At 69.4% G+C, this 57671-nt stretch carries 42 protein-coding genes (2 of these 42 cut by a window edge); 24 read left to right on the plus strand and 18 right to left on the minus strand.

All coding sequences use genetic code 11. The features are described 5' to 3' along the window. The 7 genes in view from fcl to QTI68_RS30245 are tightly spaced (at most 28 nt apart) and all read left to right on the plus strand, a layout consistent with a single transcriptional unit that may run on beyond the window. Positions 1-739, plus strand: the 3' portion of a protein-coding gene (gene fcl / locus QTI68_RS30215) for a GDP-L-fucose synthase (RefSeq protein ID WP_286526880.1). 227 nt of this gene lie to the left of the window's left edge; the window shows 739 of its 966 coding nt (coding positions 228-966); the start codon falls outside the window, past its left edge; the stop codon is at positions 737-739. A 28-nt stretch (positions 740-767) separates the two neighbouring features. Beyond that, complete coding sequence (locus tag QTI68_RS30220; RefSeq protein WP_286526881.1) at positions 768-1736, plus strand: hypothetical protein; 969 nt, start codon at positions 768-770, stop codon at positions 1734-1736. After that, positions 1733-2386 (plus strand): acyltransferase, encoded by a 654-nt coding sequence (locus QTI68_RS30225; protein WP_286526882.1) that lies wholly within the window; start codon positions 1733-1735, stop codon positions 2384-2386. The genes QTI68_RS30220 and QTI68_RS30225 overlap by 4 nt, the downstream gene beginning before the upstream one ends. Continuing rightward, positions 2383-3564, plus strand: a complete 1182-nt coding sequence (locus QTI68_RS30230; RefSeq protein WP_286526883.1) for a glycosyltransferase family 4 protein — start codon at positions 2383-2385, stop codon at positions 3562-3564. The genes QTI68_RS30225 and QTI68_RS30230 overlap by 4 nt, the downstream gene beginning before the upstream one ends. Further along, on the plus strand, positions 3561-4904 hold the full coding sequence (locus QTI68_RS30235; RefSeq protein WP_286526884.1) for an O-antigen ligase family protein: 1344 nt from the start codon (positions 3561-3563) through the stop codon (positions 4902-4904). The genes QTI68_RS30230 and QTI68_RS30235 overlap by 4 nt, the downstream gene beginning before the upstream one ends. Then, complete coding sequence (locus QTI68_RS30240) at positions 4901-6124, plus strand: glycosyltransferase (RefSeq protein ID WP_286526885.1); 1224 nt, start codon at positions 4901-4903, stop codon at positions 6122-6124. Before QTI68_RS30235 ends, QTI68_RS30240 begins: the two co-directional genes overlap by 4 nt. Then, positions 6121-7377, plus strand: coding sequence for a glycosyltransferase WbuB (locus tag QTI68_RS30245; protein WP_286526886.1), 1257 nt, complete (start codon positions 6121-6123; stop codon positions 7375-7377). The genes QTI68_RS30240 and QTI68_RS30245 overlap by 4 nt, the downstream gene beginning before the upstream one ends. 65 nt (positions 7378-7442) lie before the next feature. On the opposite strand, the gene QTI68_RS30250 is transcribed toward QTI68_RS30245, so the two are convergent. The 7 genes from QTI68_RS30250 to hemC all read right to left on the minus strand — a co-directional run bounded on the left by QTI68_RS30250 (position 7443) and on the right by hemC (position 15650). Next, positions 7443-9695, minus strand: a complete 2253-nt coding sequence (locus tag QTI68_RS30250) for a polysaccharide biosynthesis tyrosine autokinase (protein WP_286526887.1) — start codon at positions 9693-9695, stop codon at positions 7443-7445. Beyond that, positions 9692-10132, minus strand: a complete 441-nt coding sequence (locus QTI68_RS30255; RefSeq protein ID WP_286526936.1) for a low molecular weight protein-tyrosine-phosphatase — start codon at positions 10130-10132, stop codon at positions 9692-9694. Before QTI68_RS30255 ends, QTI68_RS30250 begins: the two co-directional genes overlap by 4 nt. Positions 10133-10148: 16 nt before the next feature. Next, positions 10149-11315, minus strand: a complete 1167-nt coding sequence (locus QTI68_RS30260) for a polysaccharide biosynthesis/export family protein (RefSeq protein ID WP_286526889.1) — start codon at positions 11313-11315, stop codon at positions 10149-10151. Positions 11316-11561: 246 nt separating this feature from the next. After that, a complete protein-coding gene (locus tag QTI68_RS30265; RefSeq protein WP_286526890.1) occupies positions 11562-12845 on the minus strand; it encodes a heme biosynthesis protein HemY in 1284 nt (427 codons plus the stop codon). A gap of 15 nt (positions 12846-12860) precedes the next feature. Continuing rightward, complete coding sequence (locus QTI68_RS30270; protein WP_286526891.1) at positions 12861-13940, minus strand: uroporphyrinogen-III C-methyltransferase; 1080 nt, start codon at positions 13938-13940, stop codon at positions 12861-12863. After that, the gene (locus QTI68_RS30275; protein ID WP_286526892.1) at positions 13937-14695 is read right to left on the minus strand and encodes a uroporphyrinogen-III synthase; all 759 of its coding nucleotides are present in this window, start codon (positions 14693-14695) and stop codon (positions 13937-13939) included. Before QTI68_RS30275 ends, QTI68_RS30270 begins: the two co-directional genes overlap by 4 nt. A 19-nt stretch (positions 14696-14714) precedes the next feature. Further along, positions 14715-15650, minus strand: coding sequence for a hydroxymethylbilane synthase (hemC, locus tag QTI68_RS30280; protein ID WP_286526893.1), 936 nt, complete (start codon positions 15648-15650; stop codon positions 14715-14717). Between the two features lie 52 nt (positions 15651-15702). On the opposite strand from hemC, the gene ppc reads away from it, so the two are divergent. The 3 genes from ppc to QTI68_RS30295 all read left to right on the plus strand — a co-directional run bounded on the left by ppc (position 15703) and on the right by QTI68_RS30295 (position 27085). Next, positions 15703-18549 (plus strand): phosphoenolpyruvate carboxylase, encoded by a 2847-nt coding sequence (gene ppc / locus QTI68_RS30285; RefSeq protein WP_286526894.1) that lies wholly within the window; start codon positions 15703-15705, stop codon positions 18547-18549. A 152-nt stretch (positions 18550-18701) separates the two neighbouring features. Continuing rightward, positions 18702-18920 carry a hypothetical protein gene (locus QTI68_RS30290; protein ID WP_286526895.1) on the plus strand — a complete coding sequence of 73 codons (219 nt, stop codon included), beginning with the start codon at positions 18702-18704 and terminating at the stop codon, positions 18918-18920. Next, entirely contained in the window at positions 18917-27085 is an 8169-nt protein-coding gene (locus QTI68_RS30295; protein ID WP_286526896.1) for a glycoside hydrolase family 94 protein, read from the plus strand. Before QTI68_RS30290 ends, QTI68_RS30295 begins: the two co-directional genes overlap by 4 nt. 12 nt (positions 27086-27097) lie before the next feature. Here the strand turns inward: QTI68_RS30295 and QTI68_RS30300 are convergent, their stop codons facing one another. From QTI68_RS30300 to QTI68_RS30310, 3 genes are read right to left on the minus strand one after another with little or no spacing between them, the layout of a single operon-like run. Further along, entirely contained in the window at positions 27098-28261 is a 1164-nt protein-coding gene (locus tag QTI68_RS30300) for an AI-2E family transporter (protein WP_286526897.1), read from the minus strand. Then, positions 28258-29007, minus strand: a complete 750-nt coding sequence (locus QTI68_RS30305; RefSeq protein WP_286526898.1) for a LytR/AlgR family response regulator transcription factor — start codon at positions 29005-29007, stop codon at positions 28258-28260. The genes QTI68_RS30300 and QTI68_RS30305 overlap by 4 nt, the downstream gene beginning before the upstream one ends. 2 nt (positions 29008-29009) lie before the next feature. Further along, entirely contained in the window at positions 29010-30098 is a 1089-nt protein-coding gene (locus QTI68_RS30310) for a sensor histidine kinase (protein WP_503011763.1), read from the minus strand. Between the two features lie 49 nt (positions 30099-30147). Here QTI68_RS30310 and argH point away from each other — a divergent pair, with 49 nt between their 5' ends. The 5 genes from argH (at position 30148) to QTI68_RS30335 (ending at position 35795) form a co-directional block, all read left to right on the plus strand. Beyond that, positions 30148-31545 carry an argininosuccinate lyase gene (argH, locus tag QTI68_RS30315; RefSeq protein WP_286526900.1) on the plus strand — a complete coding sequence of 466 codons (1398 nt, stop codon included), beginning with the start codon at positions 30148-30150 and terminating at the stop codon, positions 31543-31545. 174 nt (positions 31546-31719) lie between these two features. After that, on the plus strand, positions 31720-32562 hold the full coding sequence (locus QTI68_RS30320; protein WP_286526901.1) for a glycosyltransferase family 2 protein: 843 nt from the start codon (positions 31720-31722) through the stop codon (positions 32560-32562). A 22-nt stretch (positions 32563-32584) separates the two neighbouring features. Beyond that, on the plus strand, positions 32585-33556 hold the full coding sequence (locus QTI68_RS30325; RefSeq protein WP_286526902.1) for a UDP-glucuronic acid decarboxylase family protein: 972 nt from the start codon (positions 32585-32587) through the stop codon (positions 33554-33556). Between the two features lie 4 nt (positions 33557-33560). Further along, positions 33561-34934 (plus strand): UDP-glucose dehydrogenase family protein, encoded by a 1374-nt coding sequence (locus QTI68_RS30330; protein ID WP_286526903.1) that lies wholly within the window; start codon positions 33561-33563, stop codon positions 34932-34934. Positions 34935-35030: 96 nt separating this feature from the next. After that, positions 35031-35795 carry an SGNH/GDSL hydrolase family protein gene (locus tag QTI68_RS30335; protein ID WP_286526904.1) on the plus strand — a complete coding sequence of 255 codons (765 nt, stop codon included), beginning with the start codon at positions 35031-35033 and terminating at the stop codon, positions 35793-35795. Here QTI68_RS30335 and opgC read toward each other — a convergent pair. Continuing rightward, entirely contained in the window at positions 35772-36917 is a 1146-nt protein-coding gene (gene opgC, locus QTI68_RS30340) for an OpgC domain-containing protein (RefSeq protein WP_286526905.1), read from the minus strand. The genes QTI68_RS30335 and opgC overlap by 24 nt on opposite strands. A gap of 126 nt (positions 36918-37043) precedes the next feature. Between opgC and QTI68_RS30345 the strand changes: the two genes are divergently transcribed. From QTI68_RS30345 to pbpC, 7 genes are all read left to right on the plus strand, one after another. Further along, on the plus strand, positions 37044-43016 hold the full coding sequence (locus QTI68_RS30345; RefSeq protein WP_503011760.1) for an alpha-2-macroglobulin family protein: 5973 nt from the start codon (positions 37044-37046) through the stop codon (positions 43014-43016). 75 nt (positions 43017-43091) lie between these two features. Further along, positions 43092-43367, plus strand: a complete 276-nt coding sequence (locus QTI68_RS30350) for a DUF2277 domain-containing protein (protein ID WP_286526907.1) — start codon at positions 43092-43094, stop codon at positions 43365-43367. 15 nt (positions 43368-43382) lie between these two features. Next, the gene (locus QTI68_RS30355; protein ID WP_286526908.1) at positions 43383-43787 is read left to right on the plus strand and encodes a PaaI family thioesterase; all 405 of its coding nucleotides are present in this window, start codon (positions 43383-43385) and stop codon (positions 43785-43787) included. Positions 43788-43800: 13 nt separating this feature from the next. After that, the gene (locus tag QTI68_RS30360; RefSeq protein ID WP_286526909.1) at positions 43801-44397 is read left to right on the plus strand and encodes a class I SAM-dependent methyltransferase; all 597 of its coding nucleotides are present in this window, start codon (positions 43801-43803) and stop codon (positions 44395-44397) included. Positions 44398-44457: 60 nt separating this feature from the next. After that, positions 44458-45084, plus strand: a complete 627-nt coding sequence (locus QTI68_RS30365) for a LysE family translocator (protein WP_286526910.1) — start codon at positions 44458-44460, stop codon at positions 45082-45084. Positions 45085-45107: 23 nt separating this feature from the next. Then, positions 45108-46013 (plus strand): polysaccharide deacetylase family protein, encoded by a 906-nt coding sequence (locus QTI68_RS30370; RefSeq protein WP_286526911.1) that lies wholly within the window; start codon positions 45108-45110, stop codon positions 46011-46013. Further along, complete coding sequence (gene pbpC / locus QTI68_RS30375) at positions 46010-48157, plus strand: penicillin-binding protein 1C (protein ID WP_286526912.1); 2148 nt, start codon at positions 46010-46012, stop codon at positions 48155-48157. Before QTI68_RS30370 ends, pbpC begins: the two co-directional genes overlap by 4 nt. Positions 48158-48459: 302 nt before the next feature. Here the strand turns inward: pbpC and panE are convergent, their stop codons facing one another. The 7 genes from panE to QTI68_RS30410 all read right to left on the minus strand — a co-directional run bounded on the left by panE (position 48460) and on the right by QTI68_RS30410 (position 55020). After that, positions 48460-49395 carry a 2-dehydropantoate 2-reductase gene (panE, locus tag QTI68_RS30380; protein WP_286526914.1) on the minus strand — a complete coding sequence of 312 codons (936 nt, stop codon included), beginning with the start codon at positions 49393-49395 and terminating at the stop codon, positions 48460-48462. 71 nt (positions 49396-49466) lie between these two features. Beyond that, entirely contained in the window at positions 49467-49910 is a 444-nt protein-coding gene (gene cynS / locus QTI68_RS30385) for a cyanase (protein WP_286526916.1), read from the minus strand. A 41-nt stretch (positions 49911-49951) separates the two neighbouring features. Next, a complete protein-coding gene (locus QTI68_RS30390; protein ID WP_286526917.1) occupies positions 49952-50779 on the minus strand; it encodes an ABC transporter ATP-binding protein in 828 nt (275 codons plus the stop codon). Between the two features lie 13 nt (positions 50780-50792). After that, the gene (gene ntrB, locus QTI68_RS30395; RefSeq protein WP_286526918.1) at positions 50793-51653 is read right to left on the minus strand and encodes a nitrate ABC transporter permease; all 861 of its coding nucleotides are present in this window, start codon (positions 51651-51653) and stop codon (positions 50793-50795) included. A 5-nt stretch (positions 51654-51658) separates the two neighbouring features. Then, on the minus strand, positions 51659-53023 hold the full coding sequence (locus QTI68_RS30400; protein ID WP_286526919.1) for a CmpA/NrtA family ABC transporter substrate-binding protein: 1365 nt from the start codon (positions 53021-53023) through the stop codon (positions 51659-51661). 144 nt (positions 53024-53167) lie between these two features. Continuing rightward, complete coding sequence (locus QTI68_RS30405) at positions 53168-53845, minus strand: response regulator (RefSeq protein WP_286526920.1); 678 nt, start codon at positions 53843-53845, stop codon at positions 53168-53170. After that, positions 53842-55020 carry a sensor histidine kinase gene (locus tag QTI68_RS30410; protein ID WP_286526922.1) on the minus strand — a complete coding sequence of 393 codons (1179 nt, stop codon included), beginning with the start codon at positions 55018-55020 and terminating at the stop codon, positions 53842-53844. The genes QTI68_RS30405 and QTI68_RS30410 overlap by 4 nt, the downstream gene beginning before the upstream one ends. 110 nt (positions 55021-55130) lie before the next feature. Here QTI68_RS30410 and QTI68_RS30415 point away from each other — a divergent pair, with 110 nt between their 5' ends. Next, on the plus strand, positions 55131-56288 hold the full coding sequence (locus tag QTI68_RS30415) for an alpha-hydroxy acid oxidase (protein WP_286526923.1): 1158 nt from the start codon (positions 55131-55133) through the stop codon (positions 56286-56288). A gap of 101 nt (positions 56289-56389) precedes the next feature. Beyond that, positions 56390-57671, plus strand: partial view of an MFS family transporter gene (locus QTI68_RS30420; protein ID WP_286526924.1) — the 5' portion only. The gene runs 59 nt beyond the window's last position; 1282 of the gene's 1341 nt are visible here — the first part of the coding sequence; the start codon lies at positions 56390-56392; its stop codon lies beyond the right edge, outside the window.

Raw genomic sequence — 57671 nt, forward strand, 5'->3', positions numbered from 1 at the left:
CTATCCGGCCGAGTTCATCTATTCGAACCTGATGGTCGAAGCCAACCTGGTCCACGAATCGTGGCGCAGCGGCGTCGCCAGGCTGCTGTTCCTCGGCTCCAGCTGCATCTACCCGCGGCTCGCGCAGCAGCCGATGTCGGAAGACGCGCTGCTGACCGGCAAGCTCGAACCGACCAATGAGCCCTATGCGGTCGCCAAGATCGCCGGCATCAAGCTCTGCGAAAGCTACAACCGCCAGTACGGCTGCGACTTCCGCAGCGTGATGCCGACCAATCTCTACGGGCCGGGCGACAACTACCACCCGGAGAACAGCCATGTGCTGCCGGCGATGATCCGGCGCTTCCACGAAGCGAAGACCCACGGCGCGCCGAGCGTCGTGATCTGGGGTACCGGCTCGCCGAAGCGGGAGTTCCTCCACGTCGACGACATGGCGCGCGCCTGCGTGCACGTGATGGACCTGCCGCGCGAAACCTATGCCGCCCACACCGAAGTGATGGCCAGCCACCTCAACGTCGGCACCGGCGAAGACTTGTCGATCGCCGAACTCGCGCAGCTGGTGAGCGAGGTGGTGGGCTACCAGGGCCGCATCCACTACGACACCAGCAAGCCCGACGGCGCGCCGCGCAAGCTGCTGGACGTCGCCCGCATCCGCGGGCTCGGTTGGACGCCCGAGGTGGCATTGCGCGCGGGCATCGAGCACGCCTACGAAGATTTCTGCAGCGAAGCACTGGTCGCCTGAGGCGGCCCGTAGCGGCTGCATTCCCACCATGGGCGCCTCCTTTCTATCCCTCGTTCCGCCGGGCTCCGGCGGCGTGCGGGACTATGCGAGCGTGATCGGCCAGTCGCTGCAGGCTCCGCCGTTCGAGATGACCCGCACGACCGATATCTCGTCGCTTTCGGGCGACTGCCTGCTGCTGCATTTCAGCGGCTACGGCTACCACAAGCGCGGCGTGCCGCTCTGGCTGGTCGAGCAGGTGCGCCGCCTGCGCGGCCGCTTCCAGGCCTTCGGCGTGGTGTTCCACGAGCTGTACGCCTCCAGTCCGCCCTGGGGTTCCGCCTTCTGGCTCGGCGCCTGGCAGAAGCGGATTGCCCGCGAACTGCTCGATCTCTCGGATTTCTGGCTGACCAACCGGGAGGAGTCCGGCCGCTGGCTGCTGGCGCGGCGCGACGCCGCACCGCATCGGGTGCTGCCCGTGTTTTCGAACGTGGGCGAGCCGGCATCGATCGACGCCGACAGGGCGCCGCACCTGGTCGTCTTCGGCGGTCCCGGCGTGCGCGCCAACGTCTATCAATGGGCCGGTGGCGAAGTGTTCGACTGCGCCCGCCGCAGGGGCCTGGTCATTCACGACATCGGTCCGCCGCTGCAGGATGCCCAACTGGCGCAGCGCCTGGTCCAGGAGAAGGCCGTCTTGCACGGCAAGCTGTCGGCGCAGGCGGTCAGCCAAGCCCTCTCCGGCGCCAGCTATGGCGCCCTTTCGTATCCCCTGGACTACGCCTCGAAGAGCGGCGTGCTGGCCGCCTACAGCGCCCACGGCCTGTGCCCGATCCTGCTCTGGGACGACTACCGGCCGCACGACGGGCTGGTCGCCAACCTCAACTACCTGCCCGGCTTCGCCGCGCTCGAAAACGTCGACGCACGCACCGTCGGCCGCCAGGCGCGCCAATGGTACGAGCCGCATTGCGTCGATGCCCATGTCGCCGCCCTCAGGGCGATGAGCAGCGAGGCCAGGCGATGAGCGATATCAGCTATTTGTGGCGCTTGCGGGAACGCCCCGCGGTCGGATCGCGGCGCTGGTGCATCGTCTGGGCCAAGCGGGCCCTGCATTCCGTGGCGCTGCTCAAGATCGTCATGGCGCGGCGCAGCTTCCGCGCCCGCGGGGTCCAGGTGGGCGCGCTGTCGATCCTCGACCGCTTCGCGCTCAAGGGGCCGGCCTCCCATCTGAGCGTCGGCGAGCACTGCTTCATCTCGGGCTCGACGGAAATCGTCGCCCTCGACCAGGTCCGCATCGGATCGCGCGTCGTCATCAACGACCGGGTCACGATCCTCACGGCCAGCCATCATGTCGGGGATCCGGGCTGGCGATCTTTCAAAAAACCGGTGCGCATCGACGACTACGCCTGGATCGCCGTCGGCGCAACCATCCTCCCGGGCGTCACGATCGGCTACGGTGCGGTGGTGGGCGCGGGCGCGGTGGTCGCCAGGGACGTGCCGCCGCTGGCGGTCGCCACCGGCAATCCGGCGGTCATCCGCCTGAACGCACGCCCCGCCGACCTCTGCTACGACCCGGTCGCCCTGCTCCCCCCTTTCGAGGCCTGGATCGGACGCCGTGCCGATCCCGCCGGTCCGGCGAATTCGCCCGTGCACGGCGTCGAGCCGCGGCCATGACCCCGGTCCTGGTCACCCATCCCGGGTTGCAGCATTCGCACCAGCTCGCCCTGGCGCTGTACGAGCGTTCGCTGCTGCAGTCGTTCTGGTCCGGCGTGCCGGTGGTGGCCGAAGGCGAAACGCTGCCATGGTGGCTGCCCGCCGGCTACCGCTCGAAGGTCCGAACCGTCGACATCCCGCGGGCGCTGCGGCGCCATCCGGCGCGCTTCCAGCTGGCCCTGCGGATGTCGAACCAGGTGAACCTCGGCATCCCGGGCTCCGACATGGTCCACCGCGTGTTCCACTGGTTCGACCACTGGGCCGCGCGGCAGATCCGGCAATTCAGGCCCAAGGTCGTCGTCGCCTACGAAAACGCGGCCTTCCACACCTTCCAGGCGGCCAAGGCGATCGGCGCGCGCTGCGTGCTGGATGCGGCCGCCTTCCACCACCAGACCGCGGCCCGGCTGCTGGGCACGCCGGCGACCCCCTATACGCCCGAGATCAATCGCCGCAAGGACGAGGAGATCCGGTTGGCCGACCTGATCCTGACCTGCTCGCCACTGGCCGCGGAGAGCTACACCGCGAATGGCGTGCCGGCCGACAAGGTCCGGCCCATGATGCTCGGCGCCGAGCGACCGCCCGGCCTGCCCGGCTGGCAGGCCCATGACGGCCCGCCGCGCTTCGTCTTCGCCGGCGCGCTGAGCCGGCTCAAGTCGATCGACAGCATCGTCGCCGCCTTCCGGCGGCTGCATGCCGAAGGCATCGCCTACGACCTGGAGTTCGTCGGCGGCGTCGCCGACGCCGAGTTGCTGCGCGCGGTGCTGGCCACGCCCCATGCCCGCCATACGCCGAACGTGCCGCAGGGCGAGCTGTTCTCGATTCTCGCGCGCGCCGACTGCCTGCTGCTGCCCTCGCGCTTCGATTCGTTCGGCATGGTGGTCGCCGAGGCGATGGCATGCGGCACACCCGCCGTGGTCTCGACGAACACTGGCGCCAAGGCGATGATCGAGGCCTTTCCGGGCAGTGGCTGGATCGTCGAGCCGGGGGTGGAATCGTTGCACGCACAGTTGCGGCAACTGGCGCAAAGGCCCGAGCAGTTGCATGCGGCCCGGTCCATGGCGCGCCAGTCCGGCGATGCCTTTTCGTGGGCCAGCTATCGACGGCGGGCCGGAGAGTTGTTCGAGGAATTTGTTCAATGAGTACGACCGCCTCCTTCTCGTACGCAGCGGCGCGGCCGGCGTCGATGACCCGTGCGGGCAAGGCCTTCATCGCGGTGTTCCTGATCGTCGTGCTGGAGGGCGCGGTGCGCAAATGGGTGGCCTCGTCGGCCACCTTGCCGCTGTTGCTGGTGCGCGACCTGTTGGCAATCTACGTGATCGGCTATGCCCTGCGCAACGGCGCCATGCGGCGGCAAAAGGGCATCACCCAGGCACTGCTCGCATGGTCCTGCCTGGTCATCGCCTGGGGCTTGCTGCAGCTCGTCGTCGGCGAGAGTTCGCCCACAGTGCTGCTGATCGGGCTGCGCTTCTGGCTGCTGTACATCTGGTTCGGGGTGGCCGCCGCCGCCACGATGAACGAAGCCGACTACCGGGCTGCGTTGAGGGTCGCGGCCTGGAGCTTGCTGCTAATGGCCCCGCTGGCCGTGCTGCAGCATTTCTCTCCTCCGGGCGCACGCATCAACAATCAGATCGACGGCGATGAGTCCGACATCTTCCTGGTGATCGCCGACGTCGTGCGGACCACCGGCACCTTCAGCTTCACGGCCGGCTTCACGACCTACCTGGCGCTGATGGCGCCGCTGGTGTTCGCGGTGGTCGGGTCGCGCAAGCGGCCCGGGCGCCAGACGCTGTTCGCGGCGGCGCTGTTCGCCGCCTTCGTGGTCTCGAGCATGGTGAGCGGCTCGCGCGCCGCCGTCATCCTGTCCGGCCTGGTGGTCGTCGCCTACTTCATCGGCCGGCTCTTGCTGGCGCGGAGCAAGTCCAGGACCGGGGCGATCGTGGGCGTCATTGCCGGGATCCTGCTGCTCGCCGTTCTGCTCTACGCCTTCCGCGGTGCGATCGCCATCACCGAGCAACGGTTCCAGGAGGCGGCCGAGGTCGAGACGTTCTGGGGCCGCATTTTCACCATCTTCATCGGCCAATCCGTGGCATTCGACAACTTCTCCTGGATCGGCTACGGCATCGGACTGGGCTCCAACCTGGCCAACTATGTGCGCACCGGCAGCACCGGCGCCTTCGCGCTGGCCGAAGTCGAGGCCAGCCGGATCCTGCTCGAGGGCGGCCTGATCGGCTACGTGTTCACCGTCTTCAAGGTGGGCGTCATCGTCATGGGTGTCCGCAAGGCCTGGCGACTGTCGAAGCGCCTGCACTCGACCTACCCGATCCTGCTGTGGGCGGTCGTCACGCTCGCGCTGTTGACCTGGTCGGCCATCGGCCAGCTGACGGCCCACGGCCTGCTGGGACTCATGCTGGCTTTCGGCCTGCTCGTGTTCCGGCATCCGACGGTCGAGTTCTTTGCTCCTCGCCGTCCATCCGCGTGAAATTCCTCCATTTGATTCCCAAGGTCGATCCTCGCGCCGGCGGAGCGATCGAGGGCGTTCTGCGCATCCATGAGGCGCTGGTGGCGCTCGGCCACGAGAGCGAGCTGGTGTCGCTCGACGATCCATCGGCACCCTGGGTTCGCGAGTGCCCGGCGCCGCTCCACCCGCTGGGCCCCTCGCGCGGCGCCTACCAGTACAACCCCGATGCGGTCGCGTGGCTGCGCGCGCACGCGGGCCGCTACGACGCGGTGATCGTCAACGGCCTTTGGCAATACGCCAGCTTCGCGGCCTGGCGGGCCTTGCGTTCGGCGCCCACGCCCTATTTCGTCTACACCCACGGCATGCTCGATCCGTGGTTCAAGCGACGCTATCCGCTCAAGCACCTGAAAAAGTGGTTGTACTGGCCCTGGGCGGAGTACCGCGTGCTGCGAGATGCGGCGGCAGTGATCTTCACCTGCGAGGAAGAACGCCTGCTCGCCCGCCAGTCCTTCTGGCTCTACCGCGCCCGGGAAGTGGTCGGCTCGTACGGCACCTCCGAGCCGCCTTCGGATGCCGCCGGCCTGAGCGAGGCCTTCCTGGCCCGCTTTCCCGAGCTTCGGGGCAAGCGCTCGCTGCTGTATCTCGGGCGCATCCACGAAAAGAAGGGCGGCGACCTGCTGGTCGACGCATTCGCCCGTGTCGCGGCCGATTCGCCGGATCTCCGACTTGTGATGGCCGGGCCAGGCGACGAGCGCCTGGTGGCGCAACTTCAGAATCGCGCCGCCGAACTCGGCGTGACAGGGCGGATCACCTGGACCGGCATGCTGCAGGGCGACCTCAAGTGGGGCGCTTTCCATTCGGCGGACGCATTCTGCCTGCCCTCGCACCAGGAGAACTTCGGCATCGCCGTGGTCGAGGCGCTGGCCTGCGGCAAGCCCGTCCTGATCAGCGACAAGGTGAACATCTGGCGCGAGATCGTGCAGGACGGCGCCGGCCTGGTGGCCCCGGACACATTGGCCGGCACGGTCGACACGCTGCAGCGCTGGCTGGCGCTGACGCCGGCCGAGGCCGCGGCCATGCGGCTCGCGGCCCGGCAGTCGTTCCGCGATCGCTTCCAGGTCGAGCAGGTGGCGCAAGGGCTGGTCCGGATCGTGAGTGAACGAGCGCCGGGGTCGGGCAGCGCTGCGCCGCCGCCCGATCCGCGCCCTGCCAAGGCCGCCATGCTGCCCGAGGGTCAATGAAACTTCTCGTCTACGGAATCAACTTCGCACCCGAACTGACCGGGATCGGCAAATACACAGGCGAGATGGTGGCCTGGCTCGCAGCCAGGGGGCACGAGGTCCGCGTCGTGACGGCTCCGCCCTATTACCCGGATTGGTCGGTCCGGCCGGGCTACAGCGGATCGCGCTACGCCCGCGAGGACTGGCACGGCGCCACCGTCTTTCGCACGCCGCTGTGGGTGCCGCGCAAGGTGACCGGGTTGAAGCGGCTGGTCCACCTGGCGAGCTTTGCGCTGTCGAGCCTGCCCGCGCTGCTTGCCCAATGGCGCTGGAAACCCGACGTCGTGTGGGTGACCGAGCCGCCGCTGTTCTGCTCGCCGGCGGCGCTGGCCTTCGCCCGGCTGCGCTCGGCGAAGGCGTGGCTGCACATCCAGGACTACGAGGTCGACGCGGCCTTCGAGCTCGGCCTGCTCAAGGGCGACCGCGTGCGTTCGATCGTGGCCGCGACGGAGCGCGGCCTGATGCGGCGCTTCGACCGCATCTCGACCCTCTCGTCGCACATGATGGAGCGCGCCAGCAGCAAGGGCACCGAAGCCGAGCGGCTGGTCTCGCTGCCGAACTGGGCCGACGTGTCGGCGGTGCAGCCACTGCGGGCGGCCAGCCCCTATCGCGCCGAACTGGGCATCGCGCACGATGCCGTGGTGGCGCTCTATTCGGGCAACATGGGCGCCAAGCAGGGCCTCGAGCTGCTGGCCGAGATGGCGCAGCTGCTGCAGGGGCGGCCTGGTCTCGAGTTCGTGTTCTGCGGCAACGGCGCCGGCCGCGCCGGCCTGATGCAGCGCTGCGAGAAGCTCGCGAACGTGCGCTTCCTCGACCTGCAGCCGGTCGAGCGCCTGGGCGACCTGCTCGGCCTTGCCGACATCCATCTGCTGCCGCAGCGCGCGGACGCCGCCGACCTCGTGATGCCGTCCAAGCTCACCGGCATGCTCAGCAGCGGCCGCCCGGTGGTCGCCGGCGCGAGGCCCGAAACCGAACTCGGCCGGGTCGCTTCGCAATGCGGCATCGCCGTGGCCCCGGACGACGTCCGCGCCTTCGCGGATGCGGTGCTGACGCTGGCCTCCCAGCCCGATCTGCGCCGCGAGCTGAGCCTGCGCGCCCGCGCCTTCGCCGAAGCCAACTTCGACCGCGACGCCGTGCTCGCCCGCTTCGAGAAGGACCTCGAAGCCTGCATCGGCATCCCCACAACGAGAAGAGCCGGCGAAGCCCGGCTCTAGCTGGTGAAACACCGCGGAACCGGCTTTGCCGGGCCGCTGGTGTCGCCCCCCGGTCAGGGGGCGAGCTACTGCTCTTCGGGCAGGATGCTCTCGTAGTTGTAGCTGGTGTAGCGGTAGCGGCCGTACTTGTAGGCGGCGTAGGTCCTGCGATTGACGTTCATGCCGTTGAGCAGCACGCCCGTCGCCGCCTTGCCGCCCATGGCCAGGCGTCGGGTGCTCTCCTTCAGCTCGCCCATCGTCGACAGGTTGGCGCGCGCCACCAGCAGCACGGTGCCCACGTGCGTCGCCACCGTGCTGGTGTCGGCGGCGACCAGCACCGGCGGCGCGTCGATGACCACCAGGTCGTACTGCTCGGAGAGGCGTTCGAGGGTCGACTTGAACGAGTCCGAGACCAGCAGCTCGGCGGGGTTCGGCGGCAACTGGCCGGTCGCCAGGAAGTCCAGGCTGGGCACCACCTGGCGGTGCACGGTCTGCTGAATCGTCAAGCTGCCGGCGATCAGCTCGGACAAGCCTCCATGGCGCTGCAGGCCGAAGTACTGATGCGTGTGGCCGCGCCGCAGGTCGGCGTCGATCAACAGCGTGCGGCGGCCGGCCGCGGCCATCAGCGCAGCGAAATTGGCGGCGACGAAGCTCTTGCCCACCCCCGGTGTCGGTCCGGTGATGAGCACCCGGTTGTTGGGGGATTCGAGCATCGCGAACTGCATGGCGGTTCGCAGGCTGCGCAGGCTTTCGACGGCCGGATCGTCGGCCTTCTCGATCGTCAGCAGGCGCACCCCGGTCGCGCCGCTCAGGCGCCGCGCCGCGATCGCCTCCTGCGCCGGGCTCAAGGGAATGGTCGAGAACACGGGCAGGCCGATGTCGGCCTCGACCTCGTGCGGATCCCGCAGGCGCTGCTCGATGAAGGCGTTTCGCAGGAAGGCGGCGCAGATGCCGAGGAACAGGCCCAGTGCAAGCGCCGAGGCGACGATGACCTTGCGGTTCGGCTTGATCGGGTACGACGGCGGGATCGCCTCGTCGAGCACCCGCACGTTGCCCACCTTGCCCTCCTTGACCAGCCGCAGCTGCATGGCGTTGTTGAGCAGGGATTGGTAGAGCTCGGTGTTCACCTTGACGTCGCGCTCCATGCGCACCGCTTCCTGTTGGAGGGCAGGCAGCCCCTTGATGCGGATCTGGACGTTGGCGATGTCCGAGCGCAGCGCCGCAATCTGGCCATCCAGCGTCTGCACCAGCGGGTGATTGGCGGTGAAGCGCGCTTCGAGTTCCCGCCGACGCTGCTCGGCGTCCAGCAGTTTGCTCTGGCGGTCGACCGCCTGGGCAAGGACCGACGACGCCTCCTCGGTGAAGGAGACCATCCCCTTCTGGTTGCGGAAGCGGTTGTAGGTTTCTTCGGCCGCTTCCATCTGGCGCTTGTACTGGGGCAGCTGGACATCCAGGAAGGCGAGCGTCTTGCGCGCTTCTGCCGCCTTGCGCTCGACGTTCTGCAGCACGTACTGCTCACCCACGGCATTCAGGATCTGTGCCGCCCGGTCGGGATTGCTGTCCTGCAGCGTCACGTTGATGATGCCCGAGGACTTGCCGCGTTCGCTCAGCCCGAGCCCGCCCTGCAGCCCCAGCGCGGTCGGCAGCGTGCCGAGGCGCTGCAGGTTGAACTCGGCGCCCGGCTTGCCGGCCAGCCGGCTGATCGTGAGCTCGATCGGCCCGGCCGCCGTCTGCGCCTTCAGCGGCGCGCCGACCGTCCCGCTCAAGGGCTTGGACAACATCGGGGAGGCCAGCGTGTACTGGCCGCCTTCCTGGGCGGTCACCGTGAAGAGCGAACCCTCCAGCGATTTCGGAACATCGAACTGCGACGCCTCGATCAGTTCCCGCCCCGACACATAGCCGCCGAAGCCGAGGAATCCAGGGTCGGAGAGCCCCGTCGATCGCCGCGCCAGCCAGCCGCCGACATAGGGAACGTAGCGGGGACTGGCCACGATGTAGAGCTTGATCGCCTCGACCGCCTTGCCGGCGATCATGCGCGACCGGATGATCTCCATTTCGGCAGAGCCCGGCGTCTTGACGTCGAACAGCGCGCCGCCGGCTTCGCTCAAGATGCCCTTGCTGCCTTCGGGATCTTCCACCTGGATCACCAGGGTGGACTCGTAGATCGGCCGCTCGAGGAGCGCATACACCACGCCGCCCAGGAAGACGACCAGCGTGATGAAGGCGATGAGCCACTTGTTCGCCACCAGCACTTCGATGTAGTGCCCGATGTTGAAATCCTGCTCCTCCGCCGCATCGAACGAACTGGGATTGGATTTGGGGGTGAGTGTGGAATTCATCGACTGGATACTCTTGAAATGCGTTGGACCCATTGCTGGGTGCCGTCTTCGATGAGCGTCAGCGCACGCTCGAAAGAGGCGCGACCGGCACCATACGGGTCCGACACGTCCTGATCGCTGAACTCACACAGGCGAAATACCTTGCCGGCGGCAAACAGATAGCGCTCCTCGACCGACCGGCGCTGCTTGCCGTCCATGACCAGGATCAGGTCGGCGCGCTGGCAGGCATCGAGGCCGATCTGCTTCGCGCGATGCGATTCGATGGAGATGCCGCGCTGGCGCATCAGGTCGCGCGCGATCTCGTCCGCCGGCTCCCCCACCATGGCGGCCAGCCCCGCGGACGCGACCTGCGCGTCGGGCAGCGCCGCGGCGAGCAGGCCCTCGGCCATCGGACTGCGGCAGATGTTCCCGATGCACACGACGAGGATGTTCCGGATGGTCACGATCGGTCCGCTATCGACTGCCGGAGTTGGAGCTGCCGCGATAGAGATACGAATACCCGTACGAGGTCGACGGCAGGATCAGGTTCAGCACCCGGTTCCACTGCACCAGCGGCACCGGATCGACATAGACCACGTCCTTCGGCCGGAGGTCGAAACCATCGGCCATGGCGATGGCCGTCGGCGTGCGCGCGTTGAGGTGGAAGATCGACTGGCCGCCCTTGGCTTCGTTGCGGATCACATAGATCTGCAGCGGATTGGCCGTGGTCAGGTTGACGCCGCCGGCCTCGATCAAGGCATCGCTCAGGCTGAGCCGGCCATTGCGCATGAGGACGCCCATTTGACTCGTCACCTCGCCCATCACCACGACCTTGCTTTCTTCGCGGCTGCGCACGTACAGCATGTCGCCCGGCTTCAGGGGAATGCGGCTGGGGTCGATGCCGGCATCCGCCATCGCCAGCAGATTGAGCTGCGTCATCTTGCCGTCGCGCGTGAGCATGACGGCGGAACGGTCGCCGGCGGGAGACACGCCGCCGGCGCGATTGAGCGCCTCCGCGAGCGTCATCGGGATGTCGCTGAACAGCATCAGGCCCGGTGTCCGGATCTCACCGTCCATATAGGCGCGCTTGCTGCGGAAGGCGTTGACGCGCACGCTCAGCTGCGGGTCCCGGTAGACGCGCGACAGGCGCTTGACGAGGGCGGCCTCCGCCTCCTCGATGGTCATGCCCGAGACCACCAGCGAACCGATGTACGGAAAGCTCAACTGGCCCGTGGCCGAAACGATGTAGCCGGGCGCAGCCGCCACGCTGGCGCCGTCGCCCCCGCCAGAGGGCGGGGCGCCCGAACTGTAGGAAATCTCGGGATGGTCCAGGACCGCGATACCCAGCACGTCGCCGGGCCCGATCCGATACGGGCCGGTCTCGCCGACCAGCTTCATGACGTCGGGACCGAGCGTCGTTGCCTTGATGGCAGCACGTTGAGCCCGGATCAGTTCGGGGGTGATTTCGGTCAAGGCACCAGCCGGCGGCGGATCGATGTCGGCCGTGGAAAAGCCCGAAGGCGAAACGGCCGACGCGGCATCATTGCTCGCTGAACTGAAGCCCGGCGCCAGCGGCGCACAGCCTTGAACCAGCAAGCCCACCGAAGCCAGCAGCGCGACATGTAGTAAGAAATGCTTCAAGTGCAGCTCCGCATCGTGACCCTGGAATGAATACTTTTGCAAACAGTTACGACTGTACATCAGTATGGGTGCGGGTTTCAAACCCTTCGTCGGCTTAGAGCTTAAGGCAGAGAAATTGTCCTACACGATGCCCAAATAGCACGATCCCGGGCGTTTTCGAAGCGGGTGCGATCTTGCGATGCCCCAGGATCGGGCCCTGCATGCTATTGATTCAATAGCAGCATCACCAGCTGCCGCAGGCCCTGCTCAGGGACTCTCCGTTTGGGCCGCACGTTTCCAGGCGGCCGATGCCTGGTCGGCGTCGTCGCGCGCTTCGGCCAGTTGCGCCAGCGCCTGCCATGCCCTGCGATGTAGGTAGGTGTCCTGCAGGGCCAATCCGGCCTGTGTGAGCAGCTGTTGCGCCTTGCCCCACAGCTGGCGCTTCATGCAGGCCATGCCGGCCAGGTACTGCAGGTTGGCATCGCGCGGGTTGTTCCGCTGCGCGGATTCGATGCGTGCCAGCCAGTCGGCATCGACCGAGTCGAGGCCGGCTTCGAGCGCACGGACCAGTTTCACGCGCAAGGATTCGCCCAGGCCCTGCGGATGCTGGACCATGCGCTCCCAGACCGGCAGCAGCCAGGCCCGCGCCAAGGTCAGGTCACCGCGCAGCGCCACCATGCGCTGGGCCGCATGGATGGCGACCTCGGGCATCTCTCGCTCCGAGGGTTCGAACTCGCTCCAGGCGCGCAGCAGCTGGGCCGGATCGTGGGCGCCCGACAGCAGCTCGGTGGCGAGGCCGCGCACGATGCTCTGCGCCGCCGCCTCCGAGAAGGCCCGGTGCTTGGCCAGCAGCCGGGCGGTCTCGAGGGCTTCCAGCGTGCGCCGGTCCTGACGCGCGGCCTTCAGGCGCAGCCGCAGTGCCAACGTGCGCCTCTGCGCACCCTGCGGCAGCTCACCGAGCCGCGCCAGGGCGGCCGGGGCGTCGCGATCGTCGAGCGCCCAGCGGGCCGCGCGCAGCTGCACGCCTTCCCGCGTTTCGGGCGAGAGCTGCGGGCCGCGCTCGGCGCTCTCGTTGAGCGCCTGCTGCAGATGCGCATCGCGTGCCGGACGGTCCTGCAGCGATTGCGCGCTCTCGGCCGCCAGCAGGTGCGCGATCACGCGGACCTGCAGCGCCTGCGGCAGGCGGGCGTCGAGCGCGGCCAGCCGACGCTCCTGCGACAGCGCCGCCTGGGCCGCCTTGCGGGCTCGGGAGAAGCGCCCGGCCAGCAACTGCGCCGCGGCATCGAGCAGCGCCGCATGCAGCGCACGCTCCTTTTGCTGCAGCCGCCACTGGCGCGCCTGCTTGGGCAGCGAGAACAGGGCGGCCAATCCGCGCAGCGCCAGATGCAGCAGCACGAAGGCCGCGAACAACAGCAGCAGCACCAGGTTCAGCGACAGGTCGACCCGCCAGGGCGGCCAGAAGACCGTGATCGTGCCCTGGTTGTTGCCGGCGAACAGCGCCACCGCGGCGGCGATGCCGAACAGGGCCAGGAACCAGAGGGCGGCGCGCATGGCTTCGGGCCCGCCCTAGCGCCCTGCGGCCGCCGTGGCGAGCGCGGCCAGGGTCTCGTCGACCCGTGGCGGCTCGCTGGTGCGGATCTGCGCCTGCACCTGCTGCACCAGCGTGGCCGCGGCCTGGACCCGGCGCGACGCCGGATCGAAGTAGCGGTTGATCGCCGCCGAGACGGTCGCCATCTCGCCGCGCGCGGTATCGACCTGCCGCGACAGCAGCGCCAGCCGGGCGTTGAGCAGCTTGAGCTTGAGGTTCTCGCGCAGGAAGAAAGTCTGTTCGGGCGTCAGCAGCACCGCCTCGGGCCGCTCGATGCGCCCCACCCGCAGCAGCGAGCGGGCCTCGGTGCGCACCATCATCAGGAAGCGCTGCCACCAGGGTGCATTGGCCGGCAGCGGCTCGACCTGCAAGGTGTCGAGCCCGCCGCCGCGCGCCGCCACGGCGTTGAGCGCCGGCAGGTCGTCGACCATGCGCATCAGTTCGTCGAGCTTCTGCAGCGCATCGCCGTTGTCGGCGCTGGCGCTGCTGCGCAACCGGTCGGCGTCATGCTGCATGGCGCGCTGCAGCGGCGCCAGCCGCGGCTGCCCGGCCCTGGCGATGCGCGTGTCGCCAGCCTTGAGCGCGGCCAGCAGCGGCTGCACGTTGCCGGTGACCTGGGCCTGCTGCAGCGCCAGCCGCACGGCCGCCTCGATGTCGATCACGAGGTTCTCGTCGCGCGAGCGCGACAGGCTCTGCATCAGCTCCTCGAGCTGGGAGCGTTGCAGCGCCACTTCGCCGACCCGGGTCTCGGCCAGCGCCAGCCGGGCGGCCGTGTCGCGCACGACCTCCTGCGCCTGGCGCGCCAGGGTGCGGGCCTCCAACGACTGCGACAAGGCATCCGCGCTCTGGCGGGCCAGTTGTTCCTGCATGCCGCTGACCTTCTGCCACAGCGCGAGCGCCATCAGCAGGGCCACCACGGCGACCAGGGCGAGAAGGCCGAACGCGAGCCGCGACAGCAGCGCCGCCGCGGCCGAATGGCCGAGCGGCAACGCAGCCGGCACCGGCGCGCGCGATGCGGGTTCCGGCAAGGGCTCGTTGAAGACAGGCGCGTCGCTCATGCCAGGGATTCTATCGACGCGACCAATGCCGACAGCGACGGACGCGAGACCTGCACGCGGCCGAAACCGGCGGCGCGCGCGGCCTCGGCGATGCGCTCGTGCGTGACGAGCGCACGGGCCTGCTGCCAGCCGGCATCCGGCATCAGGCGGCAAAGATTGGCGATCGCCTCCGAGCTGCTGAAGAGCCAGGCGGCGGCCCCGCTGGCGCCCTCCGCCGCCAACCGGCGCTCGGCCTCGCCGAAGGGCGGCGGCAAGCGGCGGTAGGCGGCCACCGCATCGCAGGCGCCGCCCTGGGCCAGGATCTCGCGGGCCAGCCAGTCACGTCCCGTGGCCTGCCCCGCGGCATCGCCGCCGCGGACGATGAGGATTCGGACGCCCGGACGAACCTGGTCCGCCACGCGGGCCCAGAGGTGCTCGGAATCGAACTGCGCCGCATCGGCGGGCGGGGCGTCGATCGCCGCCGGCGGCACACCGGCCGCATGCAGCCCGCGCACGGTGCCGGGACCGGTGGCCCAGAAGCGCAGGCGCGCCGGCAGCGGCAGGTCGATGCCGCGAAAGAAGTGCTCGGCCGCCGCGGCGCTGACGAACATCAGCGCGTCGTAGCCCGACAGGCGCCGCCAGGCGGCCTGTAGCGGCGCGGGGTCTTCGAGCGGCGCGATCGCGATCAGGGGCAGCGCCACGGCGTCCACGCCGGCGGCGCGCAGGTCGTCCACCCAGCGCGCGGCTTCCGAGGCCGGTCGTGTGATCAGCAGCATGGACGAACCGAAAGAGGCCTCATCCCTGCAGCAGACGCGCCGCGGCCTCGCCCAGCGCCGTGGCCTGGGCCGCATCGGCGGCCTCGGCCACCAGTTGGGCCCGCACCAGCGGCGTCAGGCCTTCGGGGTCGCCCAGCGCGGCGTCGATGCGCAGGCGGCCGTCGGGCTGCCAGCGCGCGTGGGCCGCCAGCGGCATCGAGCAACTGCCGCCCATCGTGCGGCTGACGGCGCGCTCGGCGGCGGTCGCGAGGCCGTCGCGGCGGCTGTCGAGGGGCGCCAGCAGCGCCAGCAGATCGGCCCGCGCGGCCCGGACCTCGATGCCGAGTGCACCCTGCCCCGCCGCCGGCAGCATCGTGTCGGGTTCGAAGCATTCGCGGATGCGGCTCTCCAGCGCCAGCCGCTTGAGCCCGGCGGCGGCCAGCACGATGGCGTCGTACTGGCCTTCGTCGAGCTTGCGCAGCCGGGTGTCGAGATTGCCGCGCAGGGGCTCGATGCGCAGGTCGGGCCTGAGCGCGCGCAGCAGCACCACGCGACGCAGGCTGGAGGTGCCGACCACCGCACCCTGCGGCAGCTCGGCGAGCGAGGCGTAGCGCGGCGACACCAGCGCATCGCGCGGGTCTTCGCGCTCGAGCACGCAGGCCAGCGCAAAGCCCTCGGGCAGGTCCATCGGCACGTCCTTCAGCGAATGCACCGCGATGTCGGCACGCCCGTCTTCGAGCGCGGTTTCGAGTTCCTTGACGAACAGGCCCTTGCCGCCGACCTTGCTGAGCGAGCGGTCCAGGATCTGGTCGCCGCGGGTGGTCATGCCCAGCAGTTCGACCGTGTGGCCCTGTTCTTGCAGGAGCGCCTTGACGTGTTCGGCCTGCCACATGGCCAGGCGGCTTTCGCGCGTGGCGATCACGATGTTGCTCACGACCGTTTTCCAAATGAGAAAGAGACCGGAGGATGCTAGCATGTTGCGCCGCAGCAACGTCGGCGCATCCCCAGTCCCCGAGGAGAAGTTTCGAATGAAGACGAGCCCCGCACCGGTTGCCGCGAAGCGCCGGACCCGTGACGAAGACCTGCCGCTGATTGCCGACATCCGGCTCCTCGGGCGCATCCTGGGCGATGTGATCCGGGAACAGGAAGGCGACGAGAGCTACGCGCTGGTCGAGAAGATCCGCACCCTGTCGGTGGCCTTCCGGCGCGATGCCGACCATGCCGCGGACCGGGCCCTGAAAAACCTGCTGAAAGGGCTCAGCGCGGCCGAGACCGTGAGCGTGATCCGCGCCTTCACCTACTTCAGCCACCTGGCCAACCTGGCCGAGGACCGGCACCAGATCCGCCGCCGCACCGAGGCCGAGCGCGCGGGCGAGAGCGCCGAGGGCAGCCTGGAGACGGCGCTGGCGCGCATCCGCAAGGCCGGCATCAAGCCCGAGGCGGTGGTCGAGTCGCTGGCCCACAGCTATGTCTCGCCGGTGCTCACGGCGCACCCGACCGAAGTGCAGCGCAAGAGCATCCTGGACGCCGAGCGCGCCATCGCGCAGCTGCTCACGGCGCGCGACGAGATCGCGCTGCGGCAGCGCGCCTTCGCCGGAAGCAAGGACGCGCTGACGCCGATCGAGTACGCCGACAACGAACGCCAGATGCGCACCCGCGTGACCCAGTTGTGGCAGACCCGCCTGCTGCGCTTCTCCAAGCTCACCGTGGCCGACGAGATCGAGAACGCGCTGAGCTACTACGAGGCGACCTTCCTGCGCGAGATTCCGCGCGTCTATGCCGAGCTCGAGAAGGCCCTGGCCCATGGCAGCAGCGTGCCCGCGGTGGCGCCGTTCCTGCGCATGGGCCAGTGGATCGGCGGCGACCGCGACGGCAATCCCAACGTGACCGCCGAGACCCTCGAATACGCCCTCAAGCGCCAGAGCGAACTGGCGCTGCGCCACTACCTCACCGAACTGCACTACCTCGGCGGCGAACTGTCGCTGTCGGCCGGGCTGGTCGACGTCTCGATCGAGATGCAGGCGCTGGCCGAGCGCTCGCCCGACAAGAACGAACACCGGGTCGACGAGCCCTACCGCCGGGCGCTGACCGGCATGTACGCGCGACTCGCCGCCACCTTGCGCGAGCTCACGGGCGGCGAGGCCGCGCGCCACGCGGTGCGGCCGCAGAACCCCTACGCCACGGCCGAGGAACTGCTGGCCGACCTGCACACCATCGAGGAGTCGCTGGCCGACAAGCACGGCAGCGTGCTCGCCGCGCCGCGCCTGCATCCGCTGATCCGGGCGGTCGAGGTGTTCGGCTTCCACCTGGCGACCGTCGACCTGCGCCAGAGCTCCGACAAGCACGAGGCGGTGGTGGCCGAGCTGCTGGCCACCGCACGCATCGAGCCCGCCTACGCCGCGCTGTCCGAGGAGGACAAGCAGGCGCTGCTGCTGCGCCTGCTCGACGACGCCCGGCCGCTGCGCGTGCCCGACGCCGACTACTCCGCGCTCGCCAGGAGCGAGCTCGCGATCTTCGCCGCCGCCCGCACCGCGCGGGCGCGCTTCGGTGCCGCGGCGATCCGCCACTACATCATCAGCCACACCGAGACCGTGAGCGACCTGCTCGAGGCGCTGCTGCTCCAGAAGGAAGTGGGCCTGCTGCGCGGCACGCTCGCCGACAACGCCACCTGCGACCTGATCGTCGTGCCGCTGTTCGAAACCATCGAGGACTTGCGCAACGCGGCGCCGATCGTGCGCGCCTTCTACGCGCTGCCGGGCATCCACGCGCTGATCCAGCGCTCGGGCGCCGAGCAGGACGTGATGCTGGGCTACAGCGACAGCAACAAGGACGGCGGCATCTTCACCAGCAACTGGGAGCTGTACCGCGCCGGGCTGGCGCTGGTGGCGCTGTTCGACGACCTCAATGCACACAGCGGCGTGGCGATCCGGCTGCGGATGTTCCACGGCCGTGGCGGCACCGTGGGGCGCGGCGGCGGTCCGAGCTACCAGGCGATCCTCGCGCAGCCGCCGGGCACGGTGCGCGGCCAGATCCGGCTGACCGAACAGGGCGAGGTGATCGGCTCGAAGTACGCCAACAGCGAGATCGGCCGCCGCAACCTCGAGACGCTGGTGGCCGCGACGCTCGAGGCCACGCTGCTGCCGACCGCCAAGGCCGCGCCCGCCACCTTCGTCGCCGCGGCGGCCGAACTGTCGGCGGCCAGCATGGCCGCCTACCGCGCACTGGTCTACGACACACCCGGCTTCGGCGACTACTTCTTCAGCGCCACGCCGATCCGCGAGATCGCCGAACTCAACATCGGCTCGCGCCCGGCCTCGCGCAATCCGAGCCGCAGCATCGAGGACCTGCGCGCCGTACCCTGGAGCTTCAGCTGGGGCCAGTGCCGCCTGACGCTGCCCGGCTGGTATGGCTTCGGCTCGGCGATCGAGCGCTTCCTCGCGCAGGCGGCCAACCCGGCCGCGCGCAAGGAACGCCAGGCGCTGCTGCAGCGCATGTACGCGCAGTGGCCCTTCTTTCGCACCTTGCTGTCGAACATGGACATGGTGCTGGCCAAGAGCGACCTGGCCCTGGCCTCGCGCTACTCGGAGCTGGTGGCCGAGAAGAAGCTGCGACAGAAGGTGTTCTCGATGATCGAGGCCGAATGGCACCGCACCTCCGACGCGCTGACGCTGATCACCGGCGCCAGGCAGCGCCTGGAAGGCAACGCCGACATGCAGCGTTCGATCCGGCACCGCTTCCCCTACATCGATCCGCTGCACCACCTGCAGGTCGAGCTGATGCGCCGCTACCGCGCGGGCCAGGTCGACGAGCGGCTGCAGAAGGGCATCCACATGTCGATCAACGGGGTGGCGGCGGGCCTGCGCAACACCGGCTGAACTGGCGCGAGCGGACACTGTCCGCGATCTCCTACACCCATTCACGGCCAAGCGGAAATAAAGGCCATGGCAGAGGGAGTACCCTGACCCGCACGTTCACAGCTCTCGCAATCGCGCGGCGGCTTCAGGGTCGTTCACAGGAAAACTCCGCCATGTCATCCTCGCAATCGCTTGTCCGTTCCCCGATCGACTTCGTCAGCGGCGACTTCGACGCGCTGGCTTCGCACATGCGGCATTGCGCACGGGCCCAGGGACGATGGTTCGCGGTCCGCAGCCATCTGCAGCAGGTGCGATCCGTCGCCGCTGGCCGCATCGTGACCATGGCCTGCGTGGCCGGCGTGCTCGCCATCGGACTGTTCGCCTTCGCTTGAGTGCCGCGGCGGTCGTCGACCGGCTCGACACCCTCAGCCAGTACGCACGCGCACTCCTGCTCGGGCCGCACGAGCCGGTCGAGGCCCCGATCCGCGCCGAGCTGTTCGGCGCCCAGCGTTTCGCACAGCACGGCCACAGCCTGGCGCGGGCGCAGGCGGTGCAGTCCGCGGACGCGCGCGGCGACGGCAACCCTTTCTTTCCGAGGGTCGACAAGAACCTCGAGTCGCTGCGCAGCGCCTACGACTACATCGCGCTGATCTCGCAGAGTGGGCGCTATGTGTCGCCAGCGGCCGAATGGCTGCTCGACAACTTCCACCTGGTCGAGGCGCAGCTGCAGCAGATCCGCGAAGGCGTGCCGCGCCGCTACTACGCGCGCCTGCCGAAGCTCGCGGCGCCGCCGCTGGCCGGGCTGCCGCGTGTCTACGGGATCGCCTGGGCCTACGTGGCGCACACCGACAGCGTCCTCAACAAGACGCTGTTCACGGCTTTCCTGGATGCCTACCAGGACATCGACGAGCTCACGCTCGGCGAACTCTGGGCGCTGCCGACCACGCTGCGCGTGGTGCTGCTCGAGAACCTGCGCCGGGTCGCCGAAAGCATCGCCGAGAACAAGGTCGCGCGCGAAGTGGCGCACGCGGCCTGGGACGCGGCCGATTCGCTGTCGTCGCACGAACTCGACGTGCTGTATCGCGCACTGCAGAGCCGCGGCATGCAGGACAGCTACCTGACCCAGCTATGGCAGCGGCTGCCGGTCGAGCAGGGCGAGCATCCGCCCGCGCTCGTCAAGTGGTGCGAGCAGCACTGCCCGAACGGCCCGGCGCTGATCGCCGATGCCCAATCCGCGCAGGCGGCGGCCAACCTCACGGTCGGCAACATCATCACGACGCTGCGCATGATCGGCCAGGTCGACTGGGCCGACCTGATCGAGCCCGTGAGCCGCTCGCTGCGGGTGCTGCGCGAGCTGCCGAGCTTCGGCCGCGAGAGCGAACTCACGCGCCAGCAGATCACGCAGGCGATGGAACAGGTGGCGCGAAGCACCAGACAAACGGAGCGCGAGGTGGCACAGGCCGTTGTCGGCCTGGCGCTGCAGGCCGCCGCCGATGCCAACGTCCCCGACGTCGCGCAGCCGGCCCGCGGGTCGAGCGCCGAACGGACGGCCGGCTACTACCTGTTCGGCGAAGGCCGCCCGGAACTGGTCGCCGCGCTCGCACCGGCACGCAGCGATGGCAAGGCCGCGGCGGTGCGGCGCCGCCGCCAGCCCGGCAACTGGCGCCTGGCGCTCTACTTGACGGCCATCGCCACCGGCACCTCGCTGCTGCTGGCCGCCGCGGTCCACGGCCTGAACCGCAACGGCTGGCCCGACGCCGGCTGGACCTCGGTGGTGGCGCTGGTGCTGCTCGCCTGGCCGCTGTCCGAAGCGGTGATCGCGCTGGTGCACCGCATCGTCGCGGAATCGACCCGGGTCCGGGCCCTGCCAAGGCTCGAATTCGCCGACGGCATTCCGCCGGCGCACCGCGTGCTGGTCGTGGTGCCTTCGATGCTGAGCTCGATCGAGGCGAACGCGCAACTGGCCCGGCGGCTCGAGCTGCACTGGCTCGCCAACCGCGAAGACCAGGCCCAGTTCGCGCTGCTCACCGACTGGTCCGATGCCGACCAGGCGTCGATGCCCGCCGATTCGCTGCTGCTGGACGACGCCCTGCGCCGGATTGGCGCGCTCAACGACACCTATCCCGCCACCGGCGCGCGCTTCCTGCTGCTGCACCGGCCGCGCACCTGGTCCGAGACCGAGCAGCGGTGGATGGGCTGGGAGCGCAAGCGCGGCAAGCTCGAGATGCTGCTGCGCCTGCTGGCCACCGGCGACGCCAGCGGCTTCGTCGCGCAAGCCGGCGGCGCCGGGCTCGCCGACCGCATTCCCTACGTGATGACGCTCGACAGCGACACCGGCCTGCCCCCCGGCACGCTGCGCGAGCTGGTGGCGGTGGCGGCGCACCCGCTGAACGCGCCGCAGACCGACCCCGCCGGCCGGCGCGTCACGGCCGGCTTCGGCATCTTTCAGCCGCGCATCGTCACACCGATCCCGGAGCGCGAGGAGCGCTCCCCGTTTCACTGGATGTTCGCCGGCCAGTGCGGCCTCGACCCCTACAGCAACAGCGCCTCCGACATCTACCAGGACGTCTTCGGCACCGGTTCCTTCACCGGCAAGGGGCTGCTCGACGTCCAGGCGGTGCACGCCACGCTCGACCGCCGGCTGCCCGACGGCGCGGTGCTGAGCCACGACCTGCTCGAAGGCACGGTGGCGCGCTGCGCCGTAGTGAGCGACCTGGTGCTGGTGGAGGACCATCCGCATCACGCCGGCGTGGCCGCCTCGCGCGTGCATCGCTGGACCCGCGGCGACTGGCAGCTGCTGCCGCTGATGCTGCGCCCCTGGCGCTTCGGCATCGACGCACTCGGGCTCTGGAAGATGAGCGACAACCTGCGACGCGCCCTGGTGGTGCCGGCCTCGGCGGCGCTGCTCGCCTGGGTCCTCTTCACGGACGCCCTGCCGCTGTCGTGGGCGTTCGCCGCCGTGGCATCGGCCCTTGTGCTCGGCCCGCTGCTCGGGGCGGTGGCGGGACTGGTGCCGACCCGGCGCTCGATCGAGCTGCCGCATTTCTTCGATGTCGGCGGCACCGAACTGTTGCGCGCAATGGCCGGCGCGTGCTGGCAGTTCGTGCAGCTGGCGGCGCAGGCACGCCTGCTTCTGGACGCCAGCGCGCGGGCCGCATGGAGGCTGCTGGCCAGCCGGCGGCATCTGCTCGAATGGACCACTGCCGCGCAGGCCCAGGCGCAGGCACGCTACGCGTTGAGCGATTTCGTGCGCGGCTCGGCGCTCACCAGCGCAGCCTGCATCGCGCTCGCGCTGGCATCGCTCCGGAGCCCGCACCCCTGGCTCGGCGCCTCGCTCTTCGCGCTGTGGGCGCTGGCCCCGCTGGCGGCCTGGTGGAGCAGCCGCACACCGACCGGTTCCGCGAGCGACCTCGAACCCGAGCACCAGCGCTATCTCGAGACCCTGGCACGCGACTGCTGGCGCTTCTTCGAGCATGTCGTCGGCCCCGACGACAATCACCTGCCGCCCGACAACCTGCAGCTCGAGCCCGAGCCGACCCTCGCGCACCGCACCTCGCCGACCAACATCGGCATGTACCTGCTGGCCTGCTGCTGCGCCCGGGAGTTCGGCTGGATCGGCACCCCGGCGCTGGCCGGGCGGCTGGCCGCCACGCTCGACGCCATCGACCGGCTCGACAAGCACCAGGGCCATCTCTACAACTGGTATGACACCCGGAACCTGCAGAAGCTGCCGCCGGCCTATGTGTCCAGTGTCGACAGCGGCAACCTCGCCGGCCACCTGATCGCCGTGGCACAGGCCTGCCGCGGCTTCGCCGCCGAAAGCAGCGACGGATCCGCAGCCGCGGCGCTCGAGGCGCTCGCCGTGCGCTGCGAGACCCTCTGCGCCGGGATGGACTTCAGCGGGCTCTACGACACCAAGCGCCACCTGTTCCACATCGGGCTCAGGGTCGACGACAACCTGCTCGATGCCAGCTACTACGACCTGCTGGCCTCCGAGGCGCGCCTGCTGAGCTTCCTCGCGATCGCCAAGGGCGACGTGCCGCGGCGCCACTGGATGGCGCTCGGGCGGCCGTTCCTGTCGGTCGGCGTGCTGCCCGGGCTCAAGTCCTGGTCGGGTTCGATGTTCGAGTACCTGATGCCCACGCTGGTGATGGCCGAGCCCGAGGGCGGGCTGCTCGAGGTCGCGATGCGCGCCGCGATCGGCGAGCAGCAGGTCTTCGGCAACGCCCAGGGCCTGCCCTGGGGCGTCTCCGAATCCGCCTACTTCGCGCAGGACCATTCGCTCGCCTACCAGTACTCGCCCTTCGGCGTGCCGCGGCTCGCGCTGCGCCGCACGCCGCCGGCCGACCGCGTGGTGGCGCCCTATGCCAGCGCGATGGCGGCGGCGATCGCACCGGTCGACGCGGTCGCCAACCTGCGCCGGCTCGAATCGCTCGGGGCGCGCGGCGAGTTCGGCTTCTACGACGCGGTCGACTTCACGGTCTCGCGCCAGACCGAAGGCCAGGCCTTCACCGTGGTGCGCAACGTGATGGCACATCACCAGGGCATGTCGCTGGTGGCCTTGTGCAACGCGGTGCGCGGCGGCGCGGCGCGGCGCTGGTTCGGCAGCGCGCCGCTGGTTCAGGCGCACGCCGCCCTGCTGCACGAGCGCACGCCGCGCCAGATCATCGGCAGCGCCGATCCGCGCACGCCGCCCGAGCCGGCCACCGGCGAGGCGGCGCCGGTGTTCCAGCCGCGCACGGTCGATCCCATGGGTGCCGGTTTCCAGCCGACCCACCTGCTGTCGAACGGCCGCTATACGGTGGCGCTGCGCGCCAACGGCGCCGGCGTCAGCCGCTGGCGTTCGTTCAACGTCAGCCGCTGGCGCGACGATCCGCTGCGCGACGGCTACGGCAGCTTCTTCTATGTGCGCGACACGCAGACCCACGCGCTGGCCTCGCTGACCGCGCTGCCGGCGCCGGGCCCCGACTGGCGCTACCGCGCGCGCTTCCTGGCCGACCAGGTGCAGTTCGAAGCCAGCGGCCCGGGCCTGCAGGCGCGAACCACGGTGCTGATCAGCCCCGAGGACGACACCGAGCTGCGCACGGTCGAACTGCACAACACGGGCAGCGAGGCCCGCATCCTCGAACTGATCTCGTACTTCGAGCCGGTGCTGTCGAACCCGAAGGCGGACGAGGCCCATCCGGCCTTCGCCAACCTGTTCGTCGAGAGCCGCTGGGAGCCGGGCTGGCGCGCACTGCTGATGGCACGCAAGCCGCGCCTGCACGGCGATCCGGTGGTGGCCGCCGCGCACTTCGTCGCCGCGGTCGATGCGCAGGTGCTGGCGGTGGACTGCATGACCGACCGCCGCGCCTTCATCGGGCGCAACCGCACGCTGGCCGAGCCCGCGCTCGACGCCCAGCCGCTGGCCGCCGACGGCACGCCGGTCAACGGGCTCGACCCGATCGCCTGCCTGCGGGTCACGCTGTCGATCGCGCCGGGCGCCAGCGCGCGCCTGACCTTCGCGACCGCGGCCGGCGACAGCATCGAGGCGCTGATGCCCTGCATCGACCGCTACCTGCAGCCGATGCACGTGGAGCGCGCGACCCGGATGGCCGCCACCCTGGCGCAGGTGCGGCTGCGCGACCTCAGCATCGACCCGGCGAAGAACCTCGCGCTGCAGGACCTCACGACCATCCTGACCTACACCACGCCGCGCACCATGCGCGACCGTGGCCTGATCGACCTGCGCCAGATCTGGCGCTTCGGCATCTCGGGCGACAAGCCGATCGTGCTCGTGACGATCCATTCGATGGCCGGCATGGGCCTGGTCGACACCTTGCTGCGGGCCCAGCCCTGGTGGGGCTTCGGCGGCGTCGCCTGCGACCTGGTGGTGATCAACGGCGAGCCCCATTCCTACCTGATGCCGCTGCAGCGCGACATCGAGGCACTGCGCAGCCGGGTCGCGCAGCAGACTCAGAACAGCTTCCCGCGCAACGATGCGGCCGGCTTCTACCTGCTGCGCGACGCCGAACTGACGCCGGCCGAAAAGGCCGCGCTGTCGAGCCTGGCGCGGGCCGTCTTCACGGCCGACGGGCGCACGCTGGAGTCCCAGGTGGCGGCACTGCGCGAATCGGCGGCCCCACCGTCCGAAGGCGCGGCGGCGAGCCCGGCGCTGGCGATCGCCCGGCTTCCCGCGATGGCGCACATGGCCGACGCGGCGACCGCGCCGCAGGGCGCCTTCGATGCGCAGAGCGGGGAATTCCGCTTCGAGGTCGACGTCAATCGCCGCACCGCGCGGCCCTGGGTCAATGTCATTGCCAACCCGAGCTTCGGCTTCCAGGTCTCCGAAGCCGGCACCGGCTACACCTGGGCCACCAACAGCCGCCTGCACCAGGTCACGCCCTGGTCCAACGATCCGGTCCAGGACCCGGCCTTCGAGCACTACCTGCTGCAGGATCTCGACAGCCGCGAACTGCTGCCGCTGACGCCGGCCGGCCGGGGCGGCGCCGCGGCCAGGCATCGGGTGCGGCACGGCCAGGGCTACACGGTGTTCGAATGCCTGCACCGCAACGTGGTGCTCGAGACCACCTTCTTCGCCGATCGCGAGGAGCGGATCAAGCTGGTCCAGGTGAAGCTGCGCAACGAAGGCGTCGGCGCGCGCCGGCTGCGCGCCGTCGCGATGGTCGAGTGGCAGCTCGGCGCGGCCCGCGGCGAACGGCGCACGGTCCACACCTGGAAGCCCGAAGACCTGCCCGCCGTGTTCGGCCAGCAGCGCGAATCGAGTGCCGGCTTCGGCGGCAGCAGCGGCTTCGTCGCCATCGCCGGCCTCGGCGGGGCCACGCAATGGACCAGCGACCGCAGCGAGTTCTTCGCCGGCCGCGGCAGCATCGAGCTGCCCGACAGCCTGGCCGGGCGAGCCGGCAGCGGCCTCGATGCCTGCGCGGCGGTGGCCGGCGAGTTCAGCCTGGCGGCCGGCGCCAGCACCAGCTTCTGCTTCATGCTGGGACATGCCGACAGCGCCGAAGCCGCCGTCGACATGGCACGGCGCTGGCAGCAGCGCGACATCGGCGAAGCGCTGGCGCAGGCGCGCGGCTTCTGGGACGAACTGCTGGGCCGGCTGCAGGTGAGCACCCCCGACCCGTTGTTCGACGCCATGGTCAACCGCTGGCTGGTGTACCAGACGCTGTCCTGCCGCCTCTGGGCCAAGGCGGGCTTCTACCAGGCCGGCGGCGCCTTCGGCTTCCGCGACCAGCTGCAGGACGCGATGGCCTTCGCGCTGACCGACCCGCTGCGCCTGCGCGAGCAGATCCTCGTCAACGCGGCGCGGCAATTCCCCGAGGGCGACGTCCAGCACTGGTGGCACATGCCCGGCGGCGCCGGCGTGCGCACGCATTTCTCGGACGACCTGCTGTGGCTGCCCTTCGCCGCCGCCCACTACGTGGAAGTCAGTGCGGATCGCTCGCTGCTCGACGAGCGCGTGCCCTTTCTCGACGGCCCGGCGATCCCCGCGGGTGCCGAGGACGCCTACTACCCGCCGCGCACCAGCGAACAGAGCGCGAGCATCTACGAGCACGGCGCCCGCGCGATCGACAAGAGCCTTGCGACCGGCCTGCACGGGCTGCCGCTGATGGGCACCGGCGACTGGAACGACGGCATGAACCGGGTCGGCCACGAAGGCCGCGGCGAGTCGGTCTGGCTGGCCTGGTTCCTGTGCAGCGTGGTCGAGCGGTTCGCCCCCTTCGCGCTGGCACGCGGCGAGGGCGAGCGCGCCAAGCGCTGGCTGGCCGCCCGGCAGGGATGGATCGCCGCGCTGCACGCCGCCGGCTGGGATGGCGCCTGGTTCCGGCGCGCCTTCTTCGACAACGGCGCGCCGCTCGGCTCGTCGATCAACGACGAATGCGCGATCGACCTGATCGCCCAGGCCTGGTCGGTGCTCTCCGGTGCCTCGGACCAGACGCACACGGGGGTGGCCCTGGCGTCGATGAAGTCGCACCTGCACGACGAACGCCTCGGCCTGATGCGGCTGCTGGACCCGCCGCTCGCGCATTCGCCCAACAACCCGGGGTACATCCAGGCCTACCCGCCCGGCGTGCGCGAGAACGGCGGCCAGTACGCGCACGCCGCCGTGTGGGCGCTCATGGCGCAGGCCCTGAATGGCGACACCGAAGGCGCATGGGAGACCTTCGAGGGACTGAGCCCCGCGCACCGCGCGCACCATCCGGAGCGCGGCCCGCTCTACGAGATCGAGCCCTACGTGATGGCGGGCGACATCTACAGCGCCGCACCCTACGCGGGCCGGGGCGGCTGGAGCTGGTACACGGGCTCGGCCGCATGGCTGCACCGGGCGGCGGTAGAGACCCTGCTGGGCCTCTCGGTGCGCGGCGACCAGCTCGCACTGACGCCGCGCGTGCCGGCCCACTGGCCGGGTTTCGAGATCGCGCTGCGGCTGGCCGGCAAGCGATTCACGCTGCGGTTCGGAGACGCAGGAACGGCAGCGGCGACACACCGGGCGGCGATCGGCGAATGGGTGATCTGGCGGATGTGGCCGCAGGACGCGATCGTGCAGGTCGGATGAGCCGCGCCCGGCTCAATCCCCCAGGAGTTCCCCGATCGGCTCCAGGTCTTCGACGTGGTCGCAGACCGCCTTGACGACCATCATGATCGGGATGCCCAGCAGCAGGCCCCAGATGCCCCACAGCCAGCCCCAGAAGATCACGCCGACGAACACCGCCACCGGGTTCATGCGGCTGGTCTTGCTGGTGAGGATGGGTACCAGCAGGTTGCCGATCAGCGTGTGGATGACCAGCGAGGTGCCGCCGACCAGCAGCGCCATCTCGATACCGTTGAACTGCAGGAAAGCGACCAGCCCGGCGGCGGTCATCACGATCACCGAACCGATGTAGGGAATCAGGTTGGTGACCGCGGCGACGATGCCCCAGACCGCCGCGTTCTCGAGGCCGATCGCCCAGAACGCGAGGCCGGTGGCGACGCCCACCAAGGCGCTGGTGAGGATCTGCACCAGCAGGTAGCGCTCGATATGGCCCGTGATGTCATCGAGCACATGGACCGTGATCTTCTTTTTCTGCAGGCTGGGCCCCGTGATCTTGACCAGCTTGCGCCGAAAGGTGTCGCCGCTGCCGAGCGCGAAGAAGGTCAGGAAGGCCACCAGCGTGAGCTGGCCGGCGGCGCCGATCAGCCCGACCGTACCGCTCCACAAGTAGTCGCGCACATTGAAGGACGGCCGCTCGATCATCACCCGCGCCACGCCCTTGCGTGAAGCCACCTTGGCCGAGTTCTCCTCGGCCGCCTGCTCGAGCTGCGCCGCGGCCTTCTGGACGGTGTCGAGCGTGCTGGCATCGGCGCTGCGGGTGCTGGTGCGCATCGCCAGGCGCAGCTTCTGCGCCGCGAGGGGCAGCGAATCGACCAGCTCGCCGGCATTGCCGGCCAGCGTGTAGCCGGTCCAGCCGAAGGCACCGCCGAGGCCGAGCAGGATCACGGCCGCGCCGATCCAGCGCGAGACCTTCCAGCGTTCGAGGCGATCGACCAGCGGTGCGAGTGCGTAGGTCAGCATCAGGCTCACCAGCAGCGGGATGAAGACCGCCGCCGCCCAGCGCAGCGCGAAGACGCTGGCCAGCACCGCCAGCACCACCAGCGAGGCGCTGCGGACGTCGACCGGCATGTGCAGCATCAGGCGGTCAGGCTCCTGCGCTTCGGCCGCTGCGGCAGGCTCGGGGGCAACGGGCTCGGTCACGTGGCGTCCCTGAGCGCTTCGCGCACGCTCGACAACTGGCGCCGCGACACCATCACCGGCTCGGGAATGCCGTCGAGCCGCAGCGCCCAGCCTTCGGCGTCCTCCCCGTCGTCGTATTTTTCGAGGGTGCGGATGGCCGCGCGGGCCACCAGCGCGTTGCGATGGACCCGGACGAAGCGGGCCGGGTAGCGCTCCTCGAGCTCGGCCAGCGAACCGTCGAAGATGTGGCTGCGCGAGGCGGTCCGCACCGTCAGGTACTTGAGCTCCGACTTGAGATACAGGATCTCCGACAGCGGCACCCGCTCGGTGCGCCCGCGGTCCTGGATCAGCAAGACGTCCTGCGGCTCGGCGACCGGCGACCGCCGCTCCTTCAGGTAGCGCTCGGCCTTCTGCAGCGCCTGCTGCAGGCGCTCGGCGCGCACCGGCTTGGTCAGGTAGTCGACGGCTTCGAGCTCGAAGGCGGTGACCGCGTGGGCCGCATAGGCGGTCACGAACACCACCGCCGGCGCTGCCGGCCGGGCCCGGATTCGGCGCGCCAGCTCGAGCCCGTCGAGGCCCGGCATGTGGATGTCCAGCAGCACCAGGTCGAAGCGGGCGCGGGCCAGCTGGTCGAGGGCGCCTTCGCCATGGGCCGCCTCAGCGACGACTTCGGCCGGCGGCGACTGGCAGTCGGCCAGAAGATTGCGCAGGCGCGAGCGCGCCAGCGATTCGTCGTCGACGATGAGGGTGCGAAGTGGAGGCGACATGCTCATGGTTCAGCAGGAATGGCGATGCGGACGCGATAGCTCTTGTCGTCCATGCCGGCGCTGAACTGCGCCTGCATGTCGTGCAGCAGGCGCAGCCGATCGCGCACGTTGTCCAGCGCGATGCCGTGGCCACGCGGCAGCGGCGCATCGGCCCAGCGCAGCGGCGGCAGGCTGTTGATGACCTCGATCAGCACCATCGGGCCGCGGCGCTGGGTGCGGATGCGCAGCCGGGCGCCCTCGGGGCTCGGCTCGACGCCGTGCTTGACCGCGTTTTCGACCAGCGGCTGCAGCAGCAGGGGCGGCAGGCGGGCCCCATGGGCGTCCGGATCGATGTCCCAGCGCACGCGCAGCCGGTCGCCGAAGCGCACCTGCTCGATCGCCAGGTAGCGTTCGGCCAGCGCGATCTCGTCGGCCAGGGTGACCGACTCGCCGGGGTCGGCCAAGGCCTGGCGGAACAACTCGCTCAGGTCTTCGAGCATGGCCTCGGCCTTGGCCGGTTCCTGCCGGACCAGGGCGATCGCGCTGTTCAAGGTGTTGAAAAGAAAGTGCGGGCGGATCCGCGACTGCAGTTCCGCCAGCCGCGCCGTGGTGGCCGCCGGCGTCTGGCCGCGGGCGCGAAGCGCCAGCGCCGCCATCATCAGCCCGGCCAGCAAGGCGCCGGCCAGCGCGCTGGCCAGCCATGGCGCGTTGCCCACCACGCCCGTCAGCCGCAGCAGGCCGCAGCCATACAGGGCGGCCAGCGCGCCGAGCAAGGCACCGGTCGCATACTGCCCCGGAACCGGCAGCCGGGCCAGCAGGCGCTTCAACGCGCAGGTGGCGAGCAGCCAGGTCAGCGTGGCCGGCAAGGCGCCGCCGGTGACCGTCGCGGCCAGCAGCAGCCATTCGGACGGGGTCGAGACCGCGAACAGCGTGGCGACCGCCACCACCACCTCGACGAACAGCACCATGCGCAGTACAACCCCGGTCTGGCAGGCGTCGAACAGGGCCCTCGCGGGACGCGCGGGCCCCTTCGCCCTGGCGGTCGAAGGCGTGGCGGGGGGCGTCGCTGGCGACGCCGAAGGGGTGGCCGATAAAATCGACGGGTTGCGCATCACAGAAACAATGGGTGACAAACCCATTATTGCCTCCCGAACGGTTCCCATGACTCAAAACCAACTCGACAAGAAATCCGAAGCCTGGTCCGCCCTGTTCTCCGAACCCATGAGCGACCTGGTCAAACGCTACACCGCCAGCGTGTTCTTCGACAAGCGGCTGTGGCAGGCGGACATCGAGGGTTCTCTGGCGCATGCCGGCATGTTGGCAGCCCAGGGGATCATCGGCGTGCAGGACCTCGCCGCTATTCAAGGCGGGATGAAGCAGATTCGCGACGAAATCGAATCCGGCGCCTTCGACTGGAAGCTCGACCTCGAGGACGTGCACCTGAACATCGAGGCCCGCCTGACCCAGCTGGTCGGCGATGCCGGCAAGCGGCTGCACACCGGCCGCAGCCGCAACGACCAGGTCGCCACCGACGTGCGCCTCTGGCTGCGCGGCGAGATCGACCTGATCGGCGGCCTGCTGGTCGACCTGCAGAAGTCGCTGCTGGCACTGGCTGCGAAGAACGTCGAGGTCATCCTGCCTGGCTTCACCCATCTGCAGGTGGCCCAGCCGGTGAGCTTCGGCCACCACATGCTGGCCTATGTCGAGATGTTCGCGCGCGACGCCGAGCGCATGGTCGACGTGCGTCGCCGCGTGAACCGGCTGCCGCTGGGCGCCGCCGCGCTGGCCGGCACCAGCTACCCGCTGGACCGCGAGGCGGTGGCCCGGGCGCTGGGCATGGACGGGGTCTGCCAGAACAGCCTGGACGCGGTGAGCGACCGCGACTTCGCGATCGAATTCACGGCCGCCGCTTCGCTCGCCATGGTCCACATCAGCCGGCTGAGCGAGGAACTGGTGCTGTGGATGAGCCAGTCCTTCGGCTTCATCGACATCGCAGACCGCTTCTGCACCGGCAGCTCGATCATGCCGCAGAAGAAAAACCCGGACGTGCCCGAGTTGGCGCGCGGCAAGACCGGCCGCGTGGTCGGCCACCTGATGGCGCTGATCACGCTCATGAAGGGCCAGCCGCTGGCCTACAACAAGGACAACCAGGAAGACAAGGAGCCGCTGTTCGACACCGTCGACACGCTCAAGGACACGCTGCGGATCTTCGCCGAGATGGTCGGCGGCATCACGGTCAAGCCCGAGGCGATGGAGAAGGCCGCGCTGCGCGGCTACGCCACCGCGACCGACCTGGCCGACTACCTGGTCAAGAAGGGCCTGCCCTTCCGCGACGCCCACGAAACCGTGGCGCACGCGGTCAAGGCGGCGATCTCGCACCAGGTCGATCTGTCGGAGCTGCCGCTGGCCGTGCTGCAGGGCTTCAACCCGACGATCGAGAAGGATGTCTACGACGTGCTGAGCCTGCGCGGCTCGCTGAACGCCCGCGACATCCTCGGCGGCACGGCGCCGGCACAGGTGCGCCAGCAGATCGCCCGGCACCAGGCCCGGCTGGCCTGACAGGCACCGTGGGCGCCAACCGTGAAGTCCTGCGGCAATAGGCCGATGGACGGAGGGGGTCGACCGTCAGTTATGTTCCTAAATGTAAGAATGTAGTGCTAAAGTTTGGCATGCTTCGCGCTTACGAATTCGGGTGAACCCTGCCTTCGAAGCTGCTTCCAAGCGCCGAACTCCATGGAAAAACACCGCTGCGTCATCGTCATCCTGACCTTCAATTCCGCGTCGATCATTCGCGAGACCGTGGCGCAGGCCAAGAAAGCAAGCCCACACATCGTCGTGGTCGACTCGCATTCGTCGGACGGAACCCCCGCGATCCTCGAGGCGCTGGGCTGCACGGTCATGCAGCGCCCGTTCTCCAACTACAGCGACCAGCGCAACTGGGCCATCGCCCAGGTCGAGGGCACCTGCGATTGGCAGCTTCACCTTGACGCCGACGAGGTGCTGGACGACCGCGCGGTGGCTGAAATCAGTGCCCTGCTGGCGGGCCAGCCCGCCTTCGATGCCTACATGCTGCGTCGCCGCGACTATTTCATGGGCAGGATGCTGCGCTTCAGTGGCGTCAATCCGTGGCACCTGCGGCTGTTCCGCTCGGGCCTGGGCCGGTGCGAATCGCGGCTCTACGACCAGCACTTCATCAGCAGCGCGAAGCCGGGCCGCCTCGACGGCTTCATGCACGACAAGAACTCGGCCCGCCTGGCGGACTGGATCGCCAGCCACAACCGCTGGAGCGATGCCGAGGCCAGGGAAAAGCTGGGCCCCCGCGTCGCCGGAGACAACGTGCTCCAGCCGCGCCTGATGGGCGACGCCCGCGAACGCACCCGCTTCATCAAGGAGCTGTACTACAAGCTGCCGACCGGCATCCGCTCGCTCGGCTATTTCGTCTACCGCTACGTTTTCCGGCTCGGCTTCCTGGACGGCACCACAGGCTTCTACTTCGCCTTTTTCCAGGCGTTGTGGTTTCGCATGCTGGTCGACGCGAAGATGTACGAGCAACGCCATCAGCACCCAACGAACTGACCTCCCAGGGAGTGACTCTCGCATGCGCAAATACAACGCCTCCAAACGAATGCTGGTCACCGGCGGCGCCGGCTTTCTCGGCAGCCACCTGTGCGACCGCCTCATCGAGCAGGGCCACGACGTGCTGTGCGTCGACAACTTCTTCACCGGCACCAAGCGCAACGTCGAGCACCTGCTCGACCATCCGCGCTTCGAGCTGATGCGGCACGATGTCACTTTTCCGCTGTACGTCGAGGTCGACGAGATCTTCAATCTCGCCTGCCCGGCCTCGCCGATCCACTACCAGCACGATCCGGTGCAGACCACCAAGACCAGCGTGCACGGCGCCATCAACATGTTGGGTCTGGCCAAGCGCGTGCGGGCCAAGATCCTGCAGGCCTCGACCAGCGAGGTCTATGGCGACCCGGAAATCCATCCGCAGGTCGAGTCCTACTGGGGCCGCGTGAATCCGATCGGCCTGCGCAGCTGCTACGACGAAGGCAAGCGCTGCGCCGAGACGCTGTTCTTCGACTATCACCGCCAGCATCAGCTGCGCGTCAAGGTGGTGCGCATCTTCAACACCTACGGGCCGCGGATGCACCTGAACGACGGCCGCGTGGTGTCGAACTTCATCGTCCAGGCGCTGAAGGGCGAGGACATCACGATCTACGGCGACGGCGAGCAGACGCGCAGCTTCTGCTACGTCGACGACCTGCTCGAAGCGATGCTGCGCATGATGGCCACAGGCGACGAGGTGCCGGGCCCGATCAACATCGGCAACCCGGGCGAGTTCTCGATGCTCGAGCTGGCCAACAAGGTGATCGAGCTCACCGGCTCGAAGAGCAAGCTGGTCAGGCAGCCCCTGCCCGCCGACGATCCCAAGCAGCGCCGGCCCGACATCTCGCTGGCGCAGCAGGCATTGGGCGGCTGGGAACCGCGCACGCAACTCGAAGAAGGCCTGAAGAAGACAATCGCCTACTTCGACCAGATTCTCTCGGAGCCCAAGTCGGCTTGAACGCATGAACATCACGATCATCGGCACGGGCTATGTCGGCCTGGTGACCGGCGCCTGCCTGGCGGACATCGGCAACAACGTCTTCTGCCTCGACGTCGACGCCGGCAAGATCGCCACCCTCAACGCCGGCGGCATCCCGATCTACGAACCCGGCCTCGAGGCGGTCGTGGAATCGAACGTCGCGGCCAGGCGGCTGTCTTTCTCGACCGACGTCGAGGCCTCGGTGGCCTTCGGCGACGTCCAGTTCATCGGCGTCGGCACGCCGCCCGACGAGGACGGCAGCGCCGACCTCCAGTACGTGCTGGCCGCGGCGCGCAACATCGGCCGCTACATGAACGGCTTCAAGGTCGTGGTCGACAAGTCGACGGTACCGGTGGGCACGGCCGACAAAGTCACGGCCGTGATCCAGGAGGAACTCGACCGGCGCGGCCGCTCCGACCTCCGGTTCTCGGTCGTCAGCAACCCCGAGTTCCTCAAGGAAGGCGCGGCGGTCGAGGACTTCATGCGGCCCGACCGGATCGTGATCGGCTACCGCGATGACGACAACGGCCGCGAGGCGCTGGCCTGGATGCGCCGGCTCTATGCGCCCTTCAACCGCAACCACGAGCGCACCCGCGTGATGGACGTGCGCTCGGCCGAGTTCACCAAGTACGCGGCCAACGCGATGCTGGCCACCCGCATCAGCTTCATGAACGAGCTGGCGAACCTGGCCGACCAGGTCGGCGCCGACATCGAGGCGGTGCGCCAGGGCATCGGCTCCGACCCGCGCATCGGCTACAGCTTCCTGTACGCCGGCACTGGCTACGGCGGCAGCTGCTTTCCGAAGGACATCCAGGCGCTGACCCGGACCGCCCGCGACAACGGAAAGGCGCTGCGGGTGCTCGAAGCGGTCGAGGCGGTCAACGACGACCAGAAGAGCGTGCTGACGAACAAGGTGCTGGCGCGCTTCGGCACCGACCTCGCCGGGCGCACCTTCGCACTTTGGGGACTGGCCTTCAAGCCCAACACCGACGACATGCGCGAGGCGCCGAGCCGGGTCGTGCTCGACGTGCTGCTGCGCGCCGGAGCCCGGGTGGTGGCGCACGATCCGATCGCGATCGAGGAGACCCGGCGGGTGCTGAAGCTGGACTTCGCCGATGCGCCGGCGCTGCTCGACAACCTCCGCTTCGTTTCCGCCAAGGACCCGATGGAAGCTCTGGCCGGCGCCGATGCGCTGATCATCGTCACCGAATGGAAAGCCTACCGCAGCCCCAACCTCGAACGGCTCAAGGCGCTCATGAAGACACCGGTCGTGTTCGACGGCCGCAACCTCTACGAGCCGGGCACCATGAAAGAGGCCGGCATCGTGTACCAGGGCATCGGCCGCAACAGCCAGTGAGCGGCCCGGATTGACGAGTCGTTACCATTTGCGCCCACGTCGGCAGGAACCTGCCAACGGTTTCCGGTCGAAGAACGTTGCTTCCTGATGGTGTCGATGAAAGCTGCTGCCCGCCTTGCCCTTGTCTCCTTCGCGTTCGCGGGCGTGCTGGCGGCACAGGCCGAGCCGCTCTCCGGCGGCGCGGCGCCGGCGCCTGCAGCCACCCCCTCGCCCGCCTACAGCGCCGCGCGCGCCCGCTGGCAGGGCGACCTCTCCGCCTTTGCCGCGGCCGACCGCGAACACCTGCCCGAGCCGGGCGGCGTGGTCTTCGTCGGCAGTTCCACGATCCGCATGTGGCCGCGGCTGGCGCAGGACTTCAACCAGCATCCGGTGGTCGTCAACCGGGGCTTCGGCGGCTCGACCATGGCCGACTGCAGCCTGTTCGCATCCGAGCTCGTGGTGCGCTACAGGCCGCGGCTGGTCCTGGTCTATGCCGGCGACAACGACCTGGCCGAAGGCCGTACGCCGCTGCAGGTGCTCGAAAGCTTTGCCCAGTTCACCAGCACCGTGCGCGCTGCCCTGCCCGACACCCGCATCGCCTACATCTCGGTCAAGCCCAGCCCCTCGCGCGAGAAGCTGCTGCCCGGCATCCGCGAAACCAACAACGTGATCGGCGCCTACCTGAAGCGGCTCCCCAACAGCGACTACATCGACGTCTTCACGCCGATGCTGGCCGCCGACGGCCGGCCCCGGCCGGAGCTGTTCCGCGGCGACCGGCTGCACCTCAACGACGAGGGCTACCGGCTCTGGCAGTCGGTGATCGCCTCGCACCTGCAGGAAACGACGCCGACCGGGACCTCAGTCGCCCAGGGCGCGCGATAGCGGCAGGGCCGGCGGCTTCTGCCGCCCGTCCCACCAGAGCGTGGCGCGGGCGACGCCGTAGAGCCAGCCGAACACCGCCGCCAGCAGGAGCACGTCGCCCCACCAGGGCCGTGCCGTCTGGCTGTCGCCATAGACCGCCAGCACCAGCAGCACCGCCACCAGGTGGGCGCAAAAGACCGGCAGCGACGCGCTGCCCAGGTCTTCGAGCCACTGCAGGCGGGGAATCCGCCGCATGAAGGCGGGCCCGAAGCGGACCGCCACGATGCCCAGCACCGCCAGGTTGACCAGCCGCAGCGGACCGAGCTGCCACTTGTCGAACAGCAGGTTCAGCTCGACATCGCCGCCGAAGGGCGCCTGGCCGTTGATGCCGTGGTGCCGCCACCAGAATCCGTAGAGCGCAGCCGCGCCGGCGAGCAGCACCAGCCAAGGCGGAAAACGCAGCGGCTGCGCGCCGGGCGCGTTGCGGCCGGCCCCGATCCAGAGGCCGGCGAACCAGAGGAACTGCCATGCGAACGCGTTGAAGGCGCCCATCTCGTGGAAAGGCACCGCGAGGCCGGTGTGGCGCACGGTCAGGCCGTAAAGCCATTCGCTGAGCCCGAACTGCGCCAGCGCCCACAGGCTGGCGCTGGCCACCATCACGCCGGTCCAGCCATGGCGCAGCGCGAAGGCCAGCACCCAGGGGCTCAGCAGCATGAAGAAGATGTACATCGGAAGAATGTCGAGCAGCGCCGGCTCGTAGATCAGCAGCAGCGAGTACAGGAAGCCCTCGCGCGGATTGGCCAGATAGAACGACAAGAGATTCTTGACCGCCGGCTGATCGATGCGCAGCCCCACGGCGGAAATGACCGTGAAGAGAAACAGCAGCGTCGCGGCCTGGCTCAGGTAGACCTTGAGCGCGCGGCGCCAGAAGGCCCGGCGCATCGATTCGACGCCCTGGGTCCGCGCGATGCGGCTGTAGACCAGTCCGGAGACGAACGCCGACAGCAGCACGAAGCCCTCGGCCGCCGACACGAAGCCGAAGGGCTGTCCGAGCGGGTCGGTCAGCCGGGTCGGCAGGTGGGTGACGGTCATCAGCACGAGCATGAGCCCGCGCAATGCATCGATTTCCCAGTAGCGTTTCATCGGTCGACGTGATCTGTGAGCGGTACGCGCGAGACCCGCACGACGAGCCCCGAATTGTAAGGAACGGGCCTCTGGCCGGACGCCGCCCCGGGGCAAATGGGCTACGCTCGACGCGCTACGGACCGGATGGAGAAAAAAAACTTGAGCCGAACGACACCCGCCTTCCTGCTGGCTGCCAGCGCCTTCCTGGCCGCGGGAGCGGCCCACGCGCTGCAGATCACCAGCCTGACGCCGCAGGGCGAAGTCTCCAGGGTGCGCCAGGTGGTCGCCAAATTCGACCAGCCCGCGGTGCGCTTCGGCGACCCCAAGGCGCCGGCCCCGCTGGCCGTCGCCTGCGCCGACGCCGAGGCCGGCAAGGGCAGCGGCCGCTGGACCGGCGACCGGCAGTGGGTCTTCGACTTCGAGAACGACCTGCCGCCGGGCGTGCGCTGCACGGTCACGCGGGTCGCCGGTTTCCAGTCGGCCACCGGTGCCGCGCTGACCGGCCCCGAGAGCTGGCGCTTCAACAGCGGCGGACCCTTCATCCGCAACTGGCAGCCCAGCTACGGCAAGATCGACGAGCAGCAGATCTTCATGCTCGAGCTCAACGGCCCCGCCACCCCCGAGAGCGTGCAGGAGAACGTCTGGTGCACCGCCAGCGGCATCGGCGAGCGCATCCCGGTCAGGCAGATCGACGGCGGGCAGCGCGCCGCCCTGCTCAAGGCGCTCGGGCGCGACCAGGACGCCGACAAGGCGCCGCTGCGCTTCCTGACCTTGCAGTGCAACCGCACGCTGCCACCGGCCAGCCGGGTGCAGCTGGTCTATGGCAAGGGCGTCGCCACGCCCTCGGGCGTGGTCAACAACGTCGAGCGGCGGCTCAGCTTCGATGTGCGCGAGCCCTTCGCGGTTTCGTTCAGCTGCGAGCGCGAGAACGCGCAATCGGCCTGCCTGCCGCTCAAGCCGATGGTGCTGCGCTTCAATGCCCCCGTGGCGCGCAAGCTGGCCGCGGCCATCACGCTCGACGGCGCCGGCAAGCGCTTCAAGCCGCAGTTCGATGACAACGCTGCCCGGGACGACGATGGGGTGGTCGAGTCGCTGAGCTTCGCCGGGCCCTTCGCCGAGCAGACGCCGTTCACGATCACGCTGCCGCCGAAGTTCGAGGATGCGTCTGGCCGTCCGCTGGCCTCGCCCGACAGCTTCCCGCTCAAGGTCGCGACCGGCCTGATGCCGCCGCTGGCCAAGTTCGCGGCTTCGCCCTTCGGCGTGGTCGAGCGGCTGGCCGAGCCCGGCGGCGTGGCGCTGATGCCGGTCACGGTGCGCCGGGTCGAGCCGGCGCTGCAGGTGCAGGCGCTGACCCTGGGCGCGGCGCCGGGCCAGGTCAGCGACCTGAATCCGAAGAGCGACGCCGACATCATTGGCTGGTTCCGCAAGGTGCGCCGCTACGACAACTACAACGTCTCGCGCAAGCTGGCCGCGCGCGACGTCAAGGGCGCGTTGCCGAAGGTGATCGACAAGGACGACCGCGACAGCATCCAGACCCGCATGGTGTCGCTGCTCGGCGGCCAGGCCGGCGTGCGCACCTTGGACATGCCGAAGGCCGACAGCGGCGACCCGCGGCCTTTCGAAGTGGTCGGCATCCCGTTGACGCCCGGCTTCCACGTGCTCGAGATCGCCTCGCAGAAGCTCGGCGACGCGCTGCTCGACGAGCGCTACGGCAGCGGCCGCACGATGTACGTGCGCACCACCGCGCTCGCCACCAATCTGGCGGTGCATTTCAAGCTCGGCCGCGAGAACGCCGTGGCCTGGGTCACGACCCTGGACAAGGGCAGCGTGGTCGCCAACGCCGCGGTGCGGGTGTCGACCTGCGACGGCCGCGAAGTGGCCCGGGGCAGCACCGACGCCCGGGGACTGGTGACCCTGACCGGCATTTCGCCCGACGCGCCGTCCTGCGCCAGCGACGACGACTACGAGGCCGGCGCCTACTTCGTCAGCGCCCGCGCCAAGGATGCGCAAGGCGTCGAGGACCTCGCCTTCACCTGGAGCGACTGGCAGCGCGGCATCGAGCCCTGGCGCTTCAACGTGCCGACCAGCCTCCAGGCGCAGCCCGACCGGATCGCCCACACCGTGTTCGACCGCACGCTGCTGCGCGCCGGCGAGACGGTCTCGATGAAACACCTGATCCGCACGCAGACGCAGAAGGGCTTCGGCCTGCCCGAGTCGCTGCCGGACACGCTGGTCGTCACGCATGCGGGCAGCGGCCAGCAGTTTACGCAGCCGCTCCAGTGGCGCAAGACCGCCACCGGCGGGCTCAGCAGCGAAAGCAGCTTCGCGGTCCCGCCGGCGGCCAAGCTCGGGATCTACCAGGTCGAGCTCCGAAGCAGCAAGGAAGGCAGCGCCAGCGCCGAGGAAGGCGGTCCGGGCAGCTACGCCAGCGGGCAGTTCCGGGTCGAGGAGTTCCGCCTGCCGGTGCTCGAGGGCCGGATCGGGCCGAGCGACAGCAAGCCGCTGGTGGCCATCGGCTCGCTGCCGGTCGACCTGCAGATCAACTACGTGGCCGGCGGCGGCGCGGCGGCGCTGCCGGTGCGCGTGTCGGCGCTGGTGCGCGGCAAGCAGCCCTCCTTCCCCGATTTCGACGCCTTCAGCTTCGCCCCTCCCAGCAAAGACGGCGACGAAGCCACCGCGCCTGCGGACGATCCGCGCGTGATCGCCGACAAGCTCCCCTTGACGCTGAACCGCGAAGGCGCCGGCAAGCTCACGATCGACAAGATCCCGGTCGCCAGGGCCAGCCCCCGCGAACTGCTGCTCGAAGCCAGCTACGCCGACCCCAACGGCGAGGTGCAGACCTTGCGCAGCACCCACACGCTGTGGCCGGCCGCGGTCATCGCCGGCATCAAGACCGAAGGCTGGGTGTCGGCCAGCCAGAAGCTCAGGTTCCAGGCCCTGGCGCTCGACCTGGCGGGCAAGCCGCAGGAAGGCGTGACGCTCAACGTGCGCGCCATCGCCCGCATCACGACCACCAGCCGCAAGCGCATGGTGGGCGGCTTCTACACCTACGACAACAAGACCGAGGTCAAGGAGATCGGCACCATCTGCAGCGGCAAGAGCGATGCCCGCGGCCTGCTGCTGTGCGAGGTCGAGCTCAAGGAGCCGGGACAGGTCGAGCTGATCGCGAGCGCCACCGACAAGGACGGCCGCGACAGCCGCGCCGCGAGCTCGGTCTACGTCACGCGGCAGGGCGAGCTCTGGTTCGGCGGCGAAGACCACGACCGCATCGACGTGCTGCCCGAGAAGAAGAGCTACCAGCCCGGCGAGGTCGCCAGGTTCCAGGTCCGCAGCCCGTTCCGCTTCGCCACCGCGCTGGTCTCGGTCGAGCGCGAAGGCGTGATCGAGACCCACGTGGTCCAGCTCAACGGCCAGGACCCGACCGTGACCCTGCAGGTCAAGCCCGAATGGGGCCCCAACGTCTATGTCAGCGTGCTGGCGCTGCGCGGACGGCTGCGCGAAGTGCCTTGGTACAGCTTCTTCACCTGGGGCTTCCGTTCGCCGCGCGAGTGGTGGACCGCCTTCTGGTACGAGGGCAAGGAATACGTGGCGCCGACCGCCCTGGTCGATCTCAGCAAGCCGGCCTACCGGCTCGGGCTGGGCGAGATCCGGGTCGGCACGCAGGCGCATCGCATCGACGTCAAGGTCGCGAGCGACAAGCCGGCCTACCCGGTGCGCGGCCAGGCGCAGGTCACGATCAGCGGCCGGCTGCCCGACGGCAAGCCCGCGGCCGGCGCCGAGGTGGCGGTGGCGGCGGTCGACGAGGCGCTGCTCGAACTGCTGCCCAACGACAGCTGGAACCTGCTCGAGGCCATGCTGCAGCGGCGCAGCTGGGGCGTCGGCACCTCGACCGCGCAGATGGAGATCGTCGGCCGCCGGCACTACGGCCGCAAGGCCGTGCCCGCGGGCGGTGGCGGCGGCAAGAGCCCGACGCGCGAGCTGCTCGACACCCTGCTGCTGTGGAAGCCGGCCGTGGTGCTCGATGCCAACGGCCAGGCGACGCTGACGGTGCCGCTCAACGATGCGCTGACGACCTTCCGGATCGTCGCGGTGGCCGACGCCGGCACCGGCCTCTTCGGCACCGGCCAGGCCTCGATCCGCGCCACCCAGGACCTGCAGATCATCAGCGGCCTGCCGCCGCTGGTGCGCGAGGACGACCAGTTCCGGGCCCAGGTCACCTTGCGCAACACCACGGCCAACGCGATGAAGGTCGAGGCCACGCCGCGCGCGACCCTGCTCACGCTGGCGCCGCAGACGGTCGAGATCCCGGCCGGCGAAGCGCGCGAGCTGGCCTGGACCGTGACAGCGCCGGCCCAGCTGGCGCAGACGCGGGCCGAGGCGATCCTGTGGGAGATCGAAGCCCGCGACACGCTCGGCGGGGCGCGCGATGCGCTCAAGGTGCGCCAGCGCATCCTGCCGGCGGTGCCGCTGACGGTGCAGCAGGCGACCCTGGTGCAGCTCGACGGCCCGTTCACGCTCGACGTCGGCCCGCCGGCGGACGCCCTGCCCGGTCGCGGCGGCCTGCGCCTGTCGCTGCAGCCGCGCCTGGCCGAAGGCCTGACCGGCGTGCGCGACTGGTTCGCCGCCTACCCCTATGCCTGCCTGGAGCAGAAGGCCAGCAAGTCGATCGGCCTGCGCGACGGCAAGGGCTGGCAGGCGGTGGTGGCGCAGCTGCCGACCTACCTCGACGGCGACGGCCTGGCCAACTACTTCCCGCCGCGCGATGGCGAGGCGAACCGCGGCAGCGACATCCTGACCGCCTACCTGCTGGCATCGACCCACGAGGCGGCCGCGCTCGACCCGGCCTTCGCCCTGCCCGAAGCGGCGAGTGCACCGATGGTTCAGGGCCTGATCGCCTTCGTCGAAGGCCGCATCCAGCGCGAGTTCTGGAGCCCCCGCAAGGACCTCGACGTGCGCAAGCTTGCCGCCCTCGAGGCCTTGTCGCGCTACGGCAAGGCCCAGGGCCGCATGACCGGCAGCATCACCATCGCCCCCAACCAGTGGCCGACCAGCGCGCTGATCGACTGGCTGCAGATCCTGCGGCGGGTGCCGGACGTCCCGCAGCGCCAGCAGCGCCTGGACGAAGCGAACAACGTGCTCAAGGCGCGCCTGAGCTTCCAGGGCACGCGCCTCCTGTTCAGCACCGAGCAGGACGACAACTGGTGGTGGCTGATGGCCAATGGCGACGTCAACAGCGCGCGGCTGCTGCTGGCGGTGCAGGACGATCCGGCGTGGAAGGACGACATCGGCAAGCTGGCGAACGGCTTCATCGGCCGCCAGCAGAACGGCGCCTGGCGCACCACCACCGCCAACCTGTGGGGCGGCCTGGCGCTGGAGAAGTTCTCGCGGCGATTCGAGAGCGCGCCGGTCACCGGCATCACCGCGGCCACCCTGGGCACGGCCAAGGCCCAGGTCGACTGGCGCAAGGTCGAGCCGGTCAAGGCCGGCGACCCCGGCGGCGCCCCGAACCAGGCGAGCGCCTTCGGCGCACCGGCGTCGCCCGGCATGCTGCGCAACAACACGATGTTCGTTCCATGGCCGGCCGCCGCCGCGCGCGACACGCTGCTGGTCACGCAAAGCGGCAGCGGCAAGCCCTGGCTCACGCTGCAGTCGCTGGCCGCGGTGCCGCTGAAGGAAGCCTTCGCGGCCGGCTATGCGATCAAGAAGACCGTGACGCCGGTCGAGCAGGCCGTGGCGGGCGTCTTCACGCGGGGCGACGTGCTGCGCGTGAGCCTCGAGGTCAACGCCAGCGCCGACATGACCTGGGTCGCGATCACCGACCCGATCCCCGGCGGCGCCACCATCCTCGGCGGCGGCCTGGGCCGTGACTCGCAGATCGCCACCCAGGGCGAGAAGCGTTCGGGCAGCGGCTGGCCGGCCTTCGAGGAACGCAGCTTCGAGGCCTTCCGCAGCTACTACGAATACCTGCCCAAGGGGGTCGTGAAGATGGAATACACGCTGCGCCTCAACAACGTCGGCGACTTCGCGCTGCCGCCGAGCCGGGTCGAGGCGTTGTATGCGCCCGAGATGTTCGGTGAGATGCCGAATGCGCGGGTCAAGGTGGAGGCGGCGAAGTAGCAGGGTCGCGCGGGGTTGAGCTCGCGCTCGAACTTGCGCACACTGCGCGATCGAACCCTCTCGCATGGAGACACGATGTGTAGAAGTATCAAGACCCTGTTCAACTTCGAGCCGCCCGCCACCGAAGAAGAAATGCGCGCGGCATCGCTGCGGTTCGTGCGCAAGCTCAGCGGCTTCGCCCGCCCTTCCAAGGCCAACGAGGCGGCCTTCGATCGCGCGGTCGAAGACGTCACTGCCGCGGCCCGGGCGCTGATCGAATCGCTGGTGACCACGGCCGATCCGCGCGACCGCGAGATCGAGGCCGCGCGCGCCCGCGCACGGACCGCCGTTCGCTTCGGTGCCCAAGGCTGAGAACCGGACGCACCGATGCCCACCGTCGAACAAATTCAGCAGCTCCTCGAACCGCTGTTCCCCGGGCTGATGGGGGTTCGCCTCGTCACGCTCGAACCCGAACGCGTCGTTGCAGAGCTGCCCGTGCGGGCCGACCTCTGCACCGCCGGCGGCATCCTGCACGGCGGCGCCTACATGGCGTTCGCCGACACCCTGGGCGCCGTCGGCACGATCATCAACCTGCCGCAGGGCAAGCGCACCACGACCACCGACTCCAGCACCAAGTTCATCGGCGGGGCGCGCGTCGACACTACCGTGGTCGGCGAATCGGTGGCGCTGCACCGGGGACGGACCACGATGGTGTGGCAGACCACGATCCGCTCGGCCGAAGGCAAGCTGTGCGCGGTGGTCACGCAGACGCAGCTGGTCCTGGATGCATAGCCCGCAGGCGCCGATGACTGCGCCCTCCCCGACCGACCCCTGGCTCGAACGCTGGCTGCCGATGGTGGTCGCGCACGCCGACGGCACGGCGATTCTCGAACTCGGCTGCGGCAGCGGCCGCGACACCCGGACGCTGGCCGCCGCGGGCCTGCACGTGGTGGGCATCGACCTCAGCGCCGAAGCCATCGAAGAGGCTCGCGCTCGCGTGCCCGCGGCGGAGTTCCATTGCCGGGACATTCGCGAACCCTTTCCATTGGTCGCCGGCACGGTCGGCGTGGTCGTCGCCAGCCTCTCGCTGCACTACTTCGACTGGCCCGAGACGATGGCGCTGGCCGAGCGCATCCGTCGGCAGCTGCGGCCCGGCGGCCTGCTGCTGTGCCGGCTCAACTCGACCCGCGACTTCCATCATGGCGCCCGCCCCGACCTCGAAGCGGGCGCCGACAACTTCTACCTGGTGGACGGCTTCCCCAAGCGCTTCTTCGACCGCGCCGCGATCGACCGGCTGTTCGCCTCGGGCTGGCGCCTTCTCAGCGCCGACGAGCAGGTCGTCGAGCGCTATCAGCAGCCGAAGGCCCTGTGGGAAGTCATTCTCGAGCGCCAAGAGCGATAGGCGTACCCGCCTCCAGGTCGAAAGCAGCATTCGATCGTTCAACACAAAGGAAACCACCTCATGTCCCTCCAGCTCTGGCTCGCCTTCGTCGCCGCATCGGCGGTGCTGCTGATCATTCCCGGGCCCACCATCCTCACGGTCATCAGCTATTCGGTGGCCCACGGCAAGCGCGCCAACCTGCCGCTGGTGGCGGCCGTCGCGCTCGGCGATTCGACCGCGCTGGTCGTCTCGCTGCTGGGCCTCGGCGCCCTGCTCGCGACCTCGGCCTTCTGGTTCACCGCCATCAAGTGGGTCGGTGGCCTGTACCTGCTCTACCTCGGCATCAAGCTGCTGCGCGCCGGCATCTCGCCGGCCGTGCTGGCGGCGCCCGCCGCGCCCGGCTCGCGCTGGAAGCTGTTTGCCAACACCTACCTCGTGACCGCGCTCAATCCCAAGGGCATCGTCTTCTTCGTCGCCTTCCTGCCGCAGTTCATCGATCCGCGCGCCAGCGTGACGCATCAGCTGTGGGTGCTGGCCCTGACCTTCGTCTTCATGGCGGCGCTCAACGCCACGCTGTATGCGGTGTTCGCGGGCTCGGCGCGGCGCCTGCTGGCCTCGCCGCGGGCGCAGCGGCGCTTCAACCTCGCCGGCGGCTCGCTGCTGTCGGCCGCCGGTGTCTGGGCCCTGCTGGCCCGGCGCCCGGTGTGAGGCGCCGCTATCTGGAGATTCCCATGACAGCCCGCTACCTCGGCCCGCTGCGCGCGCACGGCCGCTTCGACTACCTGCCGATCACCCGTCGGGCCGACCATGCCTGGCCCAACGGCGCCCGGCTGGCGGTCTACCTGGGCTTCAACCTGGAGCATTTCGCCTTCGGCGAGGGCATGGGCGCATGCATCGGTCCGGTGCATCCGCATCCGGACGTGCTGAACTTCTCGTGGCGCGAATACGGCAACCGGGTCGGCGCTTGGCGCTGTCTCGAACTGTTCGACAGCCTCGGCCTGCCTTCGAGCACCTTGCTCAACACCGCGCTCTACGACCACTGCCCGGAACTGGTCGCTGCCTCGGTCGCGCGGGGCGACGAACTCATCGGCCATGGCCACAGCAACTCCGAGCGCCAGGCCGACATGGCCGAGGCCGAAGAAGCGGCGCTGCTCGCCGACTGCCGCGAACGGATGCACGCCGAAAGCGGCCAGGCACCGGCCGGCTGGCTGTCGCCCTGGATTTCCGAAAGCCATCTGACGCCCGACCTGCTGGCCGAGGCCGGCTACGGCTACACCCTCAACTGGTGCCACGACGACCAGCCGATCCGCATGCGTACGCGCAGCGGCCGCACGCTGTGGTCGGTGCCCTATCCACAGGAGCTCAACGACATCCCGATGATCATCGCGCGCCAGATGGACGCCAAGGATTTCGCCGCCATGGTCATCGACAACGCCGACGAGATGCTCGAGCAGTCGCGCCGCCAGCCCCTGGTGATGGGCCTCGCGCTGCACCCCTACATCGTCGGCCAGCCCTACCGGCTGCGCCACCTGCGCCGCGCGCTCGGCCATCTGGCTGGCCTGCGCGACCGCGGCGAGATATGGTTCACCACGCCGGGCGAGATCTGCCGGCACATGGAGCGGCTGGAACCGACATGAAGGCTGCGCCGCTCGCCCTCGCGCTGGCCGCCCTGCTGGCGGCACCGGCCTGGGCCGGTCTTGCCACCTTCGACGAGGTCCGGCGCGATTTCCGCCCGTCCGACAGCGCGGTGCTGGACCGCGACGGCCTGCTGCTGCAGCGCGTGCGCACCGACACCAGCGTGCGGCGAGGCGACTGGATCGCGCTGGCCGACATCTCGCCGGCCCTGCGCAGCGCGATGCTGCTGAGCGAGGACAAGCGCTTCTACGCGCACAGCGGCGTCGACTGGCGCGCGGTGTCGGCGGCGGCCTGGGGCAACCTCTGGAACACCCGCACCCGCGGCGCCTCGACGATCACGATGCAGCTCGCCGGCCTGCTCGACGACGACCTGCACCGCGCCGGGGGCGGCCGCAGCCTGGCGCAGAAGCTGGGCCAGACGGTCGCGGCCCAGCAGTTGGAGCGCCAGTGGCGCAAGGACCAGATCCTCGAGGCCTACCTCAACACCGTGCCCTTCCGCGGCGAGATCGTCGGCATCGACGCCCTGTCGCGCACGCTGTTCGGCAAGGCGCCGCACGGACTCGACGCCCGCGAGGCGGCGGTGGCGGCCGCGCTGGTGCGTGCGCCCAACGCCAAGCCCGCGCTGGTGGCGCAACGGGCCTGCGAGCTGATGCGGGCGATGGAGCCCGGCTACAAGCCCGACTGCGCGGCGCTCGACATGTTCGCCAGTGCCGCGCTGCAGCGGCGCGCCTTCGATCCGAGCGAAGGCGTCGCGCCGCACCTGGCACGCCGGGCGCTGAAGGAAGCCGGCTATCCGGCCGGACCGCTGCGAACCACCCTGCGGGCGCCGCTGCAGCGTTTCGCGCTCGATGCACTGCAGCGCCAGCTGCGCGAACTGCGCGGGCGCAACGTCGAGGATGGCGCGCTGGTCGTGCTCGACAACGCCAGCGGCGAGGTGCTGGCCTGGGTCGGCTCGTCCGGCACGCTGAGCCGTGCGGCCGAGGTCGACGGCGTGCTCGCGCAGCGGCAGCCGGGCTCGACCCTCAAGCCCTTCCTCTACGCGCAGGCGCTGGCCGAGCGCAGGCTCACGGCCGCTTCGCTGCTGGACGACTCGTCGGCCCAGATCAACACCGCCGGCGGGCTCTACATCCCGCAGAACTACGACCGCCAGTTCAAGGGCTACGTCTCGGTGCGCACCGCGCTCGCGGCCTCGCTCAACGTGCCGGCCGTGCGCACGCTGGTGATGGTCTCGCCCGAAGCCTTCGCGCGCCAATTGCGCGCAGCCGGCCTGCCGCTGGCGCAGAGCGGCGACTACTACGGCTACAGCCTGGCGCTCGGCAGCGCCGAGGTCTCGCTGCTGACGCTCACCAACGCCTACCGGACGCTCGCCAACGGCGGGCGCTTCGGCGACACCCGCGACCTGCCCGGGCCGGCTTCCACCGCCAGGGGCCAGGCCGTCGCCATCGATCCGCGAGCCGCCTTCATCGTCGGCGACATCCTGGCCGACCCGAACGCCCGCGCCCGAACCTTCGGCCTCGACAGCGTGCTCGGCACCCGCTTCTGGAGTGCCGTGAAGACCGGCACCAGCAAGGACATGCGCGACAACTGGGCGATCGGCTGGTCCGAGCGCTACACGGTCGGCGTCTGGGTCGGCAACGCCAGCGGCGCACCGATGTGGGACGTGAGCGGCACCAGCGGCGCCGCGCCGGTCTGGGCGCAGACGATGGCATTCCTGCATCGCAATGAACCGAGCCGGGCGCCGACACCGCCGGCCGGCGTGCTGCAGGCGCAGGTGCGCTTCGGCGATGCGCTCGAGGCGGCACGCAGCGAGTGGTTCATCGCCGGCACCGAGCAGCCGCTGTTCGCGATCGCGCCCGAAGCGTCGGCGGCGCAGGCGGCGCCGCGCATCACGGCGCCGGCGGACGGCACGATCCTCGCGCTCGACCCCGACATCCCGCCGGATCGCCAGCGCGTGCGCTTCGAGGCCGAGGGCCGGGGCGTGCAATGGCGCATCGACGGCAAGCCCCTGGCGCGCGGCGGCAGCGCGCAGTGGCTGCCCTGGCCCGGCCGGCATCGAGTGCAGCTGATCGACGCGCGCGGCCAGGTGGCCGACGAAATCAGGCTCGAGGTGCGCGGCGCCGGCGTGGTGGCGAACGCCAGGCGGTGAGGCAGGCGAAGGCGTCCGACGCCTGTCAGCCGCGACCGACGGCCCGCAACCGACAAACGGCGTACAGCCGGCCCGCGCCGCGGCCCACGCCGTCTCAGGCTGGCGACTGCTGCCGTCGTCGCCTCGCCGGCGCTATACCTCTACACATGGGAGTTCGCTCCACACCGCTACGGAGGCCGTGATGCTGATCAAGATGACAACCGTGCCGCAAGCCCAGGACCCGCAGATCGTGGTCGCATGGATTCGGGCCTGCATCTGGGCCGGCATCGAGGGCTGGCCCTTCTGCAGGCTGAAGTAGCCGATCAGCCGCGGCTCGCTTCCCGCGCTCGCCGGGCCTCGTAGGCCAGCAGGTGCGCGCAGGCGATCCGCAGCGGCGTGACCCGTTCGCCGCCGTCGGCCCTGCGGCGCAACAAGTCGCCCACGATGTGATCGGCTTCGATCGCCGCACCGCGTTCGATGTCCTTGAACATCGACGCCGTCATCGAGGAACCCTTGACCTTCAGCATCGCATGCGCGCGTGCCAGCGACTCCGGACGCGGCGCAAAGCCGTTGTGGGCCAGGATCGCGGCGCACTCGTCCACCATGGCGTCCGCGACATCGGTGCCGCCGCTTTGCACGATGTCGCCGACGGTGCCGCGCATCAGGCAGGTCATGCTGGCGGCCGAGGCGATGAACATCCACTTCTCCCACATGTCCTGCAGGATGTTCCCGGAAGCGCGGGCTTCGAAGTTCGCGCCGGCAAAGGCGCTCTCGAGGGCCTGCACGCGGGCCGAGCGTTCGCCGCTGAGCTCGCCATAGGTCAGGCCGTGCATGTCGTTGTGATGCAGCACCGCGCCCTCGTCGTCGAGGGAGGCCGAGATCATGCACAGTCCGCCGAGCACGCGCTCGGCGCCGAAGCGATTGCCGAGTTCGTCCAGATGTCGCATGCCGTTCAGCAAGGGAAGAATGGCCGTCCCGGGTCCGACCGCGGGCGCGAACGATGTCATCGTCTCCGCCAGGTCGTAGGCCTTGCAGCCGACCACGACGACATCGAAGGGGCCTTCGATGCCATCGGCCTGCACCGAAGGCGGCGCCGGCAGCGCCAGGTCGCCCTTCGGGCTCTTGATCACCAGGCCGGTCTTCGCGAGTTGCGCCGCCCTTCGCGGGCGCAGCAGGAAGGTGACATCCTTGCCTGCCTCGAGCAGCCGGCCACCGAAATACCCACCGAGCGCACCCGCGCCCACTACCAGGATCCGCATGAATCATTCCTCGTCGATGTTGGACGAGGGATTCTGCGCCGATGCCTGCAAGTCTGCTGGCGGCTGCCCGATCAGTAGGTCTTGTATGGCAGGAACTTGCCCGACAGCACCACGTTCACGCGATCGCCCTTGGGGTCGGCCTGGCGCTGGATGTCCATGCTGAAGTCGATCGCGCTCATGATGCCGTCGCCGAACTCCTCGTGGATCAGTTCCTTGATCGTGGTGCCGTAGACGCTCACCACCTCGTACCAGCGGTAGATCAGCGGATCGGTCGGCACCGGGGTCGGCAGCGAGCCCTTGTACGGCACCACCTGCAGCCACTTCTGCTCCTCGGCCGTGAGTCCGAAGATCTTGCCGATCACCTTGGCCTGGGCAGCGTCGAGCGTCATCTGGCCGAGGCAGGCGGCGGTGGTCCACTCCTTCGACAAGCCGACCTTCTTCGCCACGTCGGCCCACTGGATGCCCTTGGCCACCTTCACGGTGATGATCTTCTCGGTGACGTCGTTGCGGTTCATTTCGAATGCTCCTGTTGGTTGTGATGAATGGGGACAATAAGTCAGGCCGCCCTGGCGCGCTTGACGAGGAAGTCGACGATGTGGTTGCGCAGCGGGTAGTAGCCGTCGAGGTGGTGCAGCCCTGCGCGCGTGCGCTCGCGCGGCAGCGGATTGACCACGGTCTCGGCGATGTTGCCGGGCCGGTAGCCCGCCGCGGTTTCGCTGCCGTTGCGCATCAGCAGGATGCGGTCGGCCAGCAGGATCGCCTCGTCGACATCGTGCGTGATCATGAAGACCGTCTGCTGGGTCTGGCGCACGATGGCCATCAGCTCGTCCTGGATGGTGCCGCGCGTGAGCGCATCCAGCGCGCCGAAGGGCTCGTCGAGCAGCAGCATCTTCGGCTGGATCGAGAAGGCCCGCGCGATGCCCACGCGCTGCTTCATGCCGCCCGAGAGCTGCGAGGGCTTCTTGTCGATCGCGCCGTCGAGGCCGACCAACGACACGAACCTGCGCACCTGCTCGTCGACCTTGGCGGCCGGCCATTCGGGCCAGCGCGACTGCACCGCGAAGGCGATGTTGCGCCGCACCGTGAGCCAGGGCATCAAGGCGTGGCTCTGGAACACCACGCCGCGTTCGAGGCTCGGTCCCGCGAGCTCGCGCCCGTCCATGAACACATGGCCGCCGGTCGCCGCATCGAGCCCGGCCAGCACGTTGAGGATGGTCGTCTTGCCGCAGCCCGAGTGGCCGATGATGCAGACGAACTCGCCGCGCTCGATCGTGAAGCCGACCTCGGCGAACACCGGCTGGCCCGGCACGAAGGACTTCGAGAGCCCTTCAATGCGGAGGAAAGCGTTGGCGGCGGCAGGCGCGGCGGCGATGGCTGGATTCATGGCGATCCCCTGGTCACTCCACATAGGTCACCTTCTTCTGCAGTCCGGCGAAGGCCATGTCGAGCAGCATGCCGACGACACCGATCACGAGGATCGCGAAGATCACGTTGGTGAGCGACAGGTTGTTCCATTCGTTCCAGACGAAGTAGCCGATGCCGGTGCCGCCGACCAGCATCTCGGCGGCCACGATCACCAGCCAGGCGATGCCCATGCTGATGCGCATGCCGGTCAGGATCGTCGGCGCCGCCGCCGGCAGGATCACGCGAAAGGCGCGCCGCAGCGGCTTCACCTCGAGCGTGCTGGCCACGGCGAGCCATTCGCGCTTGACCGAGGCGACGCCGAAGGCGGTGTTGAGCAGCATCGGCCATACCGAGCAGATGAAGATCACGAAGATGCCGCTGGTGGAAGAATCCTTGATCGTGTAGAGCGCGAGCGGCATCCAGGCCAGCGGCGAGATCGGCTTCAGCACCTGGATGAAGGGGTCGAAGGCCTTCTGCAGCAGCGGCGACATGCCGATCACGAAGCCCAGCGGCACCGCCACCAGGCAGGCCAGCAGGAAGCCGAGCGCCACGCGGCCCAGCGACCAAGCGAGCTGGATCGCGATGCCCTTGTCGTTCGGGCCGTTGTCGTAGAACGGGTTCGACAGGTGCTTCCATGCGGTCGCGCCGATCTCGGCCGGCGTCGGAAAGCCGGCCGCCTTCACCTGGCCCGGATCCTTGCCGAGCATCTTCTGGTACTCGATCTGCTCGGGGGTCATGCCGACCTGCGAGGCCACCGCGCCCGGCGACATGGTCGCCACCTGCCAGACCGCGAGGAAGGCCAGGAACAGCACCAGCGACAGCAGCGCGGACCTGAGCCGCAGCGACTTCTTCATGTCGTTCAGCCGGCCAGCTTGCTGATCGCGAAGCTGCGCGCGTACTCGTCCGGCTTCGCCGGATCGAACACGCGCCCCATGATCGTGAACTTCGGATAGGCGCCCTCGGGCGGCGTCTGGCCGAGCTCCTTCATGCGCTTCCTGGCATCGGTGATCAGGAACACCTTCTCGGCCAGCTGCTTGTAGTCGACCTCGCCCTTGACGTAGCCCCAGCGCTTCATCTGCGTCAGCATCCAGACCGCCATCGACTGCCACGGTATCGGGTCGAAGTCGATCCGGTCGGGCACCGTGCGGATGTTGCCCAGGCCGTCGGCGAAGCGGCCGGTCAGCACCTGGGTCAGCACGGTCTCGGGCTGGTTCAGGTACTGCGCCGGCGCGATCACCTTGGCGATCAGCTCGCGGTTTTTGGCCTCGCGCGCCATCGCCGAGGCGGTCAGCACGGCCCGCGTGAGCGCCGCGAAGGTGTTCGGGTTCTGCTGGATGAAGGCGCTCGAGGTGCCGAAGGCGCAGCACGGATGGCCATTCCAGATCTCCTTGGTCAGGATGTGGATGAAGCCGACTTCCTCGAACACCGCGCGCTGGTTGAACGGATCGGGCCCGAGGTAGCCGTCGATGTTGCCGGCCCGCAGGTTGGCCACCATCTCGGCCGGCGGCACGACGCGGATCTGGATGTCGGTGTCGGGATTCAGCCCCGCTTCCGCCACGTAGTAGCGCAGCAGGAAGTTGTGCATGCTGTACTCGAAGGGCACCGCGAACTTGAAGCCTTTCCACAGCTTCGGATCGCGCTTGTCCTTGTGCTTGTTGGCCAGCGTGATCGCCTGGCCGTTGGTGTTCTGGATCGCGGCCACGTTCATCGGCGTCGCATTGGCGCCGGCGCCCATCGAGATCGCCAGCGGCATCGGCGACAGGAAATGGGTGGCGTCGTATTCCTTGTTGAGCATCTTGTCGCGGATCAGCGCCCAGCCCGCGGTCTTCACGACCTCGACATCGAGCCCCTGCTTCTGATAGAAGCCCAGCGGGTGCGCCATGATCAGCGGCGTCGCGCAGGTGATCGGAATGAAGCCGATCTTCAGGTTCTTCTTCTCGAGCGGCCCCTTGTCCTGCGCCATCGCCTGCAGCGCGCCGAGCGGCAATACGGACAGGATCGCGGCGCGCGCGGTGTTCGCACCCACCGCGCGAAGGAAGCCGCGGCGCACGCTGTCGACCGGGAACAGCGCCTTCACCAGGCTGGCCTCGAGCTTGGCGTTCGCGTCCTCGATCGCGCCGACATGCGCGCCGGGCGCATGGTCGCGGCCGCAGGCACAGCGCATCGCGAGCGGGCGGTCGGCGTCGAAGGGGTCGCTGGCCGGGGCTTCAGGCAGTCTGGACATGGTGCACCTCGTTGAAAAGATGAGGGGCACGATGCAAGTGCCGGGCCGGTTGGCCCGCCTGCAGGCCTCGCCATGCCAGATCGCGGGGCCCCGGTCGATGCCGTGTAGGGGCAGCACTACACGGCAGGCCCAGGCCGCTCTTCTTCAGCCCGCCGGCGCGCCCTTCGCGTGGCGCTCGGCGTACAGCGCGAGCTCGACGTCGTTCTTGGTCCCGGTCTTCTCGAGGATGCGGGCCCGGTAGGTGCTGACCGTATTGGGCGCCAGGCCGAGCCGCGCACCGATTTCGCTCACGGTCTGGCCGTCCGTGAGCAGCCTGAAGACCTGGTGCTCGCGGTGCGAGAGCGCATCGGCGCCCTGCCCGGCGGCGCTGCCGACCGCCGCGGCCAGCGCCTCCGCCGTCGCCGGCGACACGTACCTGCCGCCGGCCGCCACCTTGCGCACCGCGCCGACCATATCGTCCGGGTCGGCGCTCTTGTGCAGGTAGCCGGCGGCGCCGAGCTTGATGCAGCGCACCGCATACTGCTTCTCGGGGTAGGTGCTGAGCATCAGCACCGGGAGCGCGGGCCACTGCTTGCGCAAGGCCTGCAGCACGTCCAGCCCGTCGCGGCCCGGCAGCGCGATGTCGAGCAGCACCACGTCCAGTCCTTCCGGACCGCCGAGCGCCGACACGCGATCGAGCACCTCGGCGCCGGTCTGCGCCTCGCCCACCACCACCATCTCCGGAGGCCCGTTCGCGAGGTCGCCCAGCACCTGCTTGAGCCCTTCGCGCACGATGCGGTGGTCGTCGCCGATCAGCACGCGGATGTCCTTGTCTTCTCTCATGGCAAGGGCAGCTCCAGGCTGAAGACGCTGCCCGCGCCGGGCTCGCTCTCGATCGCGACGCGACCGCCGAAGTGCAGCGCCCGTTCGCGCATGCCCTGCACGCCGTAGGCGGTCGGGGCCTCGAAGACATGGGCCGGCGCGCCGATGCCGTCGTCGCGCACGCGGATGTGCAACTGCCCGGCCACGGCCTCGATGCGGATGTCGAGCCGGCTCGCACGCGCATGCCGCCCGACGTTGCTGAGCATCTCCTGGAAGATCCTGAACACCGCGATCGCGGCCGGCTCGGGCAGCTCGACGCCGGGCGCGACATCCATCTGCCAGTCGAGCGCGAGTTCGGCCGACTGCACGAACTCGTGAGCCTGCCATTCGAGCGCCGCCCACAGCCCCTGGTGGTCGAGGATGCTGGGCCGCAGGTCGGTGATGATGCGGCCGACGTTGTCGACCGCGCGCTCGATCAGCCCGCTCATGTTGCGGCACTTGCTGCGCATCAGCGTGCGCATCTGCTGCGCGTCGTCGGGCGCCCGCTCCTGCTGCTCGCCGAGTCGCTTGCCGATCCAGTCGACGTCCATCTTGAGCGCCACCAGCAGGCTGCCGAGTTCGTCGTGCACCTCGCGCGCGATGCGGGTGCGCTCGTCCTCGCGCACCTTGTCGAGCCATGCCGAGAGCTCGCGCAGCTGCGCCAGCGCATCGCTCAACGCGCGCGTGCGCTCCTCCACGCGCAGCCCGAGCTCGTCCTTGGCCTGCTGCAGCGCCAGCGCCGAGCGCCGGCGCTCGGTGATGTCGACGAAGGTGATGACCGCGCCGCGCACCTGGCCGCCATCCAGGATCGGATGGCTCGAATACTCGACCGCGAAGGCGCTGCCGTCGCGGCGCCAGAAGACCTCGGTGTCGATGCGGCAGACGAGGCCCCGCCGGAAGGCGTTGAAGATCGGGCAGTCGGTGTCGGCATAGTGCGAGCCGTCCGGATGCGAGTGGTGCGTGAGCTCGTGCATGTTGCGGCCCAGCACCTCGGTGCGCTCGTGTCCGAGCATCTGCGCACCGGCCCGGTTGATGAACATGCAGTGGCCGTCGAGGTCGATGCCGAAGATGCCCTCGCCGGTCGATTCGAGCAACAGGCCGAGCTGGTGTTTCCACAGGGGATGGCTGGCCGGGGCGGGCAGGACGGGCGTTTCCATGCACCAGATGCAAGCAACTGCCGTGCCGCGTTGGTGCACCGGTTACAAGGCGCCAGCCGTCCCGAAGATAATACCCATTGCGCAGCCACAGAACCCAGGAGCCTTTTCTCGTGCCAGACCTGTCCAAGATCACGACCATCGAAGACCTGCGAGTCATCGCCAAGCGCCGCGTGCCACGCATGTTCTACGACTACGCCGACTCCGGCGCCTGGACCGAAGGCACCTACCGCGCCAACGAAAGCGACTTCCAGAAGATCAAGCTGCGCCAGCGCGTGGCAGTCAACATGGAAGGCCGCTCGACCCGCACCACGATGATCGGCCAGGAGGTCGCGATGCCGGTGGCCATCGCCCCGACCGGCCTGACCGGCATGCAGCATGCCGACGGAGAGATCCACGGCGCACGTGCCGCCAAGGCCTTCGGCATCCCGTTCACGCTCTCGACCATGAGCATCTGCTCGCTCGAGGACATCGCCGAGAAGACCGACCGCCATCCGTTCTGGTTCCAGCTCTACGTGATGCGCGACCGCGACTTCATCGAGCGCCTGATCGAGCGCGCCCGCGCCGCCAACGTCAGCGCGCTGCAGCTCACGCTCGACCTGCAGATCCTCGGCCAGCGCCACAAGGACATCAAGAACGGCCTCACGGCCCCGCCCAAGCCGACGCTCAAGAACCTCATGAACCTCGCGACCAAGCCGCGCTGGTGCATGGGCATGCTGGGCACCAAGCGCCGCACCTTCGGCAACATCGCGGGCCATGCCAAGGGCGTCAAGGACCTGTCCTCGCTGTCGTCGTGGACCGCCGAGCAGTTCGACCCGACCCTCAGCTGGGCCGACGTCGAGTGGATCAAGAAGCTCTGGGGCGGCAAGCTGATCCTGAAGGGCATCATGGACGTCGAGGATGCACGCCTCGCGGCGGCCAGCGGCGCCGACGCACTGATCGTCTCGAACCACGGCGGCCGCCAACTCGACGGCGCGCCCTCCTCGATCGCGGCGCTGCCGGCGATCGCCGAGGCGGTGGGCACCGAGATCGAAGTCTGGATGGACGGCGGCATCCGCAGCGGCCAGGACGTGCTCAAGGCGCGCGCGCTGGGCGCCCACGGCACGATGATCGGCCGCAGCTTCCTGTACGGCCTGGGCGCCTACGGCGAGGCCGGCGTGACCCGCGCGTTGCAGATCATCCACAAGGAACTCGACATCACGATGGCCTTCTGCGGCCGCACGCAGATCGACCAGGTCGACTCCAGCATCCTCTTGCCCGGCACCTTCTGAAGACGCACTGCCAGCCGGGTCACGGCCGCGGCCGACAGCGGCGGCGGGCCGCAAGGCGCATCATGGGAAGCGCCATAACAACTCGATAGAAGCACTTCCCCATGAGCTCCGCCGCGTCCGTCGCGGGGACGGCCCGCGCCGTCGATCCCGCCACCTTCCACCGCCCCTACACCTCCGAAGAAAAACGCCATCGCATCTTCGCGATCATGGCGGCCTCTTCAGGCAACCTGGTCGAGTGGTTCGACTTCTACGTCTACGCCTTCAGCGCGCTCTATTTCGCGCCTTCCTTCTTTCCCAAGTCCGACCCGACCGCGCAGCTGCTCAACACCGCCGGCGTGTTCGCCGCCGGCTTCCTGATGCGCCCGATCGGCGGCTGGCTGTTCGGCCGCGTCGCTGACCGCTACGGCCGCCGCACCTCGATGCTGATCTCGGTCACGATGATGTGCGCCGGCTCGCTGGCCATCGCCTGCCTGCCCACCTATGCGGCCATCGGCGCCTGGGCGCCCTTCCTGCTGCTGGTCTGCCGGCTGTTCCAGGGCCTGTCGGTGGGCGGCGAGTACGGCACCACCGCCACCTACATGAGCGAGGTCGCGCTGCGCGGCCAGCGCGGCTTCTTCTCGTCCTTCCAGTACGTCACGCTGATCGGCGGCCAGCTGCTCGCGGTGCTCGTCATCGTGGTCCTCGAACAGCTGCTGAGCGAGGCCGAGCTCAAGGCCTGGGGCTGGCGCATCCCGTTCGTGATCGGTGCCATCGCGGCGGTCGTGGCGCTGTTCCTGCGCCGCACGCTGCACGAGACGCAAAGCGCCGAGTCGCGGGCCAACAAGGAGGCCGGCAGCCTCGCGGGACTCTTCAAGCATCACAAGGCCGCTTTCTTCACCGTGCTCGGCTACACCGCCGGCGGCTCGCTGATCTTCTACACCTTCACGACCTACATGCAGAAGTACCTGGTCAACACGGTCGGCCTGCCGATCAAGACCACCAGCTATGTCATGACGGTCGCGCTGTTCGTCTACATGTGCATGCAGCCGCTGTTCGGCGCGCTGTCAGACCGCATCGGCCGGCGCACCAACATGCTGCTGTTCGGCGGCCTGGGTGCCGTGGCGACGGTGCCGATCCTGACCGCGCTGCAGAACGTGACCAGCCCCGTCGCGGCCTTCCTGCTGATCATCCTGGCCCTGGCCATCGTGAGCTTCTACACCTCGATCAGCGGCATCGTGAAGGCCGAGATGTTTCCGCCCGAAGTGCGCGCGCTGGGTGTCGGGCTGGCCTATGCGGTGGCCAATGCGATCTTCGGCGGATCGGCCGAGTACGTCGCGCTGGGGCTCAAGTCGATCGGCCACGAGAGCGCCTTCTTCTGGTACGTGACCGGCATGATGGTGCTGG

The sequence above is a fragment of the Variovorax sp. J31P207 genome (assembly GCF_030316965.1).
Taxonomy (GTDB): domain Bacteria; phylum Pseudomonadota; class Gammaproteobacteria; order Burkholderiales; family Burkholderiaceae_C; genus Variovorax; species Variovorax ginsengisoli_B.

Coding starts and splice junctions, on each gene's coding strand:
- QTI68_RS30360 (WP_286526909.1), top strand. CDS start 43,801: ATGACTGCGCCCTCCCCGACCGACCCCTGGCTCGAACGCTGGCTGCCG.
- QTI68_RS30305 (WP_286526898.1), bottom strand. CDS start 29,007: ATGTCGCCTCCACTTCGCACCCTCATCGTCGACGACGAATCGCTGGCG.
- QTI68_RS30235 (WP_286526884.1), top strand. CDS start 3,561: ATGAGTACGACCGCCTCCTTCTCGTACGCAGCGGCGCGGCCGGCGTCG.
- QTI68_RS30320 (WP_286526901.1), top strand. CDS start 31,720: ATGGAAAAACACCGCTGCGTCATCGTCATCCTGACCTTCAATTCCGCG.
- cynS (WP_286526916.1), bottom strand. CDS start 49,910: ATGAACCGCAACGACGTCACCGAGAAGATCATCACCGTGAAGGTGGCC.
- QTI68_RS30290 (WP_286526895.1), top strand. CDS start 18,702: ATGTCATCCTCGCAATCGCTTGTCCGTTCCCCGATCGACTTCGTCAGC.
- QTI68_RS30410 (WP_286526922.1), bottom strand. CDS start 55,020: ATGGAAACGCCCGTCCTGCCCGCCCCGGCCAGCCATCCCCTGTGGAAA.
- panE (WP_286526914.1), bottom strand. CDS start 49,395: ATGCGGATCCTGGTAGTGGGCGCGGGTGCGCTCGGTGGGTATTTCGGT.
- hemC (WP_286526893.1), bottom strand. CDS start 15,650: ATGCTAGCATCCTCCGGTCTCTTTCTCATTTGGAAAACGGTCGTGAGC.
- QTI68_RS30405 (WP_286526920.1), bottom strand. CDS start 53,845: ATGAGAGAAGACAAGGACATCCGCGTGCTGATCGGCGACGACCACCGC.
- QTI68_RS30250 (WP_286526887.1), bottom strand. CDS start 9,695: ATGAATTCCACACTCACCCCCAAATCCAATCCCAGTTCGTTCGATGCG.
- QTI68_RS30400 (WP_286526919.1), bottom strand. CDS start 53,023: ATGTCCAGACTGCCTGAAGCCCCGGCCAGCGACCCCTTCGACGCCGAC.
- QTI68_RS30245 (WP_286526886.1), top strand. CDS start 6,121: ATGAAACTTCTCGTCTACGGAATCAACTTCGCACCCGAACTGACCGGG.
- QTI68_RS30335 (WP_286526904.1), top strand. CDS start 35,031: ATGAAAGCTGCTGCCCGCCTTGCCCTTGTCTCCTTCGCGTTCGCGGGC.
- argH (WP_286526900.1), top strand. CDS start 30,148: ATGACTCAAAACCAACTCGACAAGAAATCCGAAGCCTGGTCCGCCCTG.
- QTI68_RS30370 (WP_286526911.1), top strand. CDS start 45,108: ATGACAGCCCGCTACCTCGGCCCGCTGCGCGCGCACGGCCGCTTCGAC.
- QTI68_RS30330 (WP_286526903.1), top strand. CDS start 33,561: ATGAACATCACGATCATCGGCACGGGCTATGTCGGCCTGGTGACCGGC.
- QTI68_RS30310 (WP_503011763.1), bottom strand. CDS start 30,098: ATGCGCAACCCGTCGATTTTATCGGCCACCCCTTCGGCGTCGCCAGCG.
- QTI68_RS30230 (WP_286526883.1), top strand. CDS start 2,383: ATGACCCCGGTCCTGGTCACCCATCCCGGGTTGCAGCATTCGCACCAG.
- QTI68_RS30270 (WP_286526891.1), bottom strand. CDS start 13,940: ATGAGCGACGCGCCTGTCTTCAACGAGCCCTTGCCGGAACCCGCATCG.
- QTI68_RS30355 (WP_286526908.1), top strand. CDS start 43,383: ATGCCCACCGTCGAACAAATTCAGCAGCTCCTCGAACCGCTGTTCCCC.
- QTI68_RS30225 (WP_286526882.1), top strand. CDS start 1,733: ATGAGCGATATCAGCTATTTGTGGCGCTTGCGGGAACGCCCCGCGGTC.
- opgC (WP_286526905.1), bottom strand. CDS start 36,917: ATGAAACGCTACTGGGAAATCGATGCATTGCGCGGGCTCATGCTCGTG.
- ppc (WP_286526894.1), top strand. CDS start 15,703: ATGAAGACGAGCCCCGCACCGGTTGCCGCGAAGCGCCGGACCCGTGAC.
- ntrB (WP_286526918.1), bottom strand. CDS start 51,653: ATGAAGAAGTCGCTGCGGCTCAGGTCCGCGCTGCTGTCGCTGGTGCTG.
- pbpC (WP_286526912.1), top strand. CDS start 46,010: ATGAAGGCTGCGCCGCTCGCCCTCGCGCTGGCCGCCCTGCTGGCGGCA.
- QTI68_RS30275 (WP_286526892.1), bottom strand. CDS start 14,695: ATGCTGCTGATCACACGACCGGCCTCGGAAGCCGCGCGCTGGGTGGAC.
- QTI68_RS30390 (WP_286526917.1), bottom strand. CDS start 50,779: ATGAATCCAGCCATCGCCGCCGCGCCTGCCGCCGCCAACGCTTTCCTC.
- QTI68_RS30350 (WP_286526907.1), top strand. CDS start 43,092: ATGTGTAGAAGTATCAAGACCCTGTTCAACTTCGAGCCGCCCGCCACC.
- QTI68_RS30265 (WP_286526890.1), bottom strand. CDS start 12,845: ATGCGCGCCGCCCTCTGGTTCCTGGCCCTGTTCGGCATCGCCGCCGCG.
- QTI68_RS30325 (WP_286526902.1), top strand. CDS start 32,585: ATGCGCAAATACAACGCCTCCAAACGAATGCTGGTCACCGGCGGCGCC.
- QTI68_RS30345 (WP_503011760.1), top strand. CDS start 37,044: ATGGAGAAAAAAAACTTGAGCCGAACGACACCCGCCTTCCTGCTGGCT.
- QTI68_RS30365 (WP_286526910.1), top strand. CDS start 44,458: ATGTCCCTCCAGCTCTGGCTCGCCTTCGTCGCCGCATCGGCGGTGCTG.
- QTI68_RS30220 (WP_286526881.1), top strand. CDS start 768: ATGGGCGCCTCCTTTCTATCCCTCGTTCCGCCGGGCTCCGGCGGCGTG.